Origin of the sequence: Mesorhizobium sp. B2-6-4, from assembly GCF_006441495.1 — a bacterium.
Lineage (GTDB): Bacteria > Pseudomonadota > Alphaproteobacteria > Rhizobiales > Rhizobiaceae > Mesorhizobium.
The window spans coordinates 112,076-164,220 of the sequence record NZ_VFUE01000010.1 but is presented as its reverse complement, the minus strand read 5'-3'; the positions used below and the strand labels follow the sequence as shown (position 1 = coordinate 164,220).

The 52,145-nt window shown below is 60.7% G+C and carries 70 protein-coding genes and 2 tRNA genes (2 of these 72 running past the window's edge); 52 read left to right on the top strand and 20 right to left on the bottom strand.

The genetic code is table 11. From position 1 onward, the window contains the following. Window positions 1–463: the final stretch of an integrase arm-type DNA-binding domain-containing protein gene (locus FJ426_RS15925; protein ID WP_140825297.1), read on the top strand. Its footprint begins 794 nt before the window's first position; the window shows 463 of its 1,257 coding nt (coding positions 795–1,257); its start codon lies off the left edge, out of view; its stop codon occupies window positions 461–463. Here FJ426_RS15925 and FJ426_RS15920 read toward each other — a convergent pair. Beyond that, entirely contained in the window at window positions 460–1,041 is a 582-nt protein-coding gene (locus FJ426_RS15920; protein ID WP_140825296.1) for a hypothetical protein, read from the bottom strand. The genes FJ426_RS15925 and FJ426_RS15920 overlap by 4 nt on opposite strands. Window positions 1,042–1,173: 132 nt before the next feature. Here FJ426_RS15920 and FJ426_RS31365 point away from each other — a divergent pair, with 132 nt between their 5' ends. The 9 genes from FJ426_RS31365 (at window position 1,174) to FJ426_RS15880 (ending at window position 4,426) form a co-directional block, all read left to right on the top strand. Beyond that, window positions 1,174–1,356 carry a hypothetical protein gene (locus tag FJ426_RS31365; RefSeq protein WP_181176948.1) on the top strand — a complete coding sequence of 61 codons (183 nt, stop codon included), beginning with the start codon at window positions 1,174–1,176 and terminating at the stop codon, window positions 1,354–1,356. 222 nt (window positions 1,357–1,578) lie between these two features. Then, window positions 1,579–1,878, top strand: coding sequence for a hypothetical protein (locus FJ426_RS15910; protein ID WP_140825294.1), 300 nt, complete (start codon window positions 1,579–1,581; stop codon window positions 1,876–1,878). Further along, a complete protein-coding gene (locus FJ426_RS15905) occupies window positions 1,875–2,075 on the top strand; it encodes a hypothetical protein (protein ID WP_140825293.1) in 201 nt (66 codons plus the stop codon). The genes FJ426_RS15910 and FJ426_RS15905 overlap by 4 nt, the downstream gene beginning before the upstream one ends. Beyond that, window positions 2,072–2,593 carry a hypothetical protein gene (locus FJ426_RS15900; protein WP_140825292.1) on the top strand — a complete coding sequence of 174 codons (522 nt, stop codon included), beginning with the start codon at window positions 2,072–2,074 and terminating at the stop codon, window positions 2,591–2,593. Before FJ426_RS15905 ends, FJ426_RS15900 begins: the two co-directional genes overlap by 4 nt. Then, entirely contained in the window at window positions 2,590–2,727 is a 138-nt protein-coding gene (locus FJ426_RS31360; protein ID WP_181176947.1) for a hypothetical protein, read from the top strand. The genes FJ426_RS15900 and FJ426_RS31360 overlap by 4 nt, the downstream gene beginning before the upstream one ends. Beyond that, window positions 2,708–3,004: a DUF6074 family protein gene (locus tag FJ426_RS15895; RefSeq protein WP_140825291.1), complete on the top strand. Its 297-nt coding sequence runs from the start codon at window positions 2,708–2,710 to the stop codon at window positions 3,002–3,004. The genes FJ426_RS31360 and FJ426_RS15895 overlap by 20 nt, the downstream gene beginning before the upstream one ends. After that, window positions 3,001–3,486 carry a hypothetical protein gene (locus FJ426_RS15890; protein WP_140825290.1) on the top strand — a complete coding sequence of 162 codons (486 nt, stop codon included), beginning with the start codon at window positions 3,001–3,003 and terminating at the stop codon, window positions 3,484–3,486. The genes FJ426_RS15895 and FJ426_RS15890 overlap by 4 nt, the downstream gene beginning before the upstream one ends. Window positions 3,487–3,512: 26 nt before the next feature. Beyond that, window positions 3,513–3,896, top strand: a complete 384-nt coding sequence (locus tag FJ426_RS15885) for a hypothetical protein (RefSeq protein ID WP_181176946.1) — start codon at window positions 3,513–3,515, stop codon at window positions 3,894–3,896. Then, the gene (locus FJ426_RS15880) at window positions 3,893–4,426 is read left to right on the top strand and encodes a transcription termination/antitermination NusG family protein (RefSeq protein WP_181176945.1); all 534 of its coding nucleotides are present in this window, start codon (window positions 3,893–3,895) and stop codon (window positions 4,424–4,426) included. The genes FJ426_RS15885 and FJ426_RS15880 overlap by 4 nt, the downstream gene beginning before the upstream one ends. Before the next feature lie 339 nt (window positions 4,427–4,765). Here the strand turns inward: FJ426_RS15880 and FJ426_RS15875 are convergent, their stop codons facing one another. Both FJ426_RS15875 and FJ426_RS15870 read right to left on the bottom strand, forming a co-directional pair. After that, window positions 4,766–5,032, bottom strand: coding sequence for a hypothetical protein (locus FJ426_RS15875; RefSeq protein WP_140825287.1), 267 nt, complete (start codon window positions 5,030–5,032; stop codon window positions 4,766–4,768). 310 nt (window positions 5,033–5,342) lie between these two features. Continuing rightward, window positions 5,343–5,627 (bottom strand): hypothetical protein, encoded by a 285-nt coding sequence (locus FJ426_RS15870; protein WP_140825286.1) that lies wholly within the window; start codon window positions 5,625–5,627, stop codon window positions 5,343–5,345. A gap of 126 nt (window positions 5,628–5,753) precedes the next feature. On the opposite strand from FJ426_RS15870, the gene FJ426_RS15865 reads away from it, so the two are divergent. From FJ426_RS15865 to FJ426_RS15795, 15 genes are all read left to right on the top strand, one after another. Further along, complete coding sequence (locus tag FJ426_RS15865) at window positions 5,754–6,206, top strand: terminase small subunit protein (RefSeq protein ID WP_140825304.1); 453 nt, start codon at window positions 5,754–5,756, stop codon at window positions 6,204–6,206. Further along, on the top strand, window positions 6,181–7,584 hold the full coding sequence (locus FJ426_RS15860) for a hypothetical protein (protein ID WP_140764240.1): 1,404 nt from the start codon (window positions 6,181–6,183) through the stop codon (window positions 7,582–7,584). The genes FJ426_RS15865 and FJ426_RS15860 overlap by 26 nt, the downstream gene beginning before the upstream one ends. An 18-nt stretch (window positions 7,585–7,602) precedes the next feature. Then, complete coding sequence (locus FJ426_RS15855) at window positions 7,603–9,780, top strand: hypothetical protein (protein ID WP_140825285.1); 2,178 nt, start codon at window positions 7,603–7,605, stop codon at window positions 9,778–9,780. Further along, window positions 9,780–10,073: a hypothetical protein gene (locus FJ426_RS15850; RefSeq protein WP_140764246.1), complete on the top strand. Its 294-nt coding sequence runs from the start codon at window positions 9,780–9,782 to the stop codon at window positions 10,071–10,073. Before FJ426_RS15855 ends, FJ426_RS15850 begins: the two co-directional genes overlap by 1 nt. Beyond that, complete coding sequence (locus FJ426_RS15845; RefSeq protein ID WP_140825284.1) at window positions 10,070–11,116, top strand: hypothetical protein; 1,047 nt, start codon at window positions 10,070–10,072, stop codon at window positions 11,114–11,116. Before FJ426_RS15850 ends, FJ426_RS15845 begins: the two co-directional genes overlap by 4 nt. Window positions 11,117–11,122: 6 nt before the next feature. Further along, on the top strand, window positions 11,123–12,082 hold the full coding sequence (locus tag FJ426_RS15840; protein ID WP_140764254.1) for a phage major capsid protein: 960 nt from the start codon (window positions 11,123–11,125) through the stop codon (window positions 12,080–12,082). A 12-nt stretch (window positions 12,083–12,094) separates the two neighbouring features. Continuing rightward, the gene (locus tag FJ426_RS15835) at window positions 12,095–12,586 is read left to right on the top strand and encodes a hypothetical protein (RefSeq protein ID WP_140825283.1); all 492 of its coding nucleotides are present in this window, start codon (window positions 12,095–12,097) and stop codon (window positions 12,584–12,586) included. An 85-nt stretch (window positions 12,587–12,671) separates the two neighbouring features. Further along, window positions 12,672–13,436, top strand: a complete 765-nt coding sequence (locus tag FJ426_RS15830) for a hypothetical protein (protein ID WP_140825282.1) — start codon at window positions 12,672–12,674, stop codon at window positions 13,434–13,436. Window positions 13,437–13,471: 35 nt separating this feature from the next. Then, complete coding sequence (locus FJ426_RS15825) at window positions 13,472–14,125, top strand: hypothetical protein (protein ID WP_181176944.1); 654 nt, start codon at window positions 13,472–13,474, stop codon at window positions 14,123–14,125. Between the two features lie 3 nt (window positions 14,126–14,128). Then, window positions 14,129–15,736, top strand: a complete 1,608-nt coding sequence (locus tag FJ426_RS15820) for a hypothetical protein (protein ID WP_140825280.1) — start codon at window positions 14,129–14,131, stop codon at window positions 15,734–15,736. Then, window positions 15,736–16,230, top strand: coding sequence for a GNAT family N-acetyltransferase (locus tag FJ426_RS15815; protein ID WP_140764269.1), 495 nt, complete (start codon window positions 15,736–15,738; stop codon window positions 16,228–16,230). Before FJ426_RS15820 ends, FJ426_RS15815 begins: the two co-directional genes overlap by 1 nt. After that, window positions 16,214–18,010, top strand: a complete 1,797-nt coding sequence (locus tag FJ426_RS31355; RefSeq protein WP_181176943.1) for a tail fiber domain-containing protein — start codon at window positions 16,214–16,216, stop codon at window positions 18,008–18,010. The genes FJ426_RS15815 and FJ426_RS31355 overlap by 17 nt, the downstream gene beginning before the upstream one ends. Then, complete coding sequence (locus FJ426_RS15805; RefSeq protein WP_140825279.1) at window positions 18,007–18,249, top strand: hypothetical protein; 243 nt, start codon at window positions 18,007–18,009, stop codon at window positions 18,247–18,249. The genes FJ426_RS31355 and FJ426_RS15805 overlap by 4 nt, the downstream gene beginning before the upstream one ends. Further along, window positions 18,249–20,540 carry a hypothetical protein gene (locus tag FJ426_RS15800; RefSeq protein WP_140825278.1) on the top strand — a complete coding sequence of 764 codons (2,292 nt, stop codon included), beginning with the start codon at window positions 18,249–18,251 and terminating at the stop codon, window positions 20,538–20,540. The genes FJ426_RS15805 and FJ426_RS15800 overlap by 1 nt, the downstream gene beginning before the upstream one ends. After that, window positions 20,540–22,705 (top strand): hypothetical protein, encoded by a 2,166-nt coding sequence (locus tag FJ426_RS15795; protein WP_181176942.1) that lies wholly within the window; start codon window positions 20,540–20,542, stop codon window positions 22,703–22,705. The genes FJ426_RS15800 and FJ426_RS15795 overlap by 1 nt, the downstream gene beginning before the upstream one ends. Here the strand turns inward: FJ426_RS15795 and FJ426_RS15790 are convergent. Next, window positions 22,643–22,897, bottom strand: coding sequence for a hypothetical protein (locus FJ426_RS15790; protein WP_140825277.1), 255 nt, complete (start codon window positions 22,895–22,897; stop codon window positions 22,643–22,645). The genes FJ426_RS15795 and FJ426_RS15790 overlap by 63 nt on opposite strands. Before the next feature lie 80 nt (window positions 22,898–22,977). Here FJ426_RS15790 and FJ426_RS15785 point away from each other — a divergent pair, with 80 nt between their 5' ends. The 3 genes from FJ426_RS15785 to FJ426_RS15775 are packed head-to-tail and all read left to right on the top strand — an operon-like array spanning window position 22,978 to window position 25,530. Further along, window positions 22,978–24,360, top strand: coding sequence for a tail fiber domain-containing protein (locus FJ426_RS15785; RefSeq protein ID WP_140825276.1), 1,383 nt, complete (start codon window positions 22,978–22,980; stop codon window positions 24,358–24,360). 25 nt (window positions 24,361–24,385) lie between these two features. Continuing rightward, entirely contained in the window at window positions 24,386–24,712 is a 327-nt protein-coding gene (locus FJ426_RS15780) for a hypothetical protein (RefSeq protein WP_140825275.1), read from the top strand. A gap of 5 nt (window positions 24,713–24,717) precedes the next feature. After that, a complete protein-coding gene (locus FJ426_RS15775; protein WP_140825274.1) occupies window positions 24,718–25,530 on the top strand; it encodes a hypothetical protein in 813 nt (270 codons plus the stop codon). Between the two features lie 219 nt (window positions 25,531–25,749). Here FJ426_RS15775 and FJ426_RS15770 read toward each other — a convergent pair whose 3' ends face one another. Then, entirely contained in the window at window positions 25,750–25,992 is a 243-nt protein-coding gene (locus tag FJ426_RS15770) for a hypothetical protein (protein WP_140825273.1), read from the bottom strand. A 108-nt stretch (window positions 25,993–26,100) separates the two neighbouring features. Here FJ426_RS15770 and FJ426_RS15765 point away from each other — a divergent pair, with 108 nt between their 5' ends. From FJ426_RS15765 to FJ426_RS15715, 10 genes are all read left to right on the top strand, one after another. After that, the gene (locus FJ426_RS15765; RefSeq protein ID WP_140825272.1) at window positions 26,101–26,805 is read left to right on the top strand and encodes a glycosyl hydrolase 108 family protein; all 705 of its coding nucleotides are present in this window, start codon (window positions 26,101–26,103) and stop codon (window positions 26,803–26,805) included. Between the two features lies 1 nt (window position 26,806). After that, window positions 26,807–27,019 (top strand): hypothetical protein, encoded by a 213-nt coding sequence (locus FJ426_RS15760; protein WP_140825271.1) that lies wholly within the window; start codon window positions 26,807–26,809, stop codon window positions 27,017–27,019. Then, on the top strand, window positions 27,016–27,255 hold the full coding sequence (locus FJ426_RS15755; RefSeq protein WP_140825270.1) for an ABC transporter permease: 240 nt from the start codon (window positions 27,016–27,018) through the stop codon (window positions 27,253–27,255). Before FJ426_RS15760 ends, FJ426_RS15755 begins: the two co-directional genes overlap by 4 nt. Next, complete coding sequence (locus FJ426_RS15750) at window positions 27,240–27,431, top strand: hypothetical protein (RefSeq protein ID WP_140825269.1); 192 nt, start codon at window positions 27,240–27,242, stop codon at window positions 27,429–27,431. Before FJ426_RS15755 ends, FJ426_RS15750 begins: the two co-directional genes overlap by 16 nt. After that, window positions 27,431–27,754 (top strand): hypothetical protein, encoded by a 324-nt coding sequence (locus tag FJ426_RS15745; RefSeq protein WP_140825303.1) that lies wholly within the window; start codon window positions 27,431–27,433, stop codon window positions 27,752–27,754. The genes FJ426_RS15750 and FJ426_RS15745 overlap by 1 nt, the downstream gene beginning before the upstream one ends. A gap of 704 nt (window positions 27,755–28,458) precedes the next feature. Then, window positions 28,459–28,995, top strand: coding sequence for a type II toxin-antitoxin system HicB family antitoxin (locus FJ426_RS15735; RefSeq protein WP_140825267.1), 537 nt, complete (start codon window positions 28,459–28,461; stop codon window positions 28,993–28,995). After that, a complete protein-coding gene (locus tag FJ426_RS15730) occupies window positions 28,988–29,440 on the top strand; it encodes a hypothetical protein (protein ID WP_140825266.1) in 453 nt (150 codons plus the stop codon). Before FJ426_RS15735 ends, FJ426_RS15730 begins: the two co-directional genes overlap by 8 nt. Before the next feature lie 416 nt (window positions 29,441–29,856). Then, window positions 29,857–30,042, top strand: coding sequence for a hypothetical protein (locus FJ426_RS15725; RefSeq protein WP_140825265.1), 186 nt, complete (start codon window positions 29,857–29,859; stop codon window positions 30,040–30,042). Between the two features lie 5 nt (window positions 30,043–30,047). Then, window positions 30,048–30,239 carry a hypothetical protein gene (locus FJ426_RS31825; RefSeq protein WP_140825264.1) on the top strand — a complete coding sequence of 64 codons (192 nt, stop codon included), beginning with the start codon at window positions 30,048–30,050 and terminating at the stop codon, window positions 30,237–30,239. Beyond that, window positions 30,239–30,481: a DUF982 domain-containing protein gene (locus FJ426_RS15715; RefSeq protein WP_140825263.1), complete on the top strand. Its 243-nt coding sequence runs from the start codon at window positions 30,239–30,241 to the stop codon at window positions 30,479–30,481. The genes FJ426_RS31825 and FJ426_RS15715 overlap by 1 nt, the downstream gene beginning before the upstream one ends. A gap of 108 nt (window positions 30,482–30,589) precedes the next feature. Here the strand turns inward: FJ426_RS15715 and FJ426_RS15710 are convergent, their stop codons facing one another. From FJ426_RS15710 to FJ426_RS15695, 4 genes are all read right to left on the bottom strand, one after another. Next, window positions 30,590–30,778, bottom strand: a complete 189-nt coding sequence (locus tag FJ426_RS15710) for a hypothetical protein (RefSeq protein ID WP_140825262.1) — start codon at window positions 30,776–30,778, stop codon at window positions 30,590–30,592. A gap of 18 nt (window positions 30,779–30,796) precedes the next feature. Further along, window positions 30,797–31,501 carry an SOS response-associated peptidase gene (locus tag FJ426_RS15705; protein WP_140825261.1) on the bottom strand — a complete coding sequence of 235 codons (705 nt, stop codon included), beginning with the start codon at window positions 31,499–31,501 and terminating at the stop codon, window positions 30,797–30,799. A gap of 9 nt (window positions 31,502–31,510) precedes the next feature. Then, on the bottom strand, window positions 31,511–31,786 hold the full coding sequence (locus tag FJ426_RS15700; protein WP_140825260.1) for a hypothetical protein: 276 nt from the start codon (window positions 31,784–31,786) through the stop codon (window positions 31,511–31,513). A 104-nt stretch (window positions 31,787–31,890) separates the two neighbouring features. Further along, complete coding sequence (locus FJ426_RS15695; protein ID WP_140825259.1) at window positions 31,891–32,478, bottom strand: hypothetical protein; 588 nt, start codon at window positions 32,476–32,478, stop codon at window positions 31,891–31,893. 99 nt (window positions 32,479–32,577) lie between these two features. Here FJ426_RS15695 and FJ426_RS15690 point away from each other — a divergent pair, with 99 nt between their 5' ends. Continuing rightward, entirely contained in the window at window positions 32,578–32,871 is a 294-nt protein-coding gene (locus tag FJ426_RS15690) for a hypothetical protein (RefSeq protein WP_140825258.1), read from the top strand. A 158-nt stretch (window positions 32,872–33,029) separates the two neighbouring features. Here the strand turns inward: FJ426_RS15690 and FJ426_RS15685 are convergent, their stop codons facing one another. From FJ426_RS15685 to FJ426_RS15675, 3 genes are all read right to left on the bottom strand, one after another. After that, window positions 33,030–33,320: a ribbon-helix-helix protein, CopG family gene (locus tag FJ426_RS15685; protein WP_140825257.1), complete on the bottom strand. Its 291-nt coding sequence runs from the start codon at window positions 33,318–33,320 to the stop codon at window positions 33,030–33,032. A gap of 31 nt (window positions 33,321–33,351) precedes the next feature. Beyond that, a complete protein-coding gene (locus FJ426_RS15680; RefSeq protein WP_140825256.1) occupies window positions 33,352–33,801 on the bottom strand; it encodes a MucR family transcriptional regulator in 450 nt (149 codons plus the stop codon). A gap of 75 nt (window positions 33,802–33,876) precedes the next feature. Continuing rightward, window positions 33,877–34,113 carry a helix-turn-helix transcriptional regulator gene (locus FJ426_RS15675; protein ID WP_140825255.1) on the bottom strand — a complete coding sequence of 79 codons (237 nt, stop codon included), beginning with the start codon at window positions 34,111–34,113 and terminating at the stop codon, window positions 33,877–33,879. 113 nt (window positions 34,114–34,226) lie between these two features. Here FJ426_RS15675 and FJ426_RS15670 point away from each other — a divergent pair, with 113 nt between their 5' ends. From FJ426_RS15670 to FJ426_RS15660, 3 genes are all read left to right on the top strand, one after another. Continuing rightward, window positions 34,227–34,973 carry a hypothetical protein gene (locus FJ426_RS15670; RefSeq protein WP_181176940.1) on the top strand — a complete coding sequence of 249 codons (747 nt, stop codon included), beginning with the start codon at window positions 34,227–34,229 and terminating at the stop codon, window positions 34,971–34,973. Then, window positions 34,970–35,185, top strand: a complete 216-nt coding sequence (locus FJ426_RS15665; RefSeq protein WP_140825254.1) for a hypothetical protein — start codon at window positions 34,970–34,972, stop codon at window positions 35,183–35,185. Before FJ426_RS15670 ends, FJ426_RS15665 begins: the two co-directional genes overlap by 4 nt. A gap of 138 nt (window positions 35,186–35,323) precedes the next feature. After that, the gene (locus FJ426_RS15660; RefSeq protein ID WP_140825253.1) at window positions 35,324–36,019 is read left to right on the top strand and encodes a hypothetical protein; all 696 of its coding nucleotides are present in this window, start codon (window positions 35,324–35,326) and stop codon (window positions 36,017–36,019) included. A 78-nt stretch (window positions 36,020–36,097) separates the two neighbouring features. On the opposite strand, the gene FJ426_RS15655 is transcribed toward FJ426_RS15660, so the two are convergent. Next, a tRNA-Asn gene (locus FJ426_RS15655) sits at window positions 36,098–36,172 on the bottom strand. A 219-nt stretch (window positions 36,173–36,391) separates the two neighbouring features. Here FJ426_RS15655 and FJ426_RS15650 point away from each other — a divergent pair. Next, a complete protein-coding gene (locus FJ426_RS15650; protein ID WP_140495745.1) occupies window positions 36,392–36,652 on the top strand; it encodes a hypothetical protein in 261 nt (86 codons plus the stop codon). Window positions 36,653–36,707: 55 nt separating this feature from the next. Here the strand turns inward: FJ426_RS15650 and FJ426_RS15645 are convergent, their stop codons facing one another. Then, window positions 36,708–37,022, bottom strand: a complete 315-nt coding sequence (locus FJ426_RS15645) for a hypothetical protein (protein ID WP_140561529.1) — start codon at window positions 37,020–37,022, stop codon at window positions 36,708–36,710. Window positions 37,023–37,180: 158 nt separating this feature from the next. Here FJ426_RS15645 and FJ426_RS15640 point away from each other — a divergent pair. The 4 genes from FJ426_RS15640 (at window position 37,181) to FJ426_RS15625 (ending at window position 40,659) form a co-directional block, all read left to right on the top strand. Continuing rightward, window positions 37,181–37,254 (top strand) — tRNA-Cys (locus tag FJ426_RS15640). A gap of 90 nt (window positions 37,255–37,344) precedes the next feature. Further along, window positions 37,345–38,013 (top strand): protein-L-isoaspartate O-methyltransferase, encoded by a 669-nt coding sequence (locus FJ426_RS15635; RefSeq protein WP_140825252.1) that lies wholly within the window; start codon window positions 37,345–37,347, stop codon window positions 38,011–38,013. A 178-nt stretch (window positions 38,014–38,191) separates the two neighbouring features. Next, window positions 38,192–39,571 carry a TolC family outer membrane protein gene (locus tag FJ426_RS15630; protein ID WP_140521260.1) on the top strand — a complete coding sequence of 460 codons (1,380 nt, stop codon included), beginning with the start codon at window positions 38,192–38,194 and terminating at the stop codon, window positions 39,569–39,571. 257 nt (window positions 39,572–39,828) lie between these two features. Beyond that, a complete protein-coding gene (locus tag FJ426_RS15625; protein ID WP_140521041.1) occupies window positions 39,829–40,659 on the top strand; it encodes a PopZ family protein in 831 nt (276 codons plus the stop codon). 218 nt (window positions 40,660–40,877) lie between these two features. On the opposite strand, the gene FJ426_RS15620 is transcribed toward FJ426_RS15625, so the two are convergent. Then, on the bottom strand, window positions 40,878–42,398 hold the full coding sequence (locus FJ426_RS15620) for an FAD-dependent oxidoreductase (protein ID WP_140825251.1): 1,521 nt from the start codon (window positions 42,396–42,398) through the stop codon (window positions 40,878–40,880). Window positions 42,399–42,441: 43 nt separating this feature from the next. On the opposite strand from FJ426_RS15620, the gene FJ426_RS15615 reads away from it, so the two are divergent. Continuing rightward, on the top strand, window positions 42,442–42,939 hold the full coding sequence (locus tag FJ426_RS15615) for a MarR family winged helix-turn-helix transcriptional regulator (RefSeq protein ID WP_140561526.1): 498 nt from the start codon (window positions 42,442–42,444) through the stop codon (window positions 42,937–42,939). Window positions 42,940–43,198: 259 nt separating this feature from the next. Then, on the top strand, window positions 43,199–45,982 hold the full coding sequence (locus FJ426_RS15610; RefSeq protein ID WP_140561524.1) for a valine--tRNA ligase: 2,784 nt from the start codon (window positions 43,199–43,201) through the stop codon (window positions 45,980–45,982). Between the two features lie 142 nt (window positions 45,983–46,124). On the opposite strand, the gene FJ426_RS32025 is transcribed toward FJ426_RS15610, so the two are convergent. Continuing rightward, window positions 46,125–46,253 carry a hypothetical protein gene (locus tag FJ426_RS32025; protein ID WP_281405488.1) on the bottom strand — a complete coding sequence of 43 codons (129 nt, stop codon included), beginning with the start codon at window positions 46,251–46,253 and terminating at the stop codon, window positions 46,125–46,127. Window positions 46,254–46,340: 87 nt separating this feature from the next. On the opposite strand from FJ426_RS32025, the gene FJ426_RS15605 reads away from it, so the two are divergent. The 3 genes from FJ426_RS15605 to FJ426_RS15595 all read left to right on the top strand — a co-directional run bounded on the left by FJ426_RS15605 (window position 46,341) and on the right by FJ426_RS15595 (window position 50,416). Next, window positions 46,341–47,570, top strand: a complete 1,230-nt coding sequence (locus FJ426_RS15605) for an OmpP1/FadL family transporter (RefSeq protein WP_140495753.1) — start codon at window positions 46,341–46,343, stop codon at window positions 47,568–47,570. A gap of 307 nt (window positions 47,571–47,877) precedes the next feature. Next, window positions 47,878–49,602 carry a dihydroxy-acid dehydratase gene (gene ilvD, locus FJ426_RS15600; RefSeq protein ID WP_140495754.1) on the top strand — a complete coding sequence of 575 codons (1,725 nt, stop codon included), beginning with the start codon at window positions 47,878–47,880 and terminating at the stop codon, window positions 49,600–49,602. Next, entirely contained in the window at window positions 49,589–50,416 is an 828-nt protein-coding gene (locus tag FJ426_RS15595; protein WP_140517142.1) for a tetratricopeptide repeat protein, read from the top strand. Before ilvD ends, FJ426_RS15595 begins: the two co-directional genes overlap by 14 nt. Before the next feature lie 36 nt (window positions 50,417–50,452). On the opposite strand, the gene FJ426_RS15590 is transcribed toward FJ426_RS15595, so the two are convergent. The 4 genes from FJ426_RS15590 to erpA all read right to left on the bottom strand — a co-directional run. Beyond that, complete coding sequence (locus FJ426_RS15590; protein ID WP_140517140.1) at window positions 50,453–50,770, bottom strand: hypothetical protein; 318 nt, start codon at window positions 50,768–50,770, stop codon at window positions 50,453–50,455. A gap of 64 nt (window positions 50,771–50,834) precedes the next feature. Beyond that, the gene (gene xth / locus FJ426_RS15585) at window positions 50,835–51,629 is read right to left on the bottom strand and encodes an exodeoxyribonuclease III (protein WP_140561523.1); all 795 of its coding nucleotides are present in this window, start codon (window positions 51,627–51,629) and stop codon (window positions 50,835–50,837) included. A 7-nt stretch (window positions 51,630–51,636) separates the two neighbouring features. Beyond that, the gene (locus FJ426_RS15580; RefSeq protein ID WP_140561521.1) at window positions 51,637–52,029 is read right to left on the bottom strand and encodes a VOC family protein; all 393 of its coding nucleotides are present in this window, start codon (window positions 52,027–52,029) and stop codon (window positions 51,637–51,639) included. Window positions 52,030–52,036: 7 nt separating this feature from the next. Beyond that, window positions 52,037–52,145 carry the 3' end of an iron-sulfur cluster insertion protein ErpA gene (gene erpA / locus FJ426_RS15575; protein ID WP_140495759.1) on the bottom strand. It continues 239 nt past the right edge of the window, so only the last 109 of its 348 coding nucleotides appear in the window; the start codon falls outside the window, past its right edge; its stop codon occupies window positions 52,037–52,039.

Here is a 52,145-nt window from a genome sequence, read left to right as displayed (position 1 = left end):
GCCGCCTGACAGGGTCAAGAACGGCTTGGCGCACGAAGTACCTATGACAGGGACAGCAAAGGCTATTCTAAAGCGCCTGGCCGAAGGCAAGAAGGGCTACCTGTTCCCTGTCGGCGAAGATGGTTGCCTTCGTGGCGATGTCGTCGCCAACGAGCTGGCAAAGGCGCAGAAGGGGACAGAGGCGGGCAAGGGGCGACGCCAAAGGGACGCAACCATGCCGGTGGCCGGTTGGACTGCTCACGACGTCCGGCGCACCTGGGCGACCCTTGCGAGCAAGCTAGGGGTTCCTCCCCATGTGATTGCGGCTTCGCTCAATCACCAGTCTGTTAATTCCAGCGTCACGTTCGCACACTATGTCCGAAACGACTTCATGCCGGAACGGCGCGAAGCTCATAAGCTGGTGTCGGCGCACATCGCAGGGATAGTAGGGCAGGGCGCCAAGGTGCTACCGCTTAAGGCCTAGAACGGGATTTCGTCGTCTAGGTCGCGTCCTGACGTCTTGGGTGTTGGGGGAGTGGCCGGCTCCGGTTTTACCGGCCATTCCGGCGCTTGCAGCTTCGCAGCTCTCAGCGCCTCCTGCATCGCCTGGCCGGCGCCGAAATAGTTCTCGTGTCTTTTAGCCTCATGAAGCGAGATGAAATCCTCGATACGGGGCCACAGGACGTCAACGTAGAACTGCTGAAGCACTCGGCAACCGCGATTTGTATAGAAGAATGGCCAGTGCTCCTTGGCGAAGGCCAGGCGCCGCTCTTCCTCGTAGGTCGGGAAAAGTTCGGGAACGTCTGCAACGCGCAAGGTGCGCACTCCCTCGCTCACGCTCCACAACGCCTGCCAAGTGAGGTCTGGTTCGAACTGGCCTCCTCGCGGGATCGTCTCAGCCCCGGCGACCGTTGCCACGGCCCTTTCGACCACAGTCGTGATGTTCTGCCCGCGTAGCCGCGAGACGAATTCCAGCATGAACTTGGTCTTTAGATCCAGGCGAATCGTCAACGTCTGGCTTTTCGCGTCCGCCTTGCTGGCGCGCCTCTGCTCATCAGCCATATTCATACCCCTTCGAACTTGGGGATAAGTACATTGCTGTCATCACCTGCGCAATATGCAGTAGACGCCTCATTTGCACAGTGGTAAAGATTGCACTAGAAAAACAGTGCATTTTGCAGAAAGGACCGTGCAATGCATCCAGACAAAGCCGGAACAGCCCCGGAACAGATGTCTGAGCGCGTGCCGTTTCAGGCGTCGAAAGAATTTCTGGAACGGGTGGACGATTGGAGTTTCGAAAATCGGGTGAGGTCGAGAGCCGAAGCGATTCGTCGGCTGGTCGCTAAGGGCCTCCAGATCGCCCAGGCGGAGGGCTGAGACATTGGAGCCACTCCTTCCGCCTGAAATGCCTCTCTTCCTCGACTGGAAAGATCTGAAGCCTATCGTGCGCTTCAGCCGGGCAACGCTTCATCGCGAAGTCAATGCGAGGCGGTTCCCCGCACCCATCACTACGGCTGCGCAAAAGACAGCGTGGCTGAAGCCAGACATTGAAAAATGGATCGCGGCCCGTATCGCCGCTCGTGACGCGGAGACAATGGCATGAAGAAATTCAGCATCCTTGTGCAGATCGAGCCGAATGGCGGCCGGCTCCGGCTTGATGGTCGTGTGGCTTGGGCCGTCAAGCAGCTCATCAATGCCGGCGCGGCCGGTTGTACACCGATAACACACCCCGGCCCTCGTTGGTCGGACTATGTCTTCAAGGCGAGGGCGCTCGGGCTGGTCATTGAGACAGTCCATGAAGGCCATGGCGGTCAGTTTCCCGGCCATCATGCTCGGTACGTATTGCACACCAAGCTGACGATGTTGATGACTGATACCGAAATGGCGGTCGCCGCTTGAGCGCCGCGGCTGCGTCCCGGCGCGATGAGAGTACCGGAACGAATGCCATTGGCGACGCTGCTCAATGGCTGGCCACAGGCGGCGCCGACAAGGCGCACGCCATCCTTCCTCAAATTCGCAAGCGTTTCAACCTGTCGATCGCCGACGCCATCGCGGCCGAGCGCGAGGCAAACCTGATCCGGGCAGGCGCCGAATGAAACAGCGAAATCCGCCCGGTGAGCACTTCACGAAGCTTATACGGCACACGATGGAAGAGCCGGCATGGCGCGCGCTCTCTTCTACAGCCCAGGCGCTTTATCCGTGGGTTAAACTCGAATGGCGCGGGCCTGATGCCAACAACAACGGCAAGATCAGGTTGAGCGTGCGGCAGGCCGCTGCATGCATGGGCTGCGCCGTCGATACGGCGGCTGAAGGGTTTCGGGATCTTCAACGCAAGGGTTTTCTGTTCCAAACGGAAGCGGCCTGCCTCGGCGTCGAAGGCGCGGCCAAGTCCCCGTCCTATGAAATCACCGAAATCAAGATGCCTGGGACCGACAAGCAACAGGACGGCAGGAAGCTATACCGCCAGTGGCACCCAGGCCGGGAGTTTCCCGTGCAAGGGCCGAGGGCCAACAACCCGACCGGCACCAACGGCCCAAGGAAAGCAAAACCCCGTCATGAAAACAATGACGGCCCTGTCCTGAATTTCATGTCGAAACGGAGGAAGCTGTCATGAAAACGATGACGCGCCGTCATGAAAACAATGACGAAAACGGGTACTCACCAGAGCAAACCGTCATGGTTTCTGTGACATCCTTATCCTACCAGACCGACACGACAGGGGGCGGACATGCAGCCGACCTTGTTTGACTGGTCGCCGCCCTGCCAAGTGATCCTGTTCCCGATGGGAAAGAGGGTAGGCCGCATCCGGTCGACTGCCGAGAAGATGATTGCCAAGCCCACCGATCGGGCTGCGGAATCGTATCGGGATCAGGTCACGGACGGCCTGCTGAGGCAAATGGCAAAGGCCGGAATTGCCGACATCGAGCAAGACGAGCACTTGGGCGCGTTCTGGTCGGCCGTGCAGGCCGAAATTGTGCGCCTCATCTATCGCAGCAACCAGCCTGGCGGAGGGCATGTCGCATGATTGGCGATGACGACGAGTTTTCGGAACAGCAGTTGCAGCGGATGGCTGAGAAGCTGTTAGCAGGCTACAAGCAGCCAACAGCGCTTTCCGCCCTCGGCCAGAAAGAGCAGCGCATGGCGGCAAAGCTGCTCGGCGTCACTAACGCGGAACGGCTTGCCCGTACCGGTGCCAATCGGCCGTTCAAATACCGCCGGCCGAACCACTCGATCGAATATTATGCCGGCACCTGGGGTTGGACCGTCGATCTGATCGAAAATGGCAAGCGTCTGCCATTCAAGTCGAACCTGGACGATCAGAAGCTAGCAATCGTGCTGGCGGCGATCAAGCAAAAGGGCGTGCCTGTCCGCCGCTTTGAAACGGAAGGCGAGAAGCAGGACCGACTTGAGCGGGAGCAGCGATTGGAAACCAGCCCGACCGTCAAGGAAAGGCCGAGAAGCGCTCGCTTCGGCATGCTCTACGAAGTGATGGATATCCGCCCATGACGGTGATTGAGGGTGACGGCGGGTTCGTGGTGATCGACCGCGGCGAAACGCTGGCCGGCCCGTTTCCCACCAATGCGGAAGCATGGCGCGCCGCCGATCGGCTGGAAGGCGCGCCAATATCCCCATCGGAGAAGCGGGCTGACCGGATTTCAAACAAGATCCTGTCGGCCGGTCCATCTCTGCGGAAATCTGCGGAAAGGCCGAAGAAAGTCAGCCGGAAGGAAAAGCGCCAGGCCAAGAAAATGAAGCGGGCCGCTGCCAAGGCGCCAACTTGGATTAGGAAGGCGGCGGCGGCGAAGTTCGATCCGCAGGGCAGCCGCGTGTATCGGGAATGGCAACTCGGCACCTTCGGGGCGGCATCGCCTGTAAGGCACATCGACCCCGCCGAATATCTGAAAGGGAAAGCATGAATAAGCACGTGCAACCGCCCCGCTGGTTCATCGTCAAGACGCGGCCATCGTCAGACCTGAAGGCTGGTGAAGAGATCCTCGAGCTGGGGCTTACGGTCTATCTGCCGCAGTATCGGAAGGAGTACCGGCACCATAGGCAAAACCGCTGGGTCACGCGCTTTTACCCGCTGCTCAATGGCTACCTGTTCGCGCTCTACTCGGTGCATTGGCATCGGGTGTTGAATTGCGCGGCGGTCGACAAGGTGCTGCGCTCTCAAAATGACGGCGGGCCGGGTGATCCGATCTGGATCGACGACGCGACCGTCCAGGCCATCCGCCTCGCTCAAGAGGCCGGCGACTTCGACGAGTTGCGAGTGCACGGCCACAATGTTGCTGTCGGTGAAACGGTCAAGGTGACAGAGGGCGCGTTGATCGGTCTCAAAGGTGCCGTCCATGGCGTCGGCGAGAAAGACATCACCATGATGCTGAATATCTTGGGGCGCGAGGTGAAGACGAAGGCACCCATTGAAATGTTGGGACGGATAGGCTAGATTCGGCGTGTGATTTGGGACGTTTGTCCCGTGTTCGTTAGTTTGGGCGAATGCGTTCGTCTGTGCGAGGCCTCCGAGCTATCGCCGGAACGGTGTGAGGATCGCCCCTCGCGCAGCGGGGAAGCTGTACCTGCATCAAACGTTAGCTGCCGTTTGCAAACGTTGGTCGCGTGACTGTCACGCACTGGTCACGTGACGGTCTACGTGTCACGTGGTGTAACGTTGCATGGCGTTACGAGATGTTTCAGCCGGAGAGTCGCGGGGAATCGCCTCCCGCATGCCGGAGTAGGCCGCCAAAATCCAGGATTTCGGAGCCCAGCCGGCGCAACCACACGTAAATCAGTCGTCAAGAAACTTCCTGCCCTGACCACTGATAGGGCTCCAACCAGTCAGCATCTCACGCACCCAATTGATCAGCTCAAGGCGATCAAGTGCCGGCGTGTCTCTCTCTTTGACCTCACGGTAGGCTCGCTCAAAGCGCTCCATCACGCGGTCGGCAAATGTCGAATCCGTCTTGCTAATCTCCTGCACGAGGCAGGTCACCAGAATTGCAACGCCGCTCTTCGTGTCGTGCAACTGCTGATCAATGGTTCCTCTTTCGGACATTTTGTTGCCTCCCTCAGTTAAAGGAGGCAACAAATCACCAACCAAGTCGCGTGTCGAGCAGCCAGATTGCGGGTGTCATGACGGCAAGCCGCCTGCTGGCAATCCATCCCCAAGGTTTCCGCAATGCCAAATTTGGCGCTTTTGTAAAAGCTCAGCAATTTTTCGCAACAGTCGATTGCCCGACGGTCGTGCGGTAACTTTGGAAGAGGCTAAGGCTGCGGAGAAGGAACTCGGGCGCGCCGTCACGCTTCGCCTGATCCGCCCGCTACCCGCCAAATCAGGCGGGTTTTTCATTGGTGTCAGCGCGCGGTCACATCTTATCTGGTGCCGGACCAATCGAATCCAGCAGCCTTGCGATATATCCGGTGGCACCATCTTTGATGGCTTGTTCGGTAGCTTCGTTGGCTTCAGGAAAAAGCTGGCGGCTGTTGATCCCACCAATGGACTTATCTCTTATAGAGTTGACCTTGTTCCGGAAATCTGCGGCGTCGCTGGAAAAAACATCGCACGTTTCCGCAATCAGAATTCTCAGCATTTCGCCTAGGGCGACTTGCATCGCGATGTCACCTATTCTGATCTCGTCCGTTGTTTGCATTGTTGATTCTCCTCCTTTGTGAGGCGGCCACAAGAGCACAATCTCCCCGCTCAATATAGCCTTTGCAGGCATTACCAACACGGACAGCCGGCCCTCGTGCCCGCTGATGCCGCAGAGGGTCAAAGCATGTCACGACCAACACTGTTCACCGAAAAGCTCGCGGACTTGATCTGCGAGAGGATTGCAGACGGCGAAAGCCTTCGTGCGATATGCGATGGCGACGACATGCCGAACAAGTCGTCGGTATTTCGCTGGCTGGCTGTCAACGAGGCTTTCGCGACCAGGTACGCGCACGCGCGCGACGCCCAGGCCGACACATTCGTCGATGACATGGTGGATATTGCCGACGACGGCCGAAACGACTGGATTGAGCGCAAGAACGCCGACGGCGCGGTTATTGGCTGGCAGGAGAATGGCGAGGCGCTTCGCCGGTCCAGTCTGAGGGTGAGCACGCGGCAGTGGATCGCCGAGAAAATGAAGCCGAAGAAGTACGGGAGCAAGCTTGCCCTGACCGATCCTGACGGCGGCGCATTGACTGTCAACGTGGTGAGCCGTGCCGAGCGTCGACCTTCCGAGTAATTGGGAGCCGCGCGACTATCAGAAACCGGCATGGGATTCGTGGCTTGAGGGCTGCAACCGCCAGCTTCTGATCTGGCATCGCCGCGCCGGCAAGGACGACATCAATCTTCGAATGCATTCGGTCGCCGCGTTCAATCGTGTCGGCACCTATTGGCACATGTTGCCGGAATATGCCCAGGCAAGGAAGGCGATCTGGGAAGCGGTCAATCCGAACAGTGGCCAGAGGCGGATAGACGAAGCGTTCCCGCATGCGATCCGGGCGAACACCCGTGAGAACGACATGTTCATCCGTTTCAAGAACGGGTCGACATGGCAGCTCGTCGGGTCTGACAACTACAACGCCCTTGTCGGGTCTCCGCCAGTCGGTCTGACGGCTTCGGAATGGGCGCTGGCCAACCCCTCGGCATGGGCTTACCTCTCACCGATCCTGGCCGAGAATGGCGGCTGGGCCTCGTTTATCTCGACGCCGCGCGGCAACAATCATCTGAAGGGGATGTTGAAGCGGTTCGCAGGTGATGACCGCTGGTTTACCCAAGTCCTGACGGCGAAAGACACCGGGGCGATATCGCTGCAAGCGATCGAGGATCAGCGCGGCGAATACGAAGCACTCTTCGGCAAGGCCATGGCCGATCTGCTCATTGAGCAGGAATTCTACTGCTCTTTTGCCGGCGCGATGGTCGGTTCCTATTGGGGAGCGGAATTAGCCGCGGCTGAAGTGGAAGGCCGCATCGGCGTCGTGCCGATCAACTGGAAACACCCGGTCCATACCGTCTGGGATCTTGGCAAGGCGGCAAACAACCCGATCTGGTGTTTCCAGGTCATCAACGGCAAGCCCCTGATCGTCGATTTCTACAGGCCGGAAAGCGACGATCTGGAAGACTGGTGCAAGTGGCTGGACAACAAGGGCTACCACGGCACTGACTATGTCCCGCACGACGCCATGCAACCGAATTGGGGAGCCAAGCGCACCCGGTTCGACACGCTGAAGCTGCATGGCCGCAAGCCGAAAATGGTGCAGATGGTCAGCGTGGCCGACGGCATCAACGCTGCGCGCGAGACGATCAAGGTTGCAGAATTCGACGAGGGTCGCTGCGGAGAAGTAGGCATCGAAGGCCTGAAGGCTTTCCGGCGCCTGTGGGACGATGAACGAAAGTGCTTTCTCGATATCCCGGTCAAGGACTGGGCCGAGCATATCGCATCAGCCTTTCGCTATCTCGGTCTGGCCTGGAAAGACGCGGCGCCAGTCTATGAGCCGCCGCAGAAGCCGAAAGAACTCGCCTACGAAGTCACCAAGGACGGCGTGATCCGGTCGAACATGACCGTTCGCGAAGCCGTCGACGCCCGGATCAAGCGCCGGAAACGGCGCGGCGGGGTTTGACAGGAGCCGGCATCCTTCATGGTAAAAAACAACAAAAAGAGCTCATACGCCAAGAGCAGCACCGGGACCGCCGTCGGTCAGGCTCTGCGCAAGACCGGCAAGAAGTGGCTGGACAAGATCCAGGCCGCCGGCAAGGCGGAAAAGCACTGGCTCGACTGCGCGGCCATTGCGGTCAAGGCCTATACCAGCGAGGGGAATCTCGTCGACACCGACGAGGCCACCGGCGCGGCTTACGATTTCAACGTCCTGTATGCCAATGTCGAGACCATCGTCCCGGCCGTCATCAACTCGGCGCCAATGCCAGACATCCGCCGCCGGTTCGGCGCCGACGATCCGGTAGCGCGCGATTTCGCGCAGGTAATCGAGCGGTCTATCCGCATTCAGGTCGATGACAGCAAGCTTCAGGTCGAGATGGAAGCCATGGCACAGGACGCGTTCCTTGCTGGCCGTGGGGTCATCCGCCTTCGCTTCATGAGCGATATTGTCGGCGGGGAAACCACAGACGATGAGCTGCGCGACCTGGCCGAAGCTGATGGCGTTGTCGAGGGCACGGAAGACGACGAACAGGACGAGGCGTCGGCCGACCCAGCAGCCACGCCAGCCACCCCTGAGCGGTCAGAGAACGAGCGGCTGCGCTTCGAGGCTGTGAGCTGGAAAGATTACCGTCACGGCCCTTCGAAGCGCTGGGATGACCGCCCATGGGATGCATTTCGCCATTCGATCGCCTGTGACGACTACGAAGACTTCATCGACGGCGATCTGGTAGCCAGTCAGCAGGCCGACGGCGATACCGACCAGGAAGCCGACACCGACTATGATGTCTGGGAAGTGTGGGACAAGAAATCCCGAACCGTCCTGTTCGTCAGTGTTCGTGATGGCAAGGTGCTGAAGAAGGTTCCTGACCCGCTCGGGCTTTCCAATTTCTTCCCGATCGCCACGCCCGTGCAGCCGATTGAGATCAACGGCCGGTTGATGCCGGTCAATCCGTTCTCGATCTATCGCCGGCTTGCTGACGAGCTCGACACGACGACCAAGCGCATCCAGATCATCACCAAGCAATTGAAGGTGAAAGGCTGGTACGCGATCAGCTCGACCGACATCCAGAACGTCCTTGACGCCGACGACAACGAATTCGTGCCGATCGCGGATGCCGAGATATGGGCGGCCAAGGGCGGGCTTCAGAATGCCGTGCTGTTCTGGCCGGTCGAGAAGCTGATTGTCGTCCTGGCCCAGCTCTACGGCGTCCGCGACCAGTCCAAGCAGGCCATCTACGAAATCACCGGCATTTCGGACATTGTCCGCGGCGCCAGCAAGCCGACAGAGACACTTGGCGCTCAGCAGTTGAAAAGCCAATGGGGCTCACTGCGCATCCAGAAGATGCAGCGCAACATCGAGCGCGCTGCCCGCGACCTGTTCGTGATGATGTCGGAAATCATCCCGGCGAAATTCTCGCCCGAGACGCTTCAAAAGATGACCGATATCCAGATCCTGCCGACACAGCAGGATCTGACAACGATTCCGGTTCCACCACCGCCGCCGCCACCTGCGCCCGGCCAGCCACCGATGCCGCCCGAACAGATGCAGCAGTTGCAGCAGCAGGCCATGCAGGCGCAGGAGGCGGAGAAGGCGCGGCAGGCAAAGCTTCAGCACCTGAACCAGTTGCGAGCGCTCATGCAGGACCACGCCAGCGCTTATTTCCGGATCGATGTCGAGAGCGACAGCACGATCCAGGCCGACCTTACGCGGCAAAAGGCAGAGGCCACCGGCTTCATGGAGGCGTCCAGCCAATACTTCCAGGCGGTTGGTCCGCTGGTGCAGCAGGGCGCGCTTCCGATGGAACTGGCGATGGAAATCTTCGGTTCGTTCTCCCGGTTGTTCAATCTGGGCAAGAGCGTCGAAGACGTGGTTGACGAGCTGGTGCAGATGGCAAAGGCGAAGGGCAAGCAGCCGGCCGGACCGAAGCCCGATCCCAAGGCTGAAGCCGCCGCTGCCGACCAGAAACGCAAGGTCGAGGATGCCCAGGTCGATCGCGACATCAAAACTCAGGATGCCGAAACGGACCGGAACATCAAACAGCAAAACGCCGCGCTCGATCAGCAGATCAAAGGAACCGAATTGCAGATCAAGCAGGCCCAGCTTGCCATGGTGCAGCGGCAAATGGCGGCTCAGCAGTTCGGCATGACAGGAGCGATTTGATGGGTGAACGATTTGTCTGGCGCGATGGCCGGATCGTCAATCGCGAGACCGGCGCGCCGATGAGCGTTCCGGACGGACCGCTTTCCGCGCCGATGATCATGCCGAACATGCCGGAATACGCCAGCCCGATCAACGGCAAGGTCATCACGTCGAGGCGCGAGCGGCGCGAAGACATGAAGCGGAACAACTGTGTCGAGGCCGGCGATCCCGGCTGCTCCCCGACGGGCGGCAAGCTGAAGAACAAGGCCTTTTGCGCGAAGCGAGGCCTGAAAGTGAGCGAGGAATTTTTATGAGCGTCGAAGACCTGAATAATGCCGCGGCTGCGGACCTGAACAACGGTGCGGTGGCGATCAGCGAGGATGAGGCGCTTGGCGCTCTCTACGACCAGGCCGAACAGGAAGACGACGCCGGCCCCGCCCGAGACCAGGGCGGCAAGTTCACGGCCGCAGACGGCAAGACCGCTGCGGACAATGCCTCACTGGAAGGTGAGGGCAAGGGAGAGGCCGGCGACGATGCCGCTGGTTCGACGCTCGCGGCGTCCGTCGTGCCTCTCCCGGCTAACTGGAACGGCATGGATGCCGATTGGGCAAAGATCCCGCCGGACGTGCAGGCCAAGATTGCGGCGCGCGACACGGACATCCACAAGCGCATGTCGGACCAGGGTCGGCAACTGACGGCATTTCAGCCGATCGCCGAGAGCATCGAGCGCAACAAGGATCTGTTGGCCGGCAAAACCACGCCGGACGGTCGACCTTTCACGGCGCCCGCCGCCATTGACGCCTTGCTGAATGCGCAGCGCCGGCTGGAAGCCAATCCAGTCGCCGGCCTGCTTGAAATTGCCCAACGGTTCGGAGTGATCGAGCAAATTGCTCAGGTCCTCGCCGGGCAGGCCAAGGTTCCCGCCGATCGACAAACAGCCGCCCTCGGAGCCGCTGATGTTGAGCGCATCGTGCGAGAGAAAATGAACGAGAGTGCAACCGCATCTGCGATGGAGGCGGAAGTTAGCCGCTTGTCGAAGGACAAGCCGCTCTATTCCGAAATTCCTGAAGAAGACATGGTGCATTCGATTTCCAAGGCACGCGCAAAGCTCGGCGATGGCGCTTCCCCGGAAGCCCTGTTCGACCTGGCCTATGACATCGCCGTGAACGCCGACCCTGATCTGAGGACGAAGGCAGCCAGCTTGAAAACAGCCGCTGCGCACGATCCGAAACGAACGGCAGACGCGAAGCGGGCGAACTCGGTCAACGTGACCTCCAAATCCACGGGCAAATCGAGAGAACTCACCGAAGACGAGAAGCTCTCTGCGCTCTACGACGAAATCCAATCCAAAGGATAATCAACCATGGCAACGCCATCGACTATCTTTACGCAGATGGTCTCTTCGACCATGCGTAACGTCGCGACCGAAGTCGCCGACAACGTGAGCAAGCACACTCCTGTGCTGAAGCGCATGAAGCAGAAGGGCAAGATCCTTTCTGGCGGCTATGAAATCCAGATCCCTCTGGAGTATGCCGAAAACGAGACCTACCAGCGCTACAGCGGTTTCGACACGCTGAACACCAACGCGTCGGATATCCTGACCTCGGCGAAGTACGACTGGGCGCAGATCGCCCTGCATATCGTCTCGTCCGGCAAGGAACTGCGCCAGAACTCCAGCAAGGAGAAGATGGTCCCCTTGGTGAAGACCAAGAAGGGCAACGCTCTTCGCACGGCCACGAACAACTTTTCCGTCGACATGTTTTCCGACGGTTCGCTGGCAAATCAGGTCGGCGGATTTGCCCACCTGATCCAGACCAACGGCCAGGGTACGGTCGCAGGGCTGGATTCGTCTCAGTGGACGTTCTGGCAGAACAAGTTCCGCGAGATGACCGGGACCAACGCCTACACCAAGGACACCATCCTTGGCGAAATGAACCTGCTCTGGATGGACACGACCAACGGCGCCGACCACACCGACCTGATCGTCTTCAGCCACGATCTGTTCTCGGTGTACGAGGCATCGCAGCAGCAGTTCCAACGCTACATGGATGCCGACCTCGCCGAGACCGGCTTCAAGTCCTACAAGTACAAGACCGCCGACGTGGTGTTCGACGAGAACGCCAATTTCACGACGACGGCCGAGAAGGGCTACTTCCTCAACACCGACTATCTGTACCTGTTCCAGCACAAGGACGCGCAGTGGTCGATGGATGACGAAAAGAAGCCGGTCAACCAGGACGCGGTTGTTATCCCGCTGCTCTGGATGGGCAATTTCGCCTGCTCGAACCGTTCGCGGCAGGGTGTCCTGCTGGACGCGGCATAAGGAGATCAGACCATGACTGCTTTTGTTGGCGCCAAGCTTGGCGCGACCTACACCGCTGCGCAGTTGAAGGGCTCGGAAGCGTATGCCGTGCCCGGCATCGGCGATATCTATGTGAGCCACGACAACAAGGCCTATCGTTTCGTCCAGTACAACGGCGGAGCGGGTGCGATTGCTGCCGTGGCTGGCAACGTCACTTATCTCTACGCGCCGGCCGGTGTCTCGACCGGCGTGTCGACTGTCGTCACGTCCGATCTGTCGGATTCGGCGGAACTCGGCGCGGGCGTGCTTCAGGCGGCCCCGGCCAGCGGTGATTACTGCTGGATCCAGGTCAAGGGCGTTGCCACGCTCAACACCGCACTGACCGCTGGCGCCGACGGAGATCCGCTGACGCCTTCGGGCTCGACGGACGGCACGCTCGACACCGTTGCCGCCGCGACCGACGCGGTTTGCGCCTATGCGATCGACGCTTCGGCGAAAATCGTCATGTGCGCCTTCCCGCACTAACCACGCGACAATCTGACGAACGAAGCGCGGCGGTCCTTGATGGGGTCGCCGCGTCCCTTTCGCTCACCTTCCAAAGGACGGAACCATGACCACCGAAGGCACTCCAACTTTCATCATTCACGGCTTCAAGCAGACATTCGAATTGCTGCCGAAACGCGCGGCTGATCCAATGTCCGAAAAGACCGACGCACAGGGCTTCCTGCTCAATGCGGGCGGCTTCCGCGTCATGGAACGCGTGCCGGAGGATTGGGTGATCTACACCACCTCGCTGGCGCCGCAGAACACGAAGCAGACGGAACGTGTTCGCCACATGATCCCGGACCTCGAGAAGCTGGGGAAGAACCCGACCTCGCCGAAACTCCGCTTCATGACCGAACGCTGGTCTGTGATCGAGCCGGCATACGCGGCATGGAAAGAGGGCAGGGAAGTCCCGACCAATGGTACGCCGCTTGGCGTCTGGCCCGGCGTCGAACAGGGCCAGGTGGATGTTTTCCGCCGCTTCGGCATCAACTCAGTCGAAGGTGTTCGCGATCTGCCGGAAGCCTACATTGAAAAACTTCAGATGCCGAACGTTCGCGCTCTGAAGAAGCAAGCTGGCCTGTTCCTCGACAACCTGGGCGCGGCCAACGCAACGCAGCGAGAAACCGAAAAGGACAACCAGCTTACGGCACTGCGCGAGCGGCTGGCTGAAATGGAAAAGCTGCTTGATCAGCGCACGGCGCCGACCGATCAGCCGGCCGACGGCGAGGTGACGGAACTTCGCGCCCAACTCGACGCCAGGGGCACGCCCTATGACAAGCGCTGGGCTGCTCCGAAGCTCCGGGCAGCACTTCAGGCGGAAGCCGCCTGACCATGACTATCCTGACCGTCATCCAGCAGGCGGCAATGCCGGTCGGGCTCGACAAGCCGCTTGCCGTGTTTACGAACACAGATCGCGAGTGGCAGGAAATGCAGGTCGTCGCCAACGAGGCGGCGACCGTCATTGCGGAGGCTTTCGACTGGCAAAAGCTCCGCAAGATTGCGACCGTCACAGGTGACGCTGTGGCGGAGGGCTTCGACCTCCCGACTGACTATGGTCGCATGCTGGCCACGTCGTCTCTCTGGTCAAGCCGCTTCACTTGGGACATGCAGCATGTCGTCAGGAGTGACGACTGGCTGGGCATGGAAGTCTGGCCCGCAACGCCGATTTATGGCCGCTGGACCATCTTCAGCAACCAGATACATATCCTGCCTGTGATGGCGGTGAGCGAAACCGCGAAATTCTTCTACATCCAAAATCAGATTGTTTCCGGCGGTCAGACTGAATTCCTGACCGACACCGACACGTTCGTGTTGAGCGAGCGGCTGTTGAAGCTGGCAATCATCTATTTGTGGAAGCAGTCCAAAGGGCAGGACTTCGCCGCGGAACTTTCCGACTATGAAATCGCGCTTGCCCAGGAGATGGACAAGGACGGCGGCTCCAAGCCGGTCGTTTCCGGCAATCGCTGCGGTCGCTCGTTCCGCCGCACGAACGTCTGGCCCGGAACTGTAACGGGCTGATCGGTGAAAAGCGCATATCTCGCCAAATTTGCGCAGCCCGGCCGGGCGCGCAATGCGCAGATGCAGCCTTTGCCGGTGCCGCGCGGCGGCTGGTATACGTCAGGCAATCTCGCCCAAATGCCGCCTGCAACGGCGCAGAGGCTTGAGAACTGGCGGCCAACCACGACAGGCATCCAGCAGCGCGGCGGTTCGCTCACCCACGCCAGCATCACGGATGGCAGCGAGGCCACCATTTCGCTGATCACCTACAATGCCGCGAGCAACAAGCGCCTGTTCGCCGCGAGCGAGACTAAAATCTTCGACGTCACAACAGTGGTCGACCCGCTGGTTCCGCCGACGCCGGACGTTACTGGTCAGACCAACGGGTATTATTCCTTCCTGAATTTCACGACAGGCGGGGACGAATACCTCACCGTCGTCAACGGCTCCGACCCGCTGTTGCTATACAATGCCATCGACGGCTGGATCCCGATCACCGGCATTTCGAGCCCCGCCATTACCGGCGCTGACACATCAACGCTCTCCTTCGTGTGGGCCTATCGCAATCGTGAGTTCTTTATCGGTCCAGGCCTGATCGCATACTGCCTGCCGGTTTCCTCTATTGCCGGTCCGCTGACCACGATCGATCTGAACGGCGTGTTCATGAACGGCGGTGCGCTGGTCTTCGGCGCCACCTGGTCGACCGATACTGGAGACGGGCTCGACGACAAATGCGTGTTCGTGACCAACCAGGGCGAAGTCGCAGTATTTGAAGGGGCAGACCCGTCAACAGCAACAGACTGGAACCTTGTCGGTCGCTATGACCTGGCAAAGACCATGGGGCCGCGCTGCACCATGCGATCTGGCGGCGACCTGCTGATTGGCGTCGAAAACGGCATCGTTCCCCTGTCGGCGGTCGTTACAAAGGATATTGCGTCGCTGGAATCGGCGCTGGTTACGGCGGCGATTTCCCCGGACTGGCGGCGCGAGGCAGCGGCTCGCGACAGCTTGCCCTGGGAAATCGTCAAGTGGCCGCGGAAGTCCTACGCGATTGTTTCCTTGCCTGCCGCGGGCGACGAACAAGCGCTCTGCTATGTGGTGAACACCGATACCGGGGCATGGTGTTCCTACACGGGTTGGGACACCCGCTGTATGGTGCTCCACAACAACGAGCTCTATTTCGGAACCAATGATGGCCGTGTGAAGCGGGCGGAAGTGACCGGCTCCGACGACGGCGCTCCGATCTATTACACCTGCATCGCCAATCCCGACGCAGTTGGCTTGCCAAGCGTTCTGAAAACGGTCCTTCAGGCGCGCGTCATCTTCAAGGGCACGACACCCTATAACGTCAGGCTCTCGGTCTCGATGGACTATGCTGTCGACTTGCCGGCACCGCCCGATGCTGCACCGGACACGGGCGGGGGGAGCCTTTGGGGCATCGGTCGTTGGGGCATCGCGCGATGGGGCGCAACCGTGGCTTCGCCAATGATCGGTTCGCAGATCAAGTCGCTCGGGCGAACTGGCTACACGATGCAATGGCAACTGCAGATCACGGGTGCGCAGTCGATCACGCCCAATCTGGAAATGATCAGCATCGACGTAGCGTATGAAACTGGCAAACCGGTGATCTGATGACGGATTATACGATCAGCAAGGAAAGCTTCGTGGCCGCGTGGCCGGAGATTGAACCTTTAGCGCGGATGCATTTCGAGGAAACGCGAGCACGCTTCGCCACCGAAGGCATGCCGATGGGGGCGTTCAATCCCCGGCTCGATGTCTACAAGAAAGCCGACGAAGGCGAGTACCTGCACACGTTCGTTGTCCGCACTGAAACGGGCCAGGCCGTCGGACATTCGACGGTCTATATCCAGACCGATATGCACAATCGCGAGCTGATCGGGAAAGAAGACACGATCTACATTCACCCCGATCACCGAAACGGTGTTGGCAGGCGCCTGACCAAACACATTCTCCAATTCCTGAAATCGCAAGGCGTTGTTCGCGCCACCATTGATGCCCGCACAGATCCCCGCGCCGTCGCGCTTTGGCGCCGCCTTGGTTTCAAGCCGGTTGCCGAAGTCATGATGATTACTTTCGAGGAGCGCTCCGATGAACATGCATCTTAAATTCGGTCTCTATGATCGAGTGCTGCGTTGTGCGCCGGACATGCCGGAGCCGCCCGATCCGAAGGAAACAGCAGCGGCCCAGACCGGGACGAACATCTCGACGGCCCAGGCCAATGCTGCGCTCGGCAACGTCAATCAGGTCACGCCCTATGGGAACCTGACGTACACCCAGTCAGGCCAGAAATTCATCAGCGATGCAACCGGCGGCCAGACCTATTGGCAAGGCCCAAACGGCCAAATCCAGTCGGCGGCGCCCCAATCGATACAGGGTGCTTCCACAACGACCAAGCAGCCAATCTACCAGACCGTGAACGGCCGGAATGGCGACCGCCAAATTCAGGTCGGCACGAAGGATGTCACGACGCCCGGCGCATCCTCCATGCCTGCTGGTTGGTCTCAGGTGCAGGGCTACTATGTCCCGCAATATACCGCGACACAGACGCTCTCACCGTCGCAGCAGGCGATTTTTGACCAATCGCAGGCGGCCCAGGGCAATCTCGCCAAGCTGGCAAACAGCCAGTCTTCGTTTTTGAACGACTATCTCGGCAAGCCGCTGGATTTGTCGAAGATCCCGGCCGCAGGTAATGCTGCCAACCTTCAGACGCCAAATTATCAGCAGTTCGCCAATGGGCCGCAGCTCGCGACCAGCTTCAACAATGGCGGCAAGATTCAGAACCAGATCGCGGGCGCCGGCGATATCCAGAACCAGATCGGCGACGCAGGGCAGATCACCAGGGATTACGGCCCCGCTGATGGCTACGCCGGCAATGTTCAGCAGGTGCAGGACGCTCTTATGTCCCGCCTCAACCCGCAGATGGACCAGCAGCGCGCAGCCCTCGAAACGCGCCTTGCCAACCAGGGCATCCGCCTTGGCTCGTCCGCTTACGAACAGGCGATGAACCAGTTCAATCAGGGCTTGAACGATCAGCGGACGTCGGTGCTGTTGCAGTCTGGTCAGGAACAGTCGCGTCTTGCCAACCTGGATGCCCAGCGCGCCGGGTTTCAGAACTCGGCCCAGCAGCAGGCCTATAACCAGCAGCTCGGCAATGGTCAGTTCGCCAACGCTGCGCAGGCCCAGCAGTACAGCCAAAACGCCAACAATGCGCAGTTCGGCAATGCGGCGCAGCAGCAGGGCTTCAATCAAAACCAGGCTTTGGCCGGCTTCAGCAACTCCGCGCTTCAGCAGATGTTTGGCAATTCGAACCAGGTCACCGGGCAGAACAATCAGCTTCAGGATCAGCGCCTGAATGCGCAGCTTGCGCAGTTCAACGCTCAGAACCAGCAGCGTAGCCAAGCGCTGAGCGAAGCCTACGCGCAGCGCTCGCAGCCTATCAACGAAATCGGTTCCCTGCTTTCAGGCGCCCAGATCCAGCAGCCTACTTTCGTCAACGCCAATATGCCCAACATTCCGACTGTCGACTATGCCGGGCTCGTCAATGACAACTACAACCAGCGGCTGGCTATCGCCCAACAGCAGGCCCAGGCATCACAAGGCATCCTCGGCGGGCTGTTCGGGCTCGGCTCTGCCGGCATCATGGCATCCGACCCCGACCTGAAGAAAAACAAGCGCAAGGTGATCGACCTCGACGACGACGGAACGGGCTTGTGGACCTACAACTACAAGGACGATCCGAAGGGCGCACCGAAGCGTCTCGGACTTATGGCCGACGAGATCGAGCGAAAAGTACCGGATGCCGTTTCGTTGCATCCTGACGGTTATCGTCAGGTCGACTATCCCAAGGCGCTTACCGGCCTCTTTGCCATGGGTGCAGCGGCATGAGCTCCTACATTTTCGACGGCAACAAGCCGCGCGCACCGATGACGCGTGATGAGCAGATGCGCGCTCAAATGGCGATAGCCGGACAGATGCCGACCGAAATCGGATCGGGCATTTCGACAGTCGGTCAGGCGCTCATGTACCGAATGAACAAGAACGGCAGCTTTCCAAAGGCGCCGGGCGGCGGCAACCCACTTTTGGGCTTGTTCGGCCTTGGCGCAGGCAGCGGAGGTCTTTCCTGATGGTCTCCTACATCTTCGGCCCGGATCAGCAATACAAGACGCCCGGCGAACTGGCGAAGGCGCGCGCGGTCGCGAATGCAATCTTGATGAACCAGGGCGCACCGAAGAACGTCGGCGAAGGCTTGTCGGCAATAGGGCAGGCGCTGCTGTTCCGCTCGATGATGGGCAAGGCGGACGCCTCGGAAGCCGCCGGCAAGACTGCCGCCGATGCCGCGTTCAATCCCGTGCTGGCCGCGCTTGGCGGCTCGACCGCTTTCCCGGCCGCTCCCGGCGCGTCGAGCAAGGTTGCCGACGCAATGGCCGGACAGCCCAAAGCCGACAACCCGAACCTGCCGTCGAGCATGGATTTCGCGAATGCCCAAGCGGACGCCCCCCAAACGGCCGATGCAGCCGGTTTGCCGCCGACCGCCTTCGCTGGCGTGACCCAGGCAGGGAAGGGCTGGACTGAAGTCCAAACCGCAGACGGTCAGACAATCCGGCGCGAAGGTGCTCGCAACTGGCGAAACAACAATCCCGGCAATATCGAATACGGGCCGCTTGCGCGAAGCATGGGCGCGGTTGGCACGGACGGCCGGTTCGCGGTATTCCCCACCTTGGAGGCCGGACGCGCAGCCAAGGAAAAGCTGTTGTTCGATGGTCCTGGCTATCGTGGCAAGACATTGGCGGGTGCTATCTCGCGCTGGGCTCCCCCGAGCGAAAACGATACGCCCGCCTATATAGGCGCAATGGCTTCGGCGGCAGGTGTTTCGCCTGATACGCCGCTCTCGGCTTTCTCGCCGGAGCAGCGTTCGCGCGCGCTTGTGGCCATGGAGCATATCGAAGGGTTCCGGCCCGGTCGGGAAATCCCGTCCAGTGGCGGAGCTCTTGCGGCTGTCAATGCCGAAGCGGCCGGCCAGCCGGTAGAAGTCGCAAGCCTCGATCCAAGCGTCGGTATCGGTGGCGGTGCGCGCCCGCTGCCTGCCGAATATGCCAGCAATGGCACGACCCAGGCGCAATGGGCTGCGATGAACCGGCCCGGCGAGGATCTGACGCCAGTTGCCAACGGTGCACCGGCTCCCATTCCCATGCAGGGGCCGCAGGGTCAGGCAGCGCCAGCATCGGCGAGCCCGATCGCTCAGGCGTTGTTCGGCAAGCCAGCGGCACCGCAGCCACAGATGACCGCGCAAACCGATCCGTCGATGGTTCCTGCCGCCGCTGGTGGCGCTGCGGACACGTTTAACGCTGCCCAAGGCCCAAACATGCAGCAGCTTTACAACGCGCTCCAGCAGCCGTTCCTGAGCGATGCTCAGAAAGGCATCATCGAGAGCGAAATTCAGCGCCAGCAACAGGCGGCCGACCCGCTGCGCCAGCTGCAGTTGCAGAAGGCACGCCGCGACCTGACCAACCCGCAAAAGAACTGGCAGCGGCTGGACGATACGCATTTGTTCGACCCGGAAAGCGGCGAGATCAAAGCGGCCGACGGCGGCGCGAGCGATGGCAAGTTCCGCTTCAAGGGCAGTTCGGTCGAGGCTCAGGGTCTCAATGGTTTGATGGATGCTGGCCAGATCACCGAAGACCAGGCCCAGCAGCTTGCGGCCGGCAAGACCATCACCGATCCGACAACCGGCGCCATCATCTTCATGACGCCGCAGGGTGTTTTCGGTCAATCGCCACAGGGCGGCCAGCCTCAACCGGTGATGCCGTCGCCGCAGGCGATGCCCCAGCCCCAGGGGCAGCCCCAGAGCGCGCCGATCGCACCGCCGGCCCCGAATGCCGGCCAGCAGCAAGCGCCTGCTGTGGCCCCTCCCGCTGCCGATCCTGCCAACCCGCAACAGCAGGGAATGATCCCGTTGACCGGGCCGAAACCGGTCAAGCCTCCGACCGAACAGCAGGTGCGCAATCAGCAGCTCTATCAGGTGGCCGCACCCGAACTGAAAATCGTTGAAGACAATTTCGGCGCGCTCTCCAACCTGAGCGATCAGGCTTGGTCGGCGATCCCTGGCGCCGGAAACTACGGTGCAAACTACTTGCAGACGCCGCAATATCAGCGCGCCAACAATTCGCTGAAAACGATCATCGCGACGTATCTCTACAGCACGTCAGGCGCCACCGCGAATCCCGGCGAAGTTGAAAATCAAGCCTCCATTCTCATGCCGAAACCGGGCGAAGATCCTACCTCTGTCGCGGATAAACTTGCGCGGGTCCGCGTCATGGTCGACTCGATCAAGACCGCTGGAGGTGGCGGGGGACAGGCGGGCGATCCTGCTGCCGATCCAAAGGCGGCACTTAAGCAGAAGTATGGGCTCGACTGATGGCTGATCTCGCGCGCATCAAGAACAACATCGGCAAGATGGTCGCTCAGGACGCACCTGAAACGGACATCGACGCCTACATCGCGTCCGAGGGCGTCACTCTCGACGACGTGCGCGCATTCCGACCGGGAGGCACGGCGGATGTCGCTCGGGCCGACGCCAGCGCCAGGGCGGGCATCGAACAGGCCACGGCCATTGCATCGTTGTCACCGGAGGAACGTCGCGCGCGGGTCAAGATCGATCCTGAAACCGGCGAACCTCCCGGCGTTCCGACCTACCAGCCGAAAACTTCGTTGGAGGACAAGGCAGGCGCATTCTCAACGGGCGGCCTTCAGGGTGTCCCGATTGTCGGGCCTTATCTCGACAAGGCCTCCAGCGCCGCCGCTGCGGCCATGGCTATGCCTTTCACGGGACGGTCGTTCAATGAGCTCTACGATGAGGGAGACCGCTACAGCCAGGACGTGAGGCGAGACAATCCGCACACGGCCACGGCTGGCGGCGTGACCGGCGCCGTTGCTGCCACTGTCCCGGCCATGGTGGCGGCGCCGGCAGCGTTTGGCATCGGAGTGGAATCCCTGCCACTACGGCTAATGGCATCGACGGGAAGCGGGGCAGTCATCAATGGCTCTGACGTCGCTGTTCGATCGGGTGGCGATCCAATGCAGACGGCAATTGGTACGGGGCTCGGGGCGGGTCTTGGCATGGCCGCGCCCGTCGTCGCGCCGCTGGTCGGCAGGGGCGTGAAGGCCATCGCCGACAATGTGCAAATCAGCGCAATCGCTCGGGCGCTCGGGCTCGACAAGCGCGCCGTTTCCGTTCTGGCAAAAGCTGCAAAGGACGACGCCATTGACCCGGCCGCGCTGCCCGATCTCGGTGCCAATGGCATGATGATGGATCTTGGGCCGAATATGCGGCACACGGCCGGCGCAATTGCCGCCACGCCTAGCGAAGGAAAGCAGATCGTTCGCGGCGCTATCGGATCGCGTGATGCAGAAGCTAATTGGCGCATCCGGTCAACTCTTGACGATACCCTTGGCTCGGCTCCCACGCCGTCGCGCGTCGTTGAGCGGATCGATCGCAATCAGCAGCATTTGCAGCCTGAGTACCGGGAGGCCTTGCGGGACGCTGCGCCGGTCGACACGCTGCCGATCGCCCGCTACCTCGAACAGGAAGCCCAGAGTTTGCGAGGCGAACCGCAGCGCGTCGTCCAGCGTGTCCGCTCGATGCTCGACCATCAGCCTACGCCGGCAGATATCGCCCGTGCGCGCGCTCTGGGTGAGCCGCCTCCCGGTACTTCTCTGGTGAGCGACGCCGCAGAACTGCTGAACACCCGTCACGCCATTGACGATATGCTGGAGACGACGCAGGGATCGAATGCGGTCAATGCGCTTACCACAGCCAGGCAGGCGGTCGACGATGAGCTTCGCGCATCCGTGCCCGGCATCAAGGAAGTCGACGCAAAATATGCGGAGCTGGCCCGCCAGCGCACGGCACTTCAACGCGGCCAGACGGTGCTTTCCGATGGCAGGGAAGCGCCCCGGCCTGATGAGCTCGCGGCGGAAGTGAGGCAGGGCGCCTTGCCGCAGGGTATGCAAATCGGGCCGTCAGCCGTTCCGCTACGCCTGCGCGAAGGTGCCCGCGCAGAGATTGAGCGCATTGTCGGGACCAGGGCGAACGACCGCGTTGCGCTTCAGCAGATCATCAAGGGCGAAGGCGATTGGAACCGGGCGCGCTTGTCGAGCCTGTTCGGCGCCGACAAGGCGAGCGCGATCATCGATCTGCTCGACCGGGAGCGGCTGTTTGCCGATACGTCGAACATCGTGACGCGGAATTCGGAGAGCGCCGCGCGACTGGCTGCTCAGCGAGCCGTTACAGGCGACGAGGGGTACAGCTTTGGCGTGCCCGAAGCCTTCATGGCTGGTGGCGTTCGTGGCGTGGCGCGAGCGTCAGGCTACAAGGCGGCGGAGAACATAATCAATGCGCTGCGCAGCGGTGGAAACGAGAAAGCGATATCGGATATGGCACGCTCGCTGACGGCCGGACAACAGAGCCCAGTGTTAGCAGCACTCATGAAAGCCAGCCGGGGATCTCCGCTGCAACAGTCACAGGTCGATCGTGTTGCGCGCGCGTTGCTGCTCTCGGGTCCGTCCGCCGGGCGCCAGTGACTTATCTTTGCGGTCTTCAAAATACCAGATCAGCAGCACTGAAAAGGTGCCAATCAAAAAGCCCGCGACTAAGCCCATCATAAACCTGGGTTCCAAGCTGCTGAGAAACCAGTCCAGTCCCCGATGCAACACCGCAAGCACCGCGACGGTGATCACGGCGGCAATGATTTGCAGGACGGTCGTTCGCGACATTCGCCCTTCTAACTGATTTTCGGCCGCTCGGTAAGAGCCGGCCATTCACAGCCAAAAAACCTTCAGCGGAGAAAACGCCGATGCCCTTCGTCAACGGTCTCTATCAGCTATTGCCTGGCGTCTATGGTGTCTTTGATCAGCCGATCGACGAAACCGACTACAACGCCCAGATCGACGACTTCGCCGCGGCTTTCAATTCGGTCCGCACCATCGCATCTGGTGGCACCGGCGCATCGACCAAGCAAGGCGCGATAAACAGCCTTTTCAGCGGCTCGGAATACTTCAAGGACAACGCGTTCCTAATTGCCGATCCCGCCGATGTGACGAAGCTTTTCCGCATCGATGTCGGCGCCGTCACTGGCGGCACGACGCGAGTCTTGTCCATGCCTGACGCCGATGTCTCGATGAGCGCCTACATGGGGGGCCTGCTGAACACGGCAAGCAGCTTTGCGCTGCAAACGGCGCTCGGGATCACGCCGGTTCCAGTTATTAAGAATGTCGTCGGGGCCGTGAATGCGGTTAAGGCCGACAACGGTGCCTTCTGGAGAATTACGGGAACCACGACAAGCGTTACCCTCGCAGCCGCCGCTACGCTGGGCGCGGGCTGGACCATTCTGCTGCGAAATGACAGTCCTTCCAGCATCCCGATCGATCCAAACGGCGCGGAAACCATAGACGGCGCAGCGACGTTGACCCTGATCAAAAATGCAAGCGTTCTGATTACCTGCGACGGAACGGCCTTCGAGACCATGTTCCTCAATCAGGCGGTAGTCGATGCTGCAATCGCGGCTCTGAAGGCCGGCGCAAATACATGGTCTGGCCAGCAGTCATTCTTCACTGCCGGCACGCCCGTTCTAGTCAATTCAAACGACGGCACCGAGGCGAAAATTCGACTGTCCGATATCGGAGTGGTCCGGGGATACATCGGTTCGAACGCGGCCGGGGTTGGGATTTACAACCACCTTGGCGCCTTGCTGGCGCAATTCCTCAATACTGGCTCGTTTTTCCAGATGGGCACATTTTCGTCTACTGGCGCGTCCGATGGATTCAGGGTGAGTGCCGCCGGCCAGGCCAACTTTTCAGCGACATCGGTCGGCACTGTCACGCGCGCAACGTTCACCAACCCCAACAATACGGTCGGAAGCATTTCGACTACTGGCAGCGCGACCACCTATGCGACCACCTCGGACGAAAGACTGAAAGAGAATTTCCAATCGTTCGACAGCGGCACGCTGATTGACGCCCTCAATGCCTATCACTTCGACTGGAAGGTCGGCGGCACCGGCTATGGCGTGAAGGCGCAGCAAACATATGCGATTTTCCCTGACGCCGTGGCCGTCGGTACCGGAGAGCCCGGTGATGAAGAATTTATGCCTTGGGGCATCGATTATTCGAAATTCGTCCCGATCCTCCTGGCTGAGGTAAAGGCGCTGCGCGCCCGTGTCGCCACACTCGAAGCTTAAGAATCCCCAACGAAAGGCTATTATCATGGCAACCGTGGCGATCACGCTCGGCAGCGTCGCACAACGAACCTATAACGGCGCTCCAATCTATGGATCTGTAGCACTGGGCAGCCAGGCGCTCGCGTCGAGCGGCGCGTCCCAGCAATCCACCGTCGTTTCCGCTGCTCCTACCGATCCGATCGATAAGACCTTCCCGGTTTGGTCGATTACCGCTTCAGGTGGCAAAATCTGGGTGAAGTTCGGCGCAAATCCGACCGCGTCTGCCGGCGATGGCTGGCTCATCCTTGACGGTCAGACGCGGGATTTCGGCGCAGCCATGACGGCTGAAAAAGTCGCTGTGATCGACGGATGAGCCCGATGTCTCTTGGCCTTGGCTTGGGCCTCACACGCCAGTTCAAAGCCAGCGGCGGCGCCCCGCCGGCTTTCGATCCGACGACGCTCTTCGCCAATGGCGAGACCGGCGCCTGGTACGATCCGTCGGACCTGTCCACGCTGTTTCAGGACAGCGCCATGAACACGCCGGTTACTGCTAATGGCGATCCGGTAGGGGCGATCCTCGACAAGAGCGGGAATGAACTCCACCTTCTCCAAGCCACAGACACAGCGAGGCCCACCTATAAAACAGATGGGATCCTGCATTGGCTCGAATTCACGGGCGGTTCTGATCTGTTACGGACAGGCAACATCTTGTCCGTCGATAATACTACGGATGATCTTTACATGGGCGTGGCTTCCAGCGCATCCAGCACCGCGCTCGTCGTTCATATGACAATTGGAACCTCCGGAGAAGGAATCCTGATTTATTCCTCCGGCTCTACCTACAATGTGAGCGCAACCGACAACAGCGGCTTTAACTTCGAGAAAAGCGCGTCAATTGCCGTCGATACACACTACGCCGTTTTCTTTTCTCCAGCTTCGGCAACGCCTGACGCTGACGAGATGGCGTTTCGCGTCGATACTACGGATGGCGCGACGACAAACAACGACACTCCGTTTTCCCCGGGCCTGATATTCGTCAATACTCATATCGCGCTCAATACTATTAGCACTTCACCGAACTCTCAAAATGTCATTTTCTATGGAGGCATCGTCGTCCTTCGCACGATGAGCGCACAGAACAAGGGCGACTGCACAACCTTCTTCGGCGCCAAAGCCGGACTGACGCTCTAGCCTAGGGGCTGGTCCGGCGCTCAATAGCCTAGCAGATGCCGCAACCCGACAATCGGAAGGTAAACCGTCCAGACCAAACAGACCAAGACTGCGACGACAATACCCATGGCTGGCGCCCATTCCTGCCACAGTTTCAGGAGCCGCCCGACCCAGACTTCCAGATGAGTTTCCATCGCCCTATTCCTGCACACGTGCCCGTCGAAAAAGATGGCGGCTGCGCTAGGTCAGGGCTGGGTCGTCCCGCACGAGCGCGATGTCTCGGGCCAATGACTTCCTTGCAAGCGAGTAGGGGTCGTCATCGCCTTGGGCACGAAGGTCTTTGACGGCGGCTTCGGCATGGACGGCGAAGCTGTCCAATGCGGCAACCCCCTGTGTCGCCATCAGCATCCTCAAGGCGATCCGGAGCACACCGGGATAGACGAAGGCAATCTCCGTTAGCTCGCGATTTTCCTCAGATTTCATTGCTTTCTCCCCGTTAAACCCGCCGGCATCAAAGCACCGCGGCTGAAGCAAGTCGATCCCCCATCTCAAAGCTCAAAAACCCTGCCCGCGAGGGCGGAAAGGAAACCCATGGATCGCAACTTTGCGCGGGCGCTTGCGCTTGTCCTCAAATCCGAGGGCGGCTGGTCGGACAATCCGGCCGATCCGGGCGGCGCCACTATGAAAGGCGTCACCCTCGCCAATTACCGCCGCTACGTCCAAGCCAATGCGACGAAGGACGACCTTCGCCATATCTCGGATGCCCAGATCGCGACCGTTTATCGCCGCTTCTACTGGGACGCCGTTGCCGGCGCCGAGCTGCCCGATGGTGTCGATTACGCTGTGTTCGACTTCGCAGTCAATTCCGGGCAGGGCAGGGCGGCGAAGTACCTCCAGGCCGTTGTCGGTGTTGCGCAGGACGGGCGCATAGGCCCAGACACGATTGCGGCAGTGGAGTCTAAGCCGGCTGGCGTCGTGGTCGATGCGCTCTGCGATGCCCGAATGGCCTTCCTGAAGCGCCTGCCAACATGGGGCACGTTCGGCAAGGGCTGGCAAAGCCGCGTGGCGTCAGTGCGCGCCAATGCTCTGAAGATGACGGCGCAGTCTGCATCAGCCCCGCCAGCACCCGTCCCGGCTCCACAGCCGCCAACACCGGCTCCTGCCGCTCCTGTGCCGCCTATACCAGCACCTGAGCCGGTCCTCGTACCGGCGCCTGCAAAGAGCAACCGTAACAGCTTCATCGTCCTGATCATCATGGGCGTAAGCGCCTTGCTCGCATGGTTGGGGATTCACTGACATGGCGACGATCAAACAGGGTAGCATCAACCCCACTAACAAGCTGACCGGGGCGGTTGTCGCCACGCTTGCGTGGAATGTCAGCCGAGTCGTGGTGTCCAACCTTTTCCCGCAGTATGGCGACGTCGACCTGTGGGCTGCTGCGCTCCCGGTCTACGTCTGGGCCTTCGGATACATCCTGCCCGACCACGCTAATGTGGAAGTGCAGCAATGACCGCGCTGCTGGGATTCCTGCTCACCCACACCTCGATCGCCATTGCCGCCCTTGGCGCTCTGGCAACCGTCCTTGGCATCGGCTGGGGCAATCTGCGGGGCGCCAAGCGTGAGCGCAACAAGCAAGTAGTGGCTGAAGCTGGTGCCCGAGACATCAAAGACCAGGTGCAGAATGACGTTGGCGCACTGCCAGCGGACAAAGCGCGGGAGGAGCTCAAATCATGGTCAAAGCCCTGATCCTTGCGGGCCTCATCGCGCTTGCCGGCTGCACCTCCACGAAAGGCAGCTTTTGCGCCCTCGAAAGCCCCATACGGCTGTCAGCGGCGGCCATTACGGCCCTGTCGGATGCTGAGGTGAGGGGCATTCTCGCGCACAATCGTACTGGCCAGAAACTCTGCGGATGGAAGCCGTGATGCATGATCTTTTCGACCTCCTGGGCATCAAAGGGCCAGTTGTCGTTGCAGGCCTCGCCGGGGGCATTCTGCGCGCGTTGTCCCGCCATCGATACAAGCTGCGGGAAATGATCGCCTCGCCAATCTGCGGAGCACTGGCGGCGGCGTATCTCACACTGCCGGCTGTCGCCTACTTCCAGGCAACGGGCCTGCCGATTCCTGGCCCCACCAACGACACGACGACACTGGCCGCCGCCTTCCTGATCGGCGTCTCGGCAATGTGGATATCCGACATTCTGTTTGAATACGTCGTGCGGAAGATCAAGCCGGCACCTGAGGACTAGCTTTGCGTCACCGGTATGGCGCCCGGCGCGCTGGCTTCGCTCGTCACCGCCTACTGGTCAGAGAACTGGCGACTTTCGGAGCGGTAACAGTATTTCGATAGTGCAAAACGGTTGAGCCCGGGCCGTTAATGGACGATCACTTCTTTGCTGCTCTTGCTTTGGTCAAGGAATAGAATATGCATCTAAGAATCGACTCTTCTTCCTGATTGGCCGTCGCTTGCGTCGAGCTAGCATTCAAGGAGCCGCGACCAAGGTGAATTCGGGAACATCAACCACGCCGCCTTGCCTGTCTGGCCTCGGGGTCTCATTTTGACGGCATAGCGTACTCATGAATTTCAATGCTGCATTGCAAAAAGTTAACTTGTCCGAAAGGTCCCTACGCGCTAGGTACCTAGTGCGACTAAAAATTAGTTGCACGCGGCGCTGCAATCGGTCTAAGTGCGATCGGAGACCGATGTGGCCCGAATAGACAAGCTCAAGCAAGAGTTAAAAGCTTGCAATGGACCATACCCTTACAAAGACGCTATCGCGCTTCTCAGAGCCATTGGCTATGTCCAGACTAGTACCGGAGGCGGAAGTCGACGGCGCTTTGTGCACGAAGAAACTAAAGCGATTATCCGGTTGCACGAACCGCACCCCGGTACCGAGATTCCGGCCTACATGGTTAAGCAGATAAGAGATCTTCTCTTAGAGAGGAAGCAGCTATGAAAACGGTCAATTACAAAGGATATCAGGCCTCTGTTGAGTTCGATGATGGGGCGCTGTTTGTCAAAGTACTCCACATTGATGACTTGCTCGTAGCTCAGTGCGACAGCGCTTCAGAAGCGCAAAAGGCGGCAGAGGATTTGATCGACGCCTATCTTGAGGATTGCCTTGAGTTAGGGCGCGAACCATCTAGGCCTTTCAAAGGGTCCTTCAACGTTCGCGTGGATGCAGAGGTGCATCGCGGGGCGGCGATGGCTGCGGCCGAGGTTGGCCTAAGCCTCAATAGTTGGGTTTCTGAGGCCATCGCCGAAAAGCTTGAATGCAGGAGGATTCAGGACCGCGTGGACAATGTCTTTGCAGCTAAGCGCGATGAAATGACTCTTCTCCAACTGCACAGCTTTGCTTCTCTAGCGTGGACACATCAGAAATCAGTTACTCAACATGATGTGCCGGGTAGGAGGGTATTTGAGCGTACTAGCGCTCGCATTGTCGCCGGATCATCCTCCAATCCTTGGCGGGTAAAATCTGATGCCTGAGCTGCGGGACGATACTCATCGCTCTGCAATGTCGTCGCTCGGTTTGATCGCGATTGAGATCAAACTGAACGACACAGCAAAGATTGACGAAAGCGAGCTTTATTACGGCATTAGCGTTACGAGGCCTGAACCGGGCCCCGAAGGAAAGCTCTACTTTGTTTGCAAGTTGGAATGCGGCAAACAGATACCAGATGGCGAGAGGCCTGCGGTATCCGTCGAGGCACGCTACGGCTGTATCCTCGACGAGTCAGTCGGCGATGAGGCCTTGCAAATTGCCATGACGATTACACGTTACTCTATCTGGGCCAAATTTTCTGACATGTTTATGCTTATCACCAGCCAGATGGGCATCGAGTTTCCGCCTCTTCCAACCGAGCCAAGCGGCATAGAGGTGGCAAAGTTGGTTATCGAAGACTATGAACCCAATGGCCAACCTTCAAATTAGTCGCAACCGTCCCGGCTCGCGAAAAGTTTGACCTATGCTGGTTGATCCCAGCACTCGATGACACTCGCCCGCTGCCGAAAGGTGGCGGGCTTTTTGCTGTCCGGGGGGTGGAACCCGGCCTGGCGACAATCGTTCTGTGCGGCAACACTGTGCGGCACGTCAGATCGGGGCAACAATGCAGGCAAGGCAACGGTTCACCGACAAAGAAAGACAAGCCAGAAAGGAGCGCACCTCAGATGCTGCGCGCGAGTTGATCGACGTCGAGCGCGCGGCACGGGATGCGAAAACAGCTCGGCACCGGGAGCAGCGGCTAACGGCCGAGATTCTCGGCTCAGAACCTAATAGGGCGCGGCCCGACTCGGCAGGGGAACCATTTGTCGGACAATACGTTGCGGAGGATTGTCGGGGACAGCTAAATGGCCAAGCGCGACAAAGCCGGTCACAAGACCGTCGCCGACCATCTTCGTGATTTGATTCGCAACGAGGACAATCGTCGACAAGTGCAAAAGGTCTTCGGACTGGAGGCTGAACCTGCGCTGCCACCAACGCTAACCTCATTGCTGGACGCCATTGAAGATGCTCATAAGGGTATTCTAAATTAGCCCTTATGGCACAGCAGCGATACGACCTGAGGAAAGACCCTGACGGGAGCTGGACGGTGTTCGATGTGTTCACCGGGCAGCCAGCTGATGTGTATGGCGCACCCGCCGAGGGTCTCGACATGGAGTACGCTGACGATCTGGTTGACCTCCTGAATGCTGTCGACCTGAAACGTAGGGTCGCCCGAGGTGACCTCTAATGGCACCCCACTGGTTCTCCCCACCGGTCCCCGTCAGCGGCAAGCAGGCAGGAATGACCTACATAATAAGCAATGTCGAGGCGGCCGCCGAACATCTTCTCACATGGACCAAGCGCGGCCCTAAGTGGAACCAGGCGGTGCGCACATGCATGAACGCTCTGGTGGACCAAGCGACACCTCATGAGGCCCGAGAGGCATTTCTCGCCGCCGCTAAGGAAGCGGGAGTGCTTCGACCTGATTAACAAATGACACACGCCTTGGGGAATCTAACCGGCCCCAACTTCAATGACATCAGGTGCGCGGGGTGCCGCAGTCATGCATGCCCTCGGCAAGGCTGGCCGGTTCGTCGCTCATCCGTAGCGCTTGCCGAGAGGAGAGGCCTTGAGCGCGTCAAGCTGCTCCTGAAGGCGACCGTTCAGCACGATCATCTCCTTCAGGGCCTTCATCGGATCGCCCTTGTGCAGGGCGACGAATTTGTCGGCGACGGTTTGCAAGGCTGCTTCCTGACGACTGTCGAGTGTGATGATGCGGTCTGCCATGAGCGGTACCTCCACTGCTTAGAACAATGAGCCCTGCTGCGGCGCTTGTTGCGGGAATTTGATCTGCGTCGCTGGCTTGTCGACTATCACGAGGGCATCGTCGGGCGCGGGGCGCTGCAACTTCTTCGCTTCTGACCAGGGCGCGGTAAGCCAGGTCTCGATCTCTTCCTGGCTCGTCAGGATCACCGGCATAGCCTTCTCGTGGATTGGCTTGATCAGCGCGTTGGGCGCGGTCGTCATGAAGCCGTAGAGCTCGAAGTCGCCGGGACCGTCCTTGACCTTGCGCACGCCATGCCAGGGCGTCCATAGGCCGGCGAAGAAGAACAAGGGGCGCTCCTCGTTCACCGCGAACCAGTAGTTCCGTTGAATACCGGTTTCGGGGTCTTTATCGCCAGGCGTGGGGCTGGGCTCCGCGAAGCTCGTCACGGGGACCACACAGCGGTTCTCCACGCCAACGTACTGCTGCCAGTGGCCGTACTGTGGATTGCGAATGTTCGTCGTGCCGTAGTCGGCGGCACCTTTCACGCGCTCGGCCGGCGTCGGCATTCCCCAGAGAAGGTTGGCGACCTCGCGCTGCCCATCTTGCGCGTTACGAACCACCGGGCCGGGCCTGTTCGGATAGATGTCAATCGACGGCTCCAGGTTGCCGAGGATATCCCGGAGGGCACCCGTCCACTGGCGTATGGCCTCTTGGCTGGTCGTGAGATTGTAGAGATTACACATATCTTGCCCCTAGTTGCGCAGGATCTCGGGAACGCTCAAAGGCCCAAGGTCGAGGATGCGCTTGTATTCGCCAGTGCGGCGCCAGACACCCCGGATCTTCCCACCCTCTCGATCGCGTTTCGGATCGAACACGTCGCCGCTAAAATGGTCAAGGAAGGCCTTCGCCGCGGCGGGATCGGAAAAGCAGTGGATGCGATAGTCCTCGTATTTGCCGCTCGGCCATATCGCCTGCACACGCCTGATCTGTGGCTTGACGCCGATGTCCTGGCAGAACTTCGTGATCATGGTCAGGTTCCGGTCAGTGCAGATGTCATCCGGTAAGGCAACCTGGTGCGGCCAATCCCGGTCGATAACCGATGGCGCCGGCGTGACGCGATTGCGTTTCGGCATCAGTGTAAGGACGGCTTGTCGGTAGCTGCCTCTAGCGCATTGATTGCGTCGCGCACAGCTCGGCGCTTCGGTTCGATCGGTTCATCCGGGCGACGATGCGCAAGGGCTAGGGCGGTAAAAGCCACTGACAGGTCGCAAATCAGCTCGCGCATCGAAAGCTGGTCGACGACCTCGGCGGCAACCCGCCAAGCCAAAATAGTGTCATCCCCGTTTAACGTATCCTTGCCATCTTGCTCGAGATGTTCGCGAAGCATTGCCAGCGCTGTCGAACGATCGGCGAGTTGCGTTTCGGGATCGGTCAGCAACTCCAGCCCTACCGATGTGGGCATGCGGCTCTCCGGCCAGCCCTCACAACAGGCCTCCAATGCTGCCGCATGGGCTTGTCCCCAAGCACTTGCGGCGCGGGATGCCGGATGGTCAGGACCATCTTCGGGCGGACCGTTGATGTCCCAGCCTTCAACAGTGAAGGCACCGAAAGCGGCTTCCTCGGCAGTGAAACCAGCGCGTTCTAGTGCTTCCTCTGCTGCCGCCAAGCCTCGCGAAATTTCCTCGGGCGATGCGCCCGGAACTGACAGAACGAGGTCCATGTCATCCTCCTGTGACTATCCTGCCGAGAGTGAACAAAATGAGAACATAGGAGTCAAGAGCCTCTTGACTGGCGAGGAATATGTTCCTTCTTTGTCAGCATGGCGCACGATCCGATCGACACGCTGGGAAAGGCGACCCGGCACAACATGCTCGTCAAGGCGGAATGCAGCTGCGGCAATGTTCGCTACTGTCGGTCGGCCGATCTGATGATGGTGTATGGCGGCGGTGTCGACCCGCTGAAGCTGAAATTCGATTGCAGCCGCTGCAAGCCGCAGGTGACGATCACGCTGGTTGAAGTGCACCCCGAGCACCTGCCGAAGCGGCTGATGATCCATAAGCCGATGAAGGTCAACGGCAAGATCACCTGGCACACCGAGCGGTTCCGGGGGTGACAATATCCTGCCGGCCGGCCTCGACGGAACATTAGCTATCGCTAATGGTTGATGTGCGCGGCAGGTGGTGCCCTTTATCGCCTGCCAAGATCGGCCCCCCGATCGGGCCCGTGTCCTCCGCCGAGGCGGGGGCTTTCGCTTGCCCAAAGCGAAGCATCCTAAGCGCTCCCGTCCGTTTCGCTGTCCTCATCGATTTGGCGCACCGGGAGATAGGCGTTTGTCTCCAGCCACTCGCGTAACACAATCTGGATGAGGTCTGACCGGCTGATCTTCATCTCAGCGGCGATCGAGTTGAGTGCATCGTCCGTCGCGGGCTCCAGCGGAACGCCAGCGACGTTTCGCAGCATCAGGGCAGCGCGGCGAAGGATGATTTGAAGATCCGGCCTCGATATATCCGCAATGCGGTCGGCGGCACGCTCAAGCTCTTCGGCGATGGACGTTCGGGTCATTGGCTTCGAAGGGCAGGGGGCAGTTTCGCGTTCAGGCCACCTTGGCCGCGCGTTTCGCAGGAGCCTTCTTCTGCGGAACCGGCTTCCGCCCAAGGCCCGAGGCCTTTGCCAGAGCTGATCGTGTCACCGCGTAGTTGGGCGCAACCATCGGATAGTCTTTCGGCAGATTCCACTTAGCGCGGTATTCGTCCGGCGTCATGCCGAACCCGGCGAGGTGGCGCTTCAGCGATTTGAACTTCTTGCCATCCTCCAGGCAGATGATGAAATCCGGCGTCACCGACTTCCTTGGATTAACCGCCGGGCTAAGTGGCCCTGCAACCTGCGGCACATCCTTGCTAAGCGAAGAAAGCGAAGCGTGAACAGACGCGATCAGATCGCCTAAATTCGAGACTGGTAGGGCGTTGTTGCTCACGAACGCTGAAACAATATCAGCCGTCAGTTCAATAAGCTCCTCGGCGTTTCCGTCTTTCACTTCTGGCATTTGGTATTTGTCCTGGTTGCGTTGATGTATCTCTATTAGTTGCGCTGAGAGAGCGCAACCTTCGGAAAACGTGCATCAGGGCTTCTTCAACCTGACGCCTGGGCTTCCATGATTCAGGAACTCGATGCCGGCTTCCTCAAGAACGGCCATCACCGCGCGCACTTTGTCCAGTCCGCTAGTCAGCCCCTCAGCGCCGCGCTTCTCCATGGCGCTTACGGTGTTGATGTTGATCCCGGCACGCTTCGCAAGCGTTCCCTGGTCCATGTCAGCCAAGGCGCGCGCGGCGCGAAGCTGGTTTCCGGTTGTGAGCATTCTGTGTTCCTCTCTTACCTAACCAGTAATTTTTCATACTTTGCTGTTGACGGCAAGCTAATTCCAATTCATGGTGAACTGGTAAATATTACTAGTTAATAGGGAAATAACCCATGCCGAACACCGCTGTTCGGGCTGCCGCCGAAGGCATGCCCAATCTCAACCGCCGCACCGCACTCTCGGCTACCGCCGCCCTCATCGCCGCTGCGGCCGGCAGCCCGCCTGCCCAGGCCTCGCCAGTGTCCGCCGAATTGCTTGCTCTGATTGCGAACAAGCATACGCAATACGCTCGCTTCATCGCCGCGATCGATCTGACCACCGAACTGGAAGACGCGTATCTGCCGAAGACCGCCGAACTCTACGTCCCCCTGTCCATCGGTGGCGGGCAGTCACGTACGCTGCGCTATGGGGACCTCGAGGAAGTCGAGGCCGATTTGCGGGTTGAGATCCAACGCCGTTACGCGGAGCAGCGGCAGAAGCTCGTGGCACTCGCCAAAGTGGCGCCGGATCTGGGCAAGCAATCGGTCGCCGCGCTCCGCAAGGCCGAGCAGGCTGATTTGCGGACGTTGAAGCGGCTGATCAAGGGCGAGCGCGCACGGCGTAGCGCTGTCGGGCTTGAACAGGCGATCAACGAGCGCAACGAGGCTTCCGACGCCGAACGCTACGCATTGAATGCCGTCTGCGCCTATCGTTGCACCACCATGGAGGAACACCGCGTCAAGGCCGAGTTCTTGCTGGAGTTCGCCACCGGCAAATTCGGCGACCTCCAGCCCGAGGACGTTGACGCGCTGCTTTGGTCCTTCCTGCCGGAAGAAGCCTTGGAAGCCGCGGTCAAGGCCGTGGAAGGCGGTGTAGCGTGACCGGCCCGAGCGATAACCTTAATGACTTTGAGGGCGATATCGCCAACTTGGCTACGCTGGTTAACACAATTGTCGATGTCGCTGTCGAAACCGACACGGACGCTAATGTCCAGCGGCTTCTTTGGATTGCCCGAGCTCTGGCGAAACAATTGACCGAGACAGCGGCAGCCTGCCACCACAAGGTCATGAGCGAGCGCAAAGCAACCGCCTGATCAATTGCCCTTCGGACATTTAAGCCCGCTGCCTCACGGTGGCGGGCTTTTCATTTGGCGGTGGAGCGTAGCGGGAATAACGGGCAGAACTCTCATGGGCCGATTGCGCAAGGTGGCCAGCCTACCAGATCGTTTCGGATGGCAAATGACCTGGACAATATTCGAGCGGCAAACCGTCGATACAAGGCCTTACATCGTGAAGAAATCTTGGCGAGACAGAGAAAGCGGCGTGCGGAAAACCCAGAAAAAACGGCAGAATTGAAACGGAAGTTCAGGCTACTTCACCCGGAACGGATCGTAGCCGCCAACAAGGCGTATCGCCTGGCTAACCGCGACAAAATCGCGGCTTCCAAAAAGAAATATCTTGCGGAGCATCCTGGCCAACAACTTGCCTATGAGCGAGCGTATTACATAAGGTACCCAGAAAAAGGTTTGGCAAAGCAGGAAAGCCGAAAGCTCAGAGAACGAGCGAAAAGGATTATAGAAAAATCGATAAACACCATTCGCCACGACCCGGATACGGTTTATCGGGTGGTTAGCCGGGCGGTCAGCTCCGCCCTTCCTCGCTTCATGCGCGATGATGTCATCGCGTCGATGCTCCTGGCCGTCCTTGAAGGCAAACTGCTGCTGGAGAACGTCGGTGCGCGCGTGAAGGATTACGTCACCGGCTATAACCGGGAATACGATACTATCAAAACACTCTCGCTCGATGCCCCTATGGGAGGTACGGACCTCAGGCGAATCGATCTGCTGGAGGCGCCGGCTCCTTACGAGCCTGAAGACGATGAAGACCCGGACATGGTGATGCTGACAGGCGGTTATTCCCGCTGGTGAGCCTTTTCCGCGTACCTATGGCGTACCTAGCCCGAAAAATACACGGACTGCACGTTCTGCTAAGGTCTTGAAAAGACTTGGCTCCCCGGGCCGGATTCGAACCAGCGACCAACCGGTTAACAGCCGGTTGCTCTACCACTGAGCTACCGGGGAACAGAGGCTCTCATGCGAGTGGCGCAGCCTATAGCAAACCCTTTTCGGCTTTGCAAAGAACCATTTCGCATTTTTCCGAGACTTTTTCGCTCAGGCGTTTCTCGCAATCGGCGGCGTTCGTCCTCATATTAGCCGTCTTGCGAGGGCGCGGAACCGAATGCGCGGTCGCGGCTTTCGTCAAGTGACATCTCAAACCACCAGACGGACCAGCCATTCGAGATGACGGCAGCAGAAGAAAACCAGGCACCGGCGCGAAAGATATCGGTCTTCGGGCGCAAGTTCACCATGCCGCGTTCGCGCGGCCTCAGGATTGCAATCGGCGTGCTTTTGACGATTGGCGGCATTCTGGGGTTCTTGCCGATTCTCGGTTTCTGGATGGTGCCGCTCGGACTTTTGGTGCTCTCCTACGAATTCGCCATGGTGCGCCGCCATCGGCGCCGGTTCGTCGTCTGGTGGGAACGGCGGCGCCGGCCGGATTGATCGGCCACGCCGGGGACCTTGCCCGGCTTCGTCGCGGCGGCCTTTGGGGCCCGAATCAAATCGCAGCGCTATCCTGCGTTCCAGTGCTCGCCTCCTCCGGGGCGTCCTGCTGGCCTGCTCTCAGATCCTCGCTGATTTCCTTCAGGACGGCGGAAGCCGAGGCAAGGCGCGCGCGGTCGCGCGGTGAAAGCCGGCCGGTGCCTTCTATCTTGAGGCAATCCATGGCGTAGCGCACCAGCTCCTCGCACCCCAGCAGCGGCGAGCTGTCCGCGTTGTTGGTCGACTCGTCCGGTTTGGCCAGATGCATGGCGCAGTCCTCCTCGGCCTCAACGCAGCCCGGTGCGCGGAGTTTCTCCCGATCATCCGCCATGCTTAACGGCTTGCTAACGCAGCTCGAATCGCCCTGTCTCGCATTTAGGGCGGGGTGCGGGGACTGGCGCAGGCGAAACCGTCGCGAATGCATTGTCGCCGCTTGACGGCTTTTTCGCCGCAACCTATTGGAACCGGGTGGAACGCCGGGAGTAACGAGGCCTCGTGGCGGAGTGGTTACGCAGAGGACTGCAAATCCTTGCACCCCGGTTCGATTCCGGGCGAGGCCTCCAATCTCCGGGCTCCCGCGCGTCAGCGCAGGGAGCTCGCCGTTCCCGTCTAAATGAACCGCGATGTGGCGCGGCAAGCGGATTGGTTGGGACATGAGCGCTGATTTCTCCGAGCTTCGCGTCAAGATGGTCGATGGCCAGATCCGCACCACCGACGTGACCAGCACGCCGCTGCTCGACGCCATGCTTTCCGTGCCCCGCGAGCTTTTCGTCGACGAACGCCAGCGCAATCTCGCCTACATCGACGAAGACATCCGCATCGCGGACGGCCCCGGCGGCGCGCGATATCTGATGGAGCCTTCGCCGCTGGCCAAGCTGATGCAACTGGCCGAGATCAGTCAGGCTGATTCGGTCCTCGATGTCGGCTGCGGCACCGGCTATGCCTCGGCCATCCTGTCGCGACTGGCGGGCTCCGTGGTGGCGCTTGAAAGTGATTCGGCGCTGGCCGAAACCGCAAGGTCGGTGCTCTCATCGCTGGGCTGCGGCAATGTGACCGTGGTCCAGGGCCCGCTGCCGCAGGGATATGCCGCCAAGGCGCCCTACGATGTCGTCTTCGTCGGCGGCAGCGTCGGCAAAGTGCCGGCGGCGCTGCTCGACCAGCTCGCCGAAGGCGGCCGCCTCGTCGCGGTCGAAGGGCAGGGCAATTCCGGCGTGGCGCGGCTTTTTTTCAAAGCAGGGGGGGTTGTAACCGGTAGACGGGCATTTAATGCGGCAATTAAGCCACTACCCGGGTTCGAACGTGAGCATGCTTTCGAATTCTGAATGATTTGGCCTTGCAGCAGAGGCTTTGTCATGGTCGCTTGCATTTGAACAATCGTTGCTGATCCCAATGGGGGCACTTTGGGCCGAGCGACAGGGAACATTCTGACACGCCGCTCCGGTTCTCTAAGGAGAAGCCGGTGCGGCGTGGTTCCCATGGAAAACGAATGAGGGTTTAATGGTGCCGTCTCTACGCAAGTCACTTTTCACCGCCGTCCTCGTTTCGGCGACCGCGCTTTCCCCGCTGGCCGCCTCGGCCGAAACCATCTCCGGCGCGCTTGCAAAGGCCTATCAATACAATTCCTCGCTGAATGCCTCCCGAGCCGGCGTACGCGTCACCGACGAGAGCGTGGCCATCGCCAAGTCCGGCTGGCGCCCGACCATCACCGGGACGGCCGACACGAATTATGTGAATACCCGTGCCAGCGGCGCCAACGTCAAGACGGGGTCGGCCAGTGTGGGCATCGTCATAAACCAGAACCTGTTCGACGGCTTCCAGACGAGAAACAATGTGGCGGCAGCCGAATCGCGGGTCAAGGCATCCGTCGAAAGCCTGCGCAACACCGAGGAGAACACGCTGTTGAGCGCGGCCACGGCCTATATGGACGTGATTCGCGACCGGCAGATCGCGGTGCTGACGGAGCAGAATCTGCAGTTCCTGACCGAGCAGGCGCGCGCCGCGCGCTCACGGTTCGAGGTCGGCGAAGGCACGCGCACCGACGTTGCGCAGGCCGATGCGTCGCGCGCTTCCGCCGTGGCGTCGCTCAGCGCCGCCCGCGCGCAGGCGCTGGCAAGTGCGGCGAGCTATCACCAGATCGTCGGTGACGAGCCGGGCAAGCTCAGGCCTGCCTCGCCATTGGCCAGGCTGCTGCCGCCGAGCCTCGATTCGGCGATAGCCATCGCCTCGGCCGAGCATCCGGCGATCCTCGCCACCCAGCATCTGGTCGATGCGGCCGCGTTTTCGGTGAAGTCGTCCGAGGGCGCATTGCTGCCGCAGCTTTCCGCATCGGCCGGCATTTCGGAGGATTATCTGCATCGCAATCCCGACCTCCAGGGGAGCAACGGCGGTTCGACCTCGGCCAACATCGGTGCGACACTGACGATCCCGATCTATTCGGGCGGCCGCACCTCGGCGGTCGTGCGACAGAACAAGGAATCGCTTGGCGAGGCCCGCATCCAGGTCGACGTCAGCCGCGACCAGGTGCGCCAGGCCGTCGCCTCGGCGTGGTCGCAATACACCGCCGCGCAGCAGAGCGTCGCTGCCAACAGGCAGGTGATCGACGCCGCTCAACTGGCGCTGAACGGTGTCATCGAGGAACGCAATGTCGGCCAGCGCACCACGCTGGATGTGCTCAACGCGCAGGCCACCGTCATCACCGCCAAGATCAACCAGGCAAATTCCGAGCACGACGTTGTGGTGGCGAGTTATGCCATCCTGTCGGCGATCGGCCGCCTCTCGGCCGAGCGCCTTGCGCTGCAGGCGACGAAGTACAGGCCTGAAGAGCACTACAATGCCGTCAAGGACAAGTGGATCGGCCTGCGCACGCCGGATGGCCGCTAAGCTCACAGATTCGAGTAGTTCTCTCGAAGCGACCCGGCGTTCGATCGAAACGCCGGGTCGCTTCATTGTTTGCGCAACTGCGCCGGCAACTCGTCACATGCTTTTCGACGAATTGCGCTAATCTGTTGAAATCCCACATGTCCCCAGAATGGGGATTCTCGTACGGCGCTCCGTCGGTTACGCTGTCGCCATGATTCGAATCCGGCTTTTACCGGAGCGGAAGTCTGTAACAGGTCACAAGGGCGGCGGATGTGACGATGGCAACGGCAAGCAGCGCACAGCGCGAACCTTCCATGGAAGAGATACTGGCTTCCATCAGGAGGATCATCGAGGACAGCGACAGCGGCCGCAAGCAGCCGGACGATGCCGATGACTTGCGGCAGGATCTGAAGCCGGCGGCGGGCGCTGCTCCCGACGTCGATGCGCTCCGCGCCGAATTGCATGCCGCTCCCGAGGTCAGGAAGCCGGTCACGCTGGCGGAGGTGCAGGCACAGACATCGGCGGCCGAACCAACGGTCGCGCGCATGGAAGCGCCGGAGCGAACCGATCCCGTGGCACCAAGGGCGTCGATGACGCTTGCCGAGGTGAGCGCCCGGATCGCCGCCGAGCCGCTGCCCGCCGAAAGGACCGACAGGCCCGCGACGCCCGAGGCCGGTGCGGCAAGCGATGCCATCGTCGCCGATTGGCGCCGCGAGATCGCAGCGGTCGGCGAGCAGGCGAAGGCGATACCAGGCATTCGCAAGCCGGTTGTTCAGCCCGAAGCGCCGGTGGACGAGCCGATGCCGGAGCCGGCGTTCGAGCGGACCCCTTCGATCGCCGCCCCGGCGAGCACCGACGAGGCGCGCAAGGCGGCGGATGAAACGCCTGCGGCCCGTCCGGCAATCCTTTCCGAGCATACGGGCCGGCAGGTCGCCGCGGCCTTTGGCGAACTCTCCGACGCCTTTGCCAGCCGCAGCAAGAAGACATTCGACGAGATGGCCGAGGAGATGCTGCGGCCGATGCTGCAGGACTGGCTGGACAACAACCTGCCAACGCTGGTCGAGCGCCTGGTGCGCGAGGAGATCGAGCGCGTGGCGCGCGGCGCGTAATGATTTTCCCGGGTCGCCTTAGGTGGCTAGTTGGACACCGCTGCGCCTTCACCCTGGCGCAGGCACGGTAATCTCAGGATCGGCACGTCGAGGGAGGCGGTGGCCGCAATAATAGCTCCGATGATGGCGATTGCCACGACCACGCCGCTCCACGCTTCATATAGGCCCGACCCAAGCATAGAGCCCGCCAGCCTCATTGTTCGAACATATCTCGGCAGTCATTTCGGGTCTTCTCCGGGTTGGACTAGGCCCATGCGGGCCAAATAGGTTTCGAGCTTCGCGGTTCGGTCTGCATCAAGAATCGCCATCACACCGATATATCCGTCCGGCCGGATCAGCACACACTCGCCCGGTGCCAGTGCATAAGCATCGCGAAGGTGTCCCCAGGCATCGATGACATCGCCTTGCGGGCCGATGTGGTGGACATGCAGCCCCTTGAGTGGCCCAACCGTCTCTCTCCCGGCTTGATGAACAAGCAGTGTCCAATGCGGCCCTTGCAGCAATTGGAACAGTCGCCATGGTTGCCCCGCCGCGCCCCTGATTTGGGCATCCGGCGCGCGGTCCCCCGCATGCGGGCCGCTGCTGCGTTCGGCCATTTCCCTGGAGAGCGGCGATTCCGGATAGGCGATATCGAGCTGGCGCACCTCGCGGCCGCGGTGCATTCCACCCTGTTTCTGGGCGTCGAGCAGCCGGGTCGAAAGGCCGAGAACCGATTCTGCGACCGGACGTCGTTCCTGCTCATAGGTATCGAGCAGGCAATCATCCGCGCCGTCGAGGACGGCGGCAAGTTTCCAGCCCAGATTATAGGCATCCTGCACGCTGGTGTTCAGGCCCTGGCCGCCGGTTGGCGGATGGATATGAGCTGCATCGCCAACGAGGAATACCCGATCGACCCGGTAGCGATCGGCAAGCCGGGCGTTCATCAGGTAGGCCGACGCCCAGGCGACCGAATCCACCCGCACGTCGCCGCGGCCGGTCCGCTCATTAATCAAGCGCCCCAGCTGTTCTGCTGAGAGGCCCACTTCGCCGTCCAGCGGAATGGGTGCCTGAATCTGGAAGAGATCGGTTCCGGCGAGCGGGCAAATCGCGACCATTCGCTCCATGTCACCGTCGTTGAACTGGTGCCACGCATCGCGGTCCAGCCCGGTCAACAGCACATCCGCCACGACCGCACGCACGCCCAGCGTCTTGCCGGGGAAATTCAAGCCGAGCGCGCCGCGCACGAAGCTGTGCCCGCCGTCCGCCCCGACAAGATAGCGTGCGCGAACGGTTTGCTCGCCATTCGGCCCCGCAAGACGTGCCATGACACCGTTCTCACCTTGCTCGAACCCAACCAACTCACATCCGTACTCGACCCTATGGCCTAGTTCTGCCAGCCGCTCTCGCATGATCCGCTCGGTGAGGAATTGCGGAATCATTAGCGCGATGGCGTAAGGCTCTGCCGGGGTCGGATCGGGGCGCTCGCCGGTGTCCTTTTCGATATAGCTGCCGTCATCGCCATACACGCGCATCGGCGGATAGACGCCGCCTGCGGCAACGACCCTGTCGAGAATGCCAAGATCTTCGAAAATCTCCTGTGTCCTCGGCTGGATGCCCTTGCCGCGCGAGCCACGGAAGGGTTCGCTCATCTTCTCAATGAGCTGGAAGGATATACCGCGCCGTGCAAGCTCGATCCCAAGCGTCAGGCCAGCCGCTCCCGCGCCGCAGATGAGCACATCTGCCGCAAAACCGTTTGTCATGTCGATCTCCTTGTGTGTAAAATGCACATAATGGAGAGTCGGAGTGGCGTCAATGAAAAACGTGAAAAATACACATATTGGGAGTCATCAGATTCGTGAACTCCACGGAGCGCTGATCGAGATTGCCAGCCTTATGAACCGGCCTCAGCGCGATGAGCAGATGGTAAAGGAGGCCGGAATTGCGCTCGACCGCGCACTGTTTCCTCTGCTGGTCGGGATAGAGCGGCTTGGGCCGATCGGGATAGTGGACCTCGCCGACCGGGCTGGCCGCGATTACACCACTGTCAGCCGTCAGGTGGCGAAGCTCGAAAGCCTTGGCCTGGCCGTGCGCCGGCAGAGCGAGACAGACCGCCGCGTGAATGAGGCTGTCGTCACGCCAAAGGGCAAGGCGATGACCGACAAGATCGACGCAGCACGAGAGAGAAACGCTCGCGCCGTTTTCAAAAGCTGGGACGCACACGACATCGACGAACTCGTGCGGCTTATGCGCAAGTTCGCCGAAGCTTTGAAAGAAAAACCAGAGGACTCCAGCGCGTCCTGAGACGTCGCACTATTCCTCGTTTCGTACGACGCGAGCTGGCATTTGGGATTGGGCGGCGTAGGCGTGCAATGCCTCTCCGGCTGGAGCCGGTGACAGTGCCGACGCCACCAGGGATTGTCGCATACGGGACAGACACTATCTGAACGGTGATCCTCTTTCTGTTGTGCCGGTTGCCGAGGCGGCCCCTACGGTTGACTCGGTCAAAGCCTTCCGATTTACACCGGACCAGCAAAAATCCGAGAGCGCGGACCATTTTCCCATGCTTGAAAAGACCTACGACGCCAAAACCGTCGAACCGAAGATTGCCAAGGTGTGGGAAGAGGCCGACGCGTTTCGCGCCGGCGCCGGCGCCGAGGAGGGGGCTGAGGCCTTCACCATCGTCATCCCGCCGCCCAACGTCACCGGCTCGCTGCATATGGGCCACGCGCTCAACAACACGTTGCAGGATATTCTTGTTCGCTTCGAGCGCATGCGCGGCAAGAACGTGCTGTGGCAGCCGGGCATGGACCATGCCGGCATCGCCACGCAGATGGTGGTCGAGCGGCAGTTGATGGAAAAGCAGATCCATCGCCGCGACCTCACCCGTGAACAGTTCATCGAGAAAGTGTGGGAGTGGAAAGCCGAATCCGGGGGCGCGATCCTCAACCAGCTGAAGCGGCTCGGCGCCTCGGCCGACTGGTCGCGCGAACGCTTCACCATGGACGAAGGCCTGTCCAAGGCGGTGCTCGAAGTGTTCGTCACCCTCTATAAGGAAGGCCTGATCTACAAGGACAAGCGCCTTGTGAACTGGGATCCCAAGCTGCTCACCGCGATCTCCGATCTCGAGGTCGAGCAGCAGGAGGTCAACGGCAATCTCTGGCACTTCCGCTATCCCATCGAGGGCGCGGCCTTCGATCCGGAAAACCCGAAGACCTTCATCATCGTGGCGACGACGCGCCCCGAGACGATGCTGGGCGATACGGCCGTCGCCGTGCATCCGGACGACGAGCGCTTCCGGCACCTGGTCGGCAAGAATGTCGTCCTGCCGATCGTCGGCCGCAAGATTCCCGTGGTGGCGGATGAGTATTCCGACCCCGAGAAGGGCTCTGGCGCGGTCAAGATAACGCCGGCGCATGACTTCAACGACTTCGAGGTCGGCAAGCGCCACAAGCTGCCGGCGATCAATATCCTCACCGTCGAGGCGGCGGTAAACCTCAGGGACAACGAGGATTTCCTCGCCGGGCTCGAGGTGACGCCGGAGCGCCAAGCCGTCTGGGATGAGCTCAACGGCCTTGACCGCTTTGTCGCGCGCAAGAGGATCGTCGAATTGATGGAAGAAGGCGGCTTCCTCGACAAGGTGGAGCCGCATCGCCACGCCGTGCCGCATGGTGATCGCGGCGGCGTGCCGATCGAGCCGTTCCTGACCGAGCAGTGGTATGCAAACGCCGCCGAACTGGCCAAGCCGGCGATCGCCTCGGTGCGCGAGGGGCGTACCAAGATCATACCCGCGAATTGGGAAAAGACGTACTTCCAGTGGATGGAGAACATTGAACCCTGGTGCATCTCGCGCCAGCTTTGGTGGGGCCACCAGATTCCGGCATGGTATGGGCCGGACGGGCGCGTCTTCGTCGAGAAGACGGAGGAAGAGGCGCTGAGTGCCGCGATCGAATATTATCTGGCGCTCGAAGGACCCTGGAAGGCCTGGGTCGAGGACAAGCTCGAGAATTTCCAGCCGGGCGAAATCCTGACCCGTGACGAGGACGTGCTCGATACCTGGTTTTCCTCGGCGCTGTGGCCGTTCTCGACGCTGGGCTGGCCGGATGAGACGCCGGAGCTGAAAACCTACTACCAGACCGACGTGCTGGTGACCGGCTTCGACCTGATCTTCTTCTGGGTCGCGCGCATGATGATGATGGGCCTGCACTTCATGGACGAGGAGCCGTTCCACACCGTCTACATGCACGCGCTGGTGCGCGACAAGAACGGGCAGAAGATGTCGAAGTCGAAAGGCAATGTCGTCGACCCGCTCGACCTCATCGACGAATATGGCGCCGACGCGCTGCGCTTCACGCTGACGGTGATGGCGGCGCAGGGGCGTGACGTGAAGCTCGACCCGGCGCGCATTGCCGGCTACCGCAATTTCGGCACCAAGCTTTGGAACGCGACGCGCTTCGCCGAGATGAACGAAGTCGCGCGCAACGACGATTTCTGGCTGAACGACGCCAAGCTGGCGGTCAACCGCTGGATCCTGACCGAGCTGACGCGCGCCGCGCGAGAGGTCACGGACGGCATCACCTCATATCGCTTCAACGAGGCGGCGGGGGCGGCCTACCGCTTCGTCTGGAACCTGTTCTGCGACTGGTATCTGGAGCTGCTGAAGCCGGTGTTCATGGGCACGGACGAGGCGGCCAAGACCGAAAGCCGCGCCTGCGTCGCCTTCGTGCTCGACGAAATCTACAAGCTCCTGCATCCGATGATGCCGTTCATGACCGAGGAACTTTGGGCGCAGACCGCGGGCGAGGGCAAGGAGCGCGCTTCGCTGCTTTGCCATGCCGCGTGGCCGTCGCCGGATTTCGAGGACGCTGAAGCGGCCGCCGACATCAACTGGCTGGTTGATCTCGTCTCCGGCATTCGTTCCGTGCGTTCGGAAATGAACGTGCCGCCGGCAGCCATCGCGCCGCTGATGGTGATCGGAGCCAACACGCTTACCCGCGAACGGCTGGGGCGCCACGCCGCCGCGATCAAGCGGCTGGCGCGCGTCGGCGACATCTCGCAGGTTGACGCCGCACCCAAGGGCTCGGCGCAGATCGTGCTCAACGAGGCAACGGTCTGCCTGCCGCTCGGCAGCCTGATCGATCTCGCCGCCGAGGCCGCGCGCTTGCAGAAAGAACTGGCCAAGGTGACCGAGGAGATCGCACGCCTGCACAAGAAGCTGTCGAACGAAAGATTCGTCGCCAGCGCGCCGGCCGAGATCGTGGAAGCCGAGCGTGAAAAGCTGGCCGAATACCGCGAGGCGCAGGGCAAGCTTTCGGTGGCGCTGGCCAGGGTTCGCGAAGCGGGTTGAGGGCAGATTCGGGAGACTTTAGGGCCCTCTAAAATGGGGTGGCTTTTTGCCTCGAAACCGGCATTCCGTAGCGTTAATGTTGACGTAAACGGAAGTTTTCGCCCCATTGTTGCCATAATGTAACAATGGGGCATTCGACTGCTCAAAACTGATTATTTTGGCCTTTTTGGCCGATTTTCTCCCGTTTTTCTGAGTGAGACACGCCCGGCGAACCGTTTTTCTGCCTCGCTGCGCTGATCTGCATTTTGTCCGGAATGCGTCCGGTGGACATGTACATGTACGCCCCAAGAATTCGTTGTTGCACCGTTAACCCGAATTGGTTCTAGCTGGATGCACTGACTATTCGGGGAGGACATCCATGAACAATCTGCGTTTGAAAGCACTGCTGGGGGCAGGGTGCTTTTCGCTGGCTTTGCTGGGGACGGCAATGAGCTCGGCACATGCCGGCGGCCTGGAACGTGGCGGCTACGATATCGACCTGCTGTTTGATCCGGCGCCGTTCGCGACGGACGCGGAAGCGACCTATGTGATGCCGGACCGTAAGTACGAGAATGCGCGTGGTCCCGGCGGAGCCAATCTCGGCCTTGGTACCTCGGCCGACGGAGCCGAGGGCTATTGGGTACCGCGCATAGGAATGAAGGCCCAGGTTGTGCAGGGCGTCGACTGCATGGTCGATTATTCGCAGCCTTGGGGCGCGCATACCGCACCAGGTATGTGGAACGGAGCGCTTTCTAACGTCGAGACTGATATCAAGAGCAACAATTACGCCGGCACCTGTTCCTACAAGTTTGATGCTGGCAAGGGCCAGCTCCGCTTTATCGGCGGGTTGTTCTATCAGGACATTTCAGGCTTCAAGGAAAGCTTGGTCGGTTTTACTCCCCTCGGACAACCGCTGCTTGGTCGTGTCGATCTGGAGGCTAACGGTTGGGGCTGGCGCGCCGGCGTTGCCTACGAAATCCCTGATATCGCGCTCCGCGCCAGCTTGGTCTACAATTCGAAGGTCAAGCTAGACAACATTTCGGGCACACTCACCTTACCAGCTATTCTTGGAGGTTCTCGGCCGATCTATGGCGCAGAGGAGTCGATGCCGGATTCGCTGGAACTGAAACTGCAGTCCGGTATTGCGCCTGACTGGCTGGCCTTCGGCTCAATCAAGTGGGTCAACTGGAGCGTGCTGCAGAGCGTTCCGATCTGTCCAACAATTGCGCCTGGGGCGGCTTGCTTCACGAACGGCCCGGGTCAGGTGACGTCGCTCGACCTGATGTATCGTGACGGCTGGACCGTTTCAGGTGGTATCGGCCACAAGTTCAATGATCAATGGAGTGCCGCCGGTCAATTGACCTGGGATCGTGGCACCTCGCATGGCTATGGTGCGCAGACCGATACGTGGACCCTGGGCGGCGGCGTCGCCTATACGCCGCAGCCCAACATCGAAGTGCGGCTCGCTGGAGCGGTCGGCGTTTTGACCAGCGGCCACTCGGGGACATTGGCTGGTGAGAACGGCTATGTTGCAGGCGAGGATGCCAGCTATGATTTCGGGAATGATCTGATCACGGCGATCTCTGGTGGTGTGAAGATCAAGTTCTAAGTCTCTGTAAAATCAAATGAAAGGCCGGGCAATGCCCGGCCTTTTTCGTTCCGGGGCTGTGGCCGAGCCTGTCGGCCCCAGGGCTGCGTTGCAGATAAACCGCACCAGCTCCGCCTCGTGTCGTTGTGATGTTTTGGCAACACTTTCTGAACAACCCCTGCGCTAGAAGTCAGGCCGACGAAATTGCCCATTTCCCGCCATAAACCCGGCGCACCTCGATCTTGTCTCGGGACACGCGCCAAAAGGCTCGGCGATGGGAGCAGGCCGCACCGCCCTCTTGCGAGGAAGATGTGGGGCAAGGAAGAGTATGGACGCCAAAGTCATCTCCAAGGCTAAGCTCCCCAGCCGCTATGTGACCGTCGGTCCGGCGCGTGCGCCGCATCGCTCCTATCTCTATGCCATGGGCCTGTCGGCGGCCGAGATCGCACAGCCGCTGGTCGGCGTCGCCTCCTGCTGGAACGAAGCGGCGCCCTGCAACATTTCGCTGATGCGCCAGGCGCAAGTGGTCAAGAAGGGCGTCGCGGCCGCCAACGGCACGCCGCGCGAATTCTGCACCATCACCGTCACCGACGGCATCGCCATGGGCCACCAGGGCATGAAGTCGTCGCTGGTGTCGCGCGAGGTCATCGCCGATTCGGTGGAGCTCACCATGCGCGGGCATTGCTACGACGCGCTGGTCGGGCTCGCCGGCTGCGACAAGTCGCTGCCCGGCATGATGATGGCCATGGTGCGGCTCAACGTGCCGTCGATCTTCATCTATGGCGGCTCAATCCTGCCCGGCAGCTACCGCGGCCGCCAGATCACCGTGCAGGATGTGTTCGAAGCGGTCGGCCAGCACTCGGTCGGCACGATCGGCGATGCCGAACTGCTTGAAATCGAGCAGGCCGCCTGTCCCTCGGCCGGCTCCTGCGGCGCCCAGTTCACCGCCAACACGATGGCGACCGTGGCCGAGGCGATCGGTCTGGCACTGCCCTATTCCTGCGGCGCGCCGGCGCCTTATGAAATGCGCGATCGTTTCAACTTCGCCTCCGGCGAAAAGATCATGGAACTGATCGCCAGGAACATCCGGCCGCGCGACATCGTCACGCTGAAAGCACTGGAGAACGCGGCGACGGTGGTTTCGGCCACCGGCGGCTCGACCAATGCGGCGCTGCATTTGCCGGCCATAGCGCATGAGGCCGGCATCAAGTTCGACCTGTTCGATGTCGCCCGGATTTTCGAGAAGACGCCATACATCGCCGACCTCAAGCCCGGCGGCAAATATGTCGCCAAGGACATGTTCGAGGCCGGCGGCATTCCGCTGTTGATGAAGACGCTGCTCGACCACGGCTACCTGCATGGCGATTGCCTGACGGTCACTGGCCGCACTTTGGCCGAAAATATGGAGCATATTGCCTGGAATGAACACCAGGATGTGGTCCGCCCGGCCGACAGACCTATTACCCAAACCGGCGGTGTCGTGGGCTTGAAGGGAAACCTTGCCCCCGAAGGCGCGATCGTGAAGGTCGCGGGCATGACGGAGTTGAAGTTCTCCGGCCCGGCGCGCTGCTTCGATTCGGAAGAGGAATGTTTCGAAGCGGTGACGCATCGCAACTACCGGGAAGGCGAAGTTCTCGTCATCCGCTACGAAGGGCCGCGCGGCGGACCTGGCATGCGCGAGATGCTGTCGACGACGGCGGCACTCTACGGCCAGGGCATGGGTGGCAAGGTGGCGCTGATCACAGACGGCCGTTTCTCGGGCGCGACGCGCGGCTTCTGCATCGGCCATGTCGGGCCCGAGGCCGCCGTTGGCGGTCCGATTGGCCTCATCCGGGACGGCGATGTGATCTCCATCGATGCCGTGAACGGCACGATCGATGTGGCGTTGTCCGATAGGGAACTGGCTGCGAGGGCAAAGAGTTGGAAGGCGCGCACAACCGACTATCAGTCCGGCGCGATATGGAAATACGCACAGACGGTAGGTTCCGCCCGCGACGGCGCGGTCACCCATCCGGGCGGTGCGAAAGAAACACACTGCTATGCGGACATCTGAGTTGTTGAGGTCGTCTGTCCTTCCGGCACTGGTCGCGTTAGCGATCTTTGGCGCCGTCGGCCAGGCCATGGCCTTCGACGACAAGGTGTTCGACGACAAGACCGGCGTGAAGCCGCAGTCGAGCCCCTGGGCGGTGTTCCAGTTCGGCTTCTCCGCCTACAAGAACGGCCACAAGGAACAGGCCGCGGAGGCCTATAAATACGCCGCCGAGAACGGCCAGATCGGCGCCACCTGGAAGCTTGCCCGCATGTATGCCGAGGGTGATGGCGTGGCGCGCGACGATTACGAGGCGTTCAAGTTCTTTTCGGAGATCGTCGATCAGGACGTCGAGCCCGGCTCACCGGAAGAAAGCTACGTTTCCGACGCGCTGGTGGCGCTGGGCGACTATTTGCGCAAGGGCATTCCCGGCAGCCCGGTGACCGAGAACGAAGTGGCGGCCCAGGAATATTACATGCGCGCCGCCGCCAACTACCGCAACCCGAATGCCCAGTTCGAGATGGGGCAGATGTTCCTGAAGGGCGAGGGCGGCGTGAAGGCCAGCGTCAAGCAGGCCGGGCGCTGGTTCCAGCTCGCCGCCGAAAAAGGCCATGCCGGCGCGCAGGCGACGCTCGGCCATCTGTTGTTCCAGAGCGGCAAGATCGTGCGCGGCCTGGCGATGATGACGGCAGCACTCGAACGTGCGGCGCCCGCCGACCAGCCCTGGATCCGCGGCATGCAGGAGGAGGCCTTTGCCGCCGCCGGCGAAGCCGACCGCCGCACAGCGATCTCGCTCGCTGACGACATCCTGACCAAGGGCAACAGCGCCGATCAGTAAGGATGATCTCCCCACGAGGAGATCGCTAATCAGACATTAATTCTCGGTCGGCTCCGCCGGCACCATGCTGGGAGCCGGCGCCGAGATCGGCGTCATCCGCCGGTGCGGCGCCAGCGTGTCTTGCGGGCAGCTGTCCCCGACTTTCGTCCATGAGGTGTTGTTGAGCACCATCTCGCAGCGGGCGAGGTGGCTCTTGTCGGCGATCGTCAGACAGGCGACCTGGCCGACCGGGTAGGATTTTCCATTGGCAAGACATTCCTCGGCGGCGAAAGCCGCCGCAGGGACGGCGACAGCGAATGCCAGGCCGATCGGACAAAGGACAAGTCGTATGGTCATGGGAACCCCAGCCGCCATGATGATCTCCCATCATGCGCCTGATTGTGGCGATACGAGGTCCAGCGCGGGCTCGGGGTCTCCCTCAGGCCGGCAGCAAATCGAGATCGATGGCCACCGGCACGTGGTCGGACGGTTTTTCCCAGGCGCGCACATGCTTTTCGATCGAGGCCGATGAAAACCGGTTGGCGGCCTCGGGCGACAGCAGCAGGTGGTCGATGCGGATGCCGTTGTTCTTCTGCCAGGCGCCGGCCTGGTAGTCCCAGAAGGTGAAGGTGTCGCCCGCATCGGTGACCGAACGCACCGCTTCGGTGAAGCCGAGATTTTTCAACCTGCGGAACGCCTGCCGCGTCTGCGGCTGGAACAGCGCATCATTCCGCCAGTTCTCCGGGAACTTCGCGTCGACAGGTTCGGGAATGACGTTGTAGTCACCGGCCAGCACCAGGGCTTCCTCCAGCCTCAGCCGCTCCTCGGCCCAGCGCTCCAGCCGTGCCATCCAGGACAGCTTGTAGGAGAATTTCCTCTCGTCATCGATCGGATTGCCGTTCGGCAGATAGAGCGAGGCGACACGCAGCGCGCCCTTGTCGGTCGAGAACACACCTTCGATGAAGCGCGCGTGCTCGTCGGCGTCGTCGCCGGGCAGACTTCTGATGACCTCGTCGAAGCGCAATTTCGACAGCAGGGCGACGCCGTTGAAACCCTTCTGGCCGTGGGTTTCCACATTGTAGCCAAGCGCCTCGATCTCGGCGCGCGGGAACTGCTCGTCGACCGTCTTGATCTCCTGCAGGCAGACGATGTCGGGGGCGCTTTCGGTCAGCCAATGGGTGAGATTGCCGATGCGGGCGCGAATGCCGTTGATGTTCCAGGTGACGATCTTCATGGCGGCCTCAATGTTCTTCCGGGGCAAGACGTTCGACCAGGCCGATCGTATTGCCTGCGGGATCCTTTAGAAAGGCCATCCACTCGCTTTCCCTCGCCGGACCGAACTGGCCCTCGGTGTCGCGATGAACAAGCGTTGGAGGCGCGGTGAAGGGAACGCCCGCAGCTTTCGCGCCGGCGTGGAAATCCTCGAGACCTGATATGTCGAGATAGACGGTTCCGGCCGGAATGCCGTCGGTGAACAGCAGCCGCACGCTGCCGGCCATGATGAAGGCGATGCCCGGCGGATCGTAACGCACATGCACGCTCATCCCGAGCACGTCGCACCAGAAGGCCAGGGTCGCGTCGAGGTCTCGCCCGGCCGAGAGCGCGACCTGACGAACCGCGCCAATGGCAGGCATGTTGTTCCTAAATGGAGAAGCTTGTGCCGCAGCCGCAGGAGGCGACCGCATTCGGGTTGCGGATCTGGAACGACTGGCCCATCAGGTCGTCGACGAAATCAATCACCGACCCGCCC

Excerpts from the sequence above, each read along its gene's own strand:
- FJ426_RS15920 (WP_140825296.1), bottom strand. The coding sequence starts at position 1,041 with ATGGCTGATGAGCAGAGGCGCGCCAGCAAGGCGGACGCGAAAAGCCAG.
- FJ426_RS31365 (WP_181176948.1), top strand. The coding sequence starts at position 1,174 with ATGCATCCAGACAAAGCCGGAACAGCCCCGGAACAGATGTCTGAGCGC.
- FJ426_RS15910 (WP_140825294.1), top strand. The coding sequence starts at position 1,579 with ATGAAGAAATTCAGCATCCTTGTGCAGATCGAGCCGAATGGCGGCCGG.
- FJ426_RS15900 (WP_140825292.1), top strand. The coding sequence starts at position 2,072 with ATGAAACAGCGAAATCCGCCCGGTGAGCACTTCACGAAGCTTATACGG.
- FJ426_RS31360 (WP_181176947.1), top strand. The coding sequence starts at position 2,590 with ATGAAAACGATGACGCGCCGTCATGAAAACAATGACGAAAACGGGTAC.
- FJ426_RS15895 (WP_140825291.1), top strand. The coding sequence starts at position 2,708 with ATGCAGCCGACCTTGTTTGACTGGTCGCCGCCCTGCCAAGTGATCCTG.
- FJ426_RS15890 (WP_140825290.1), top strand. The coding sequence starts at position 3,001 with ATGATTGGCGATGACGACGAGTTTTCGGAACAGCAGTTGCAGCGGATG.
- FJ426_RS15880 (WP_181176945.1), top strand. The coding sequence starts at position 3,893 with ATGAATAAGCACGTGCAACCGCCCCGCTGGTTCATCGTCAAGACGCGG.
- FJ426_RS15875 (WP_140825287.1), bottom strand. The coding sequence starts at position 5,032 with ATGTCCGAAAGAGGAACCATTGATCAGCAGTTGCACGACACGAAGAGC.
- FJ426_RS15870 (WP_140825286.1), bottom strand. The coding sequence starts at position 5,627 with ATGCAAACAACGGACGAGATCAGAATAGGTGACATCGCGATGCAAGTC.
- FJ426_RS15865 (WP_140825304.1), top strand. The coding sequence starts at position 5,754 with ATGTCACGACCAACACTGTTCACCGAAAAGCTCGCGGACTTGATCTGC.
- FJ426_RS15855 (WP_140825285.1), top strand. The coding sequence starts at position 7,603 with ATGGTAAAAAACAACAAAAAGAGCTCATACGCCAAGAGCAGCACCGGG.
- FJ426_RS15850 (WP_140764246.1), top strand. The coding sequence starts at position 9,780 with ATGGGTGAACGATTTGTCTGGCGCGATGGCCGGATCGTCAATCGCGAG.
- FJ426_RS15845 (WP_140825284.1), top strand. The coding sequence starts at position 10,070 with ATGAGCGTCGAAGACCTGAATAATGCCGCGGCTGCGGACCTGAACAAC.
- FJ426_RS15840 (WP_140764254.1), top strand. The coding sequence starts at position 11,123 with ATGGCAACGCCATCGACTATCTTTACGCAGATGGTCTCTTCGACCATG.
- FJ426_RS15835 (WP_140825283.1), top strand. The coding sequence starts at position 12,095 with ATGACTGCTTTTGTTGGCGCCAAGCTTGGCGCGACCTACACCGCTGCG.
- FJ426_RS15830 (WP_140825282.1), top strand. The coding sequence starts at position 12,672 with ATGACCACCGAAGGCACTCCAACTTTCATCATTCACGGCTTCAAGCAG.
- FJ426_RS15825 (WP_181176944.1), top strand. The coding sequence starts at position 13,472 with ATGCCGGTCGGGCTCGACAAGCCGCTTGCCGTGTTTACGAACACAGAT.
- FJ426_RS15815 (WP_140764269.1), top strand. The coding sequence starts at position 15,736 with ATGACGGATTATACGATCAGCAAGGAAAGCTTCGTGGCCGCGTGGCCG.
- FJ426_RS31355 (WP_181176943.1), top strand. The coding sequence starts at position 16,214 with ATGAACATGCATCTTAAATTCGGTCTCTATGATCGAGTGCTGCGTTGT.
- FJ426_RS15805 (WP_140825279.1), top strand. The coding sequence starts at position 18,007 with ATGAGCTCCTACATTTTCGACGGCAACAAGCCGCGCGCACCGATGACG.
- FJ426_RS15800 (WP_140825278.1), top strand. The coding sequence starts at position 18,249 with ATGGTCTCCTACATCTTCGGCCCGGATCAGCAATACAAGACGCCCGGC.
- FJ426_RS15795 (WP_181176942.1), top strand. The coding sequence starts at position 20,540 with ATGGCTGATCTCGCGCGCATCAAGAACAACATCGGCAAGATGGTCGCT.
- FJ426_RS15790 (WP_140825277.1), bottom strand. The coding sequence starts at position 22,897 with ATGTCGCGAACGACCGTCCTGCAAATCATTGCCGCCGTGATCACCGTC.
- FJ426_RS15785 (WP_140825276.1), top strand. The coding sequence starts at position 22,978 with ATGCCCTTCGTCAACGGTCTCTATCAGCTATTGCCTGGCGTCTATGGT.
- FJ426_RS15780 (WP_140825275.1), top strand. The coding sequence starts at position 24,386 with ATGGCAACCGTGGCGATCACGCTCGGCAGCGTCGCACAACGAACCTAT.
- FJ426_RS15775 (WP_140825274.1), top strand. The coding sequence starts at position 24,718 with ATGTCTCTTGGCCTTGGCTTGGGCCTCACACGCCAGTTCAAAGCCAGC.
- FJ426_RS15770 (WP_140825273.1), bottom strand. The coding sequence starts at position 25,992 with ATGAAATCTGAGGAAAATCGCGAGCTAACGGAGATTGCCTTCGTCTAT.
- FJ426_RS15765 (WP_140825272.1), top strand. The coding sequence starts at position 26,101 with ATGGATCGCAACTTTGCGCGGGCGCTTGCGCTTGTCCTCAAATCCGAG.
- FJ426_RS15760 (WP_140825271.1), top strand. The coding sequence starts at position 26,807 with ATGGCGACGATCAAACAGGGTAGCATCAACCCCACTAACAAGCTGACC.
- FJ426_RS15755 (WP_140825270.1), top strand. The coding sequence starts at position 27,016 with ATGACCGCGCTGCTGGGATTCCTGCTCACCCACACCTCGATCGCCATT.
- FJ426_RS15750 (WP_140825269.1), top strand. The coding sequence starts at position 27,240 with ATGGTCAAAGCCCTGATCCTTGCGGGCCTCATCGCGCTTGCCGGCTGC.
- FJ426_RS15745 (WP_140825303.1), top strand. The coding sequence starts at position 27,431 with ATGCATGATCTTTTCGACCTCCTGGGCATCAAAGGGCCAGTTGTCGTT.
- FJ426_RS15735 (WP_140825267.1), top strand. The coding sequence starts at position 28,459 with ATGAAAACGGTCAATTACAAAGGATATCAGGCCTCTGTTGAGTTCGAT.
- FJ426_RS15730 (WP_140825266.1), top strand. The coding sequence starts at position 28,988 with ATGCCTGAGCTGCGGGACGATACTCATCGCTCTGCAATGTCGTCGCTC.
- FJ426_RS15725 (WP_140825265.1), top strand. The coding sequence starts at position 29,857 with ATGGCCAAGCGCGACAAAGCCGGTCACAAGACCGTCGCCGACCATCTT.
- FJ426_RS31825 (WP_140825264.1), top strand. The coding sequence starts at position 30,048 with ATGGCACAGCAGCGATACGACCTGAGGAAAGACCCTGACGGGAGCTGG.
- FJ426_RS15715 (WP_140825263.1), top strand. The coding sequence starts at position 30,239 with ATGGCACCCCACTGGTTCTCCCCACCGGTCCCCGTCAGCGGCAAGCAG.
- FJ426_RS15710 (WP_140825262.1), bottom strand. The coding sequence starts at position 30,778 with ATGGCAGACCGCATCATCACACTCGACAGTCGTCAGGAAGCAGCCTTG.
- FJ426_RS15705 (WP_140825261.1), bottom strand. The coding sequence starts at position 31,501 with ATGTGTAATCTCTACAATCTCACGACCAGCCAAGAGGCCATACGCCAG.
- FJ426_RS15700 (WP_140825260.1), bottom strand. The coding sequence starts at position 31,786 with ATGATCACGAAGTTCTGCCAGGACATCGGCGTCAAGCCACAGATCAGG.
- FJ426_RS15695 (WP_140825259.1), bottom strand. The coding sequence starts at position 32,478 with ATGGACCTCGTTCTGTCAGTTCCGGGCGCATCGCCCGAGGAAATTTCG.
- FJ426_RS15690 (WP_140825258.1), top strand. The coding sequence starts at position 32,578 with ATGGCGCACGATCCGATCGACACGCTGGGAAAGGCGACCCGGCACAAC.
- FJ426_RS15685 (WP_140825257.1), bottom strand. The coding sequence starts at position 33,320 with ATGACCCGAACGTCCATCGCCGAAGAGCTTGAGCGTGCCGCCGACCGC.
- FJ426_RS15680 (WP_140825256.1), bottom strand. The coding sequence starts at position 33,801 with ATGCCAGAAGTGAAAGACGGAAACGCCGAGGAGCTTATTGAACTGACG.
- FJ426_RS15675 (WP_140825255.1), bottom strand. The coding sequence starts at position 34,113 with ATGCTCACAACCGGAAACCAGCTTCGCGCCGCGCGCGCCTTGGCTGAC.
- FJ426_RS15670 (WP_181176940.1), top strand. The coding sequence starts at position 34,227 with ATGCCGAACACCGCTGTTCGGGCTGCCGCCGAAGGCATGCCCAATCTC.
- FJ426_RS15660 (WP_140825253.1), top strand. The coding sequence starts at position 35,324 with ATGGCAAATGACCTGGACAATATTCGAGCGGCAAACCGTCGATACAAG.
- FJ426_RS15650 (WP_140495745.1), top strand. The coding sequence starts at position 36,392 with ATGACGGCAGCAGAAGAAAACCAGGCACCGGCGCGAAAGATATCGGTC.
- FJ426_RS15645 (WP_140561529.1), bottom strand. The coding sequence starts at position 37,022 with ATGGCGGATGATCGGGAGAAACTCCGCGCACCGGGCTGCGTTGAGGCC.
- FJ426_RS15635 (WP_140825252.1), top strand. The coding sequence starts at position 37,345 with ATGAGCGCTGATTTCTCCGAGCTTCGCGTCAAGATGGTCGATGGCCAG.
- FJ426_RS15625 (WP_140521041.1), top strand. The coding sequence starts at position 39,829 with ATGGCAACGGCAAGCAGCGCACAGCGCGAACCTTCCATGGAAGAGATA.
- FJ426_RS15620 (WP_140825251.1), bottom strand. The coding sequence starts at position 42,398 with ATGACAAACGGTTTTGCGGCAGATGTGCTCATCTGCGGCGCGGGAGCG.
- FJ426_RS15610 (WP_140561524.1), top strand. The coding sequence starts at position 43,199 with ATGCTTGAAAAGACCTACGACGCCAAAACCGTCGAACCGAAGATTGCC.
- FJ426_RS32025 (WP_281405488.1), bottom strand. The coding sequence starts at position 46,253 with ATGTCCACCGGACGCATTCCGGACAAAATGCAGATCAGCGCAGCGAGG.
- FJ426_RS15605 (WP_140495753.1), top strand. The coding sequence starts at position 46,341 with ATGAACAATCTGCGTTTGAAAGCACTGCTGGGGGCAGGGTGCTTTTCG.
- ilvD (WP_140495754.1), top strand. The coding sequence starts at position 47,878 with ATGGACGCCAAAGTCATCTCCAAGGCTAAGCTCCCCAGCCGCTATGTG.
- FJ426_RS15595 (WP_140517142.1), top strand. The coding sequence starts at position 49,589 with ATGCGGACATCTGAGTTGTTGAGGTCGTCTGTCCTTCCGGCACTGGTC.
- FJ426_RS15590 (WP_140517140.1), bottom strand. The coding sequence starts at position 50,770 with ATGGCGGCTGGGGTTCCCATGACCATACGACTTGTCCTTTGTCCGATC.
- xth (WP_140561523.1), bottom strand. The coding sequence starts at position 51,629 with ATGAAGATCGTCACCTGGAACATCAACGGCATTCGCGCCCGCATCGGC.
- FJ426_RS15580 (WP_140561521.1), bottom strand. The coding sequence starts at position 52,029 with ATGCCTGCCATTGGCGCGGTTCGTCAGGTCGCGCTCTCGGCCGGGCGA.